The organism is Rhizobium aethiopicum (assembly GCF_014197535.1).
GTDB classification, from domain to species: domain Bacteria; phylum Pseudomonadota; class Alphaproteobacteria; order Rhizobiales; family Rhizobiaceae; genus Rhizobium; species Rhizobium aethiopicum_A.
Genome location: NZ_JACIFV010000011.1, coordinates 113627 through 168895, shown reverse-complemented (window position 1 = coordinate 168895; position 55269 = coordinate 113627). Strand labels below are relative to the sequence as shown.

Here is a 55269-nt window from a genome sequence, read left to right as displayed (position 1 = left end):
GCGTCAATCCGCCAGACGCACCATGGGAGCAAAGCTTGGGGGCATCGATCTTCGGCACCCCACAGTACACGCTGCCTGTGGACGACTTGGGAGGATTTGTCCCTCCGAGCTGGCAACACGGCAATCAACCGGTACCAGATGACCTTCTGCCTGCAATGTACTTGTTTGACTTGCTGCCGAGCGCGGACAAACCCACCAACTTCAGTATCCATGGTGTGCCCTACACGGCCACTCTGGGGCCATCAGGCATGCAGAGCGACATTTACCTTTTCCTGCAATAGGGTGGAGATCGATCGAGCAATAGATGCCAGTGGTTCTTACATTCTAACTTTGCGGTTACAATTGCTGTCAAAGCTGATTAGAGGGGCGACATTGTCAGCCAGTTAGAAACGCGACGCTGGCTCTGATGATCAGCCCCGATCCGACCGGCTGGGCCGGGTTGAAAGGGCGGAGCGGGGGCGGGTGAGGGGCACCTATCGGCTTTAGCTTTAAGACGATGCGATCGACGCCTCACTCGGCAGCATCGCGCTTTGCCAGCGCAGCTTTATGGCGTTCGATGACGGCCGGATCGTTCGTAAAATCCTTCCGCCGTCCCGGACCGTGAGCACGTCGCACATAGCCGTTCTTCTCGCTGTTGGTCATCACCACCGGCTTCGACGGCTGCTCCTGACGCTCCTTGATATAAGACAGAACGTCGCCGAGCCGTTTGTTCTCGGTGATCGCCGCATGCGTCACCCGCTGGTCCTTGTCGAAGGTTTTGTAGGGCAGGGAATGTCCCTTCCATCGTACATCGAGGCGGCCGTCGGCATAGGCATAGGTCTCGACATAGCGGCCAACAGCCGCCGCACCTGGCGCTCGCTGAGAGCAAGCACATGCGACGCCGACACCATCGTCATGCGGCCGTCGGCAACCTTCGACAAAACCTCGATCCGCTGCAGATCACGCTCGCTCATCGCTATCAATCCCATCTGCAATCTCCGCCGTCATCAAAACGGGGAGAGTGTGACATTCCAACTTTGCAGAATCAGGACACTTCAACTTTGCGGTGTGAGTTCATGCCGAACTGCGACTTGCGCATGCGACGCTAGCCGACACGTCGCATTTGCGCGAGTAGTTTCTTGCGAAAGACCTCCGCCGGGGTTCGGTAGCCGAGGCACTTCCGCGGTGTCGAGTTGAGGCGATCGCAGATGTCCTTCAGCTCGCCATCGGTGATCGACAGCGGATCCACCTCTCTCGACAGCCATTTGCGAACCCGGCCATTGGTGTTCTCGACCGTGCCTTTCTGCCAGGGCGACTGCGGGTCACAGAACCAAGTCTGCGTTCCGATGCCAGCCTGCAGATAGGGCCATTCGCTGAACTCAGTGCCGCGGTCGAAGGTGATTGAGCGTCGAGCAGCGTGGGGCAGGGGTTGGAGCACCGCGATCAACCCGTCCATGATCGGCTTCGACTGCCGGTCATTGTTGCGCAGGAAGACAGCAAAACGGCTGACCCGCTCGACCAATGAGGTCACGTTGGCCTTGCCGAACTTCTTGCGAAACTGAATGAGATCGCACTCCCAGTGGCCGAACTGCTTGCGCTCGGCGACAGTATCGGGACGATGAAGGATGTTGAGTTCCGGGCTGAAGCGGCGACCGTGACGCCGGCGGGCATGCCGCGATCTGCGTCTCGCACGCCGCTCCGGCAGGTGCCGCCACAGTTTGATGGCCTGACCGTCTGCGGAATAGGCGAACTTGTAGATCGTCTCATAACTGACGCAGATTGGATGGCGCTCCAGCCGCATGCGGCCGGCGATCTGCTGTGGCGACCAGCCATGGATGATCCGTTCGATCACCGATTGGCGCACATGGGAGAACCGGGCGAGCTTGCGCAGCTTGGCTCTGCGCTCACGGGCCATCTCGTTGGCGGTGACGCAATAGTAGCCGCTCAGATCCGGCATCTGCGGGTCTTCAAAAGCATTCCGCTTGAGCTCGCGGAAAATCGTCGAGCGATGCCGGCCGAGCTTCTCGGCAATGACGGTGGCGCTGAGGCCCGCTACTCGCCAGCGAGCGATCCTGCGACGTTCATCCATGTCGATCTGGGAGTAGGTGCGTCTCATCAGCCATTCCTTGCGAGTGATAACCCATTGGTATCTATCGCAAGTCGCACTTCATCCTTGAACCCACCCGGCTACAACACCAAATAGCATAATCAACGTTATGGAACTTTACGCTGAACCGGCCGCGATAGTTACAAGCAGGTCCTTGGCATCGATCTGGTCGCCGGCTTTGACGAGAACTTCGGCGATCGTGCCGTTCTCCTCGGCGTGAATTGCCGTTTCCACCTTCATCGCTTCGGTCGACACCAGCACATCGTCGGCATTGATCGCCTGTCCGGGCGACACAAAGACGCGCGAGATGGCGCCCGGCATCGGTGCGCCGACATGAGCGGCATTGCCGGGTTCGGCCTTGGGTGCGAAGACGGCGGCCGGTGACGCTGAGGAATTTTGCGAGCTCTTGCTGTTGGTTCCTCGCGGACCCGAGCCGCATCTCGTTGTGCACCTAACCGGCTCGGCTCACGTGACAACAAACACAAGAACATCTGGTTGTTTCGATCGAGTTTGGCGCAGGAGGCGCAGGAGGCGCAGGAGGAAAATCAACATGACTGTCGCGGCTAGGCCCATGATTGCCAAAGCGTATAGGCCTGTGGAAAAACCTCCGGGCTGACTACGGAGATACCCTATAACGAACGGCCCCACAAATGCTCCTAGGTTCCCGAGTGAGTTAATGAATGCGATCCCGCCGGCGGCAGCGGAGCCACTAAAGAAGCAGAAGGCAGCGCCCAAAGGGTCCCTTGCAACCCAATATGCCGCGCATGAGCATCCCTCGCCAGAACCCGTCAGGGCCGGGTTGATCTACCGTACGGCCGGGGCAATACTCCAGGATTGGCTTAGCTCCTCCGATGCGTCAAAATTCCGCTTGATGAGTGCCATATCAAGGCATAACCAATCGGCCATTCTCCGATTCCCGGAGAATTGCCGGACATGACTTGGAGCAGGTGCCATTTCTCCGCAGCCATCCCGGATATTGCAAAAGGACCGATACCATGTGCTTTGAATGCAATTCCTCCCCACTCAGCCGTCGCTCCCTGCTGAAATTTGCCGGCATCGGAGGCGTGGCCGTCATGACTGCAGGCTTTGACATGACCATGCCGGCATTCGCCTCGAACGCTCCCGCCCTCCTGCCGGATGAAGCACTGGCAAAACTCCAGGAAGGCAACAAGAAATTCGTCGCCGACACGGAAGCCTGCGCCGCCAATATTTCCAAGCGCCGGCAGGACGTCGCCAAGAGCCAGGCACCTTGGGCGATCGTGCTGACCTGTTCCGACAGCCGTGTCGTGCCGGAACTTGTATTCGGCGGCGTGACGCTCGGCGAACTCTTCGTCGCCCGCAATGCCGGAAACGTGGTCGACACCGATGTGCTCGGCACGATCGAATATGGCACCGAACATCTGCATGCGCCGCTGATCGTCGTCATGGGCCACAAGCGTTGCGGGGCGGTCTCCGCCGCCTGCGAGGTCGTGTCCAAGGGCACCAAGCTCGATGGCTCAATCGGCAAGATGACCCAGCCGATCCTGCCCGTGGCTTTGGCGGAGACCGATCGCGGCGACAATTTTGTCGACAAGACCGTCCATGCCAATGCCTTCAACGGCGCCGAGCGCATCCTCACCGAAAGTGCGATTGTTTCTCGCCTGGTCGAGGAAGGCAAGGTGAAGATCGTGCCCGCCTATTATGATCTCGATACCGGCGTGGTCGATTTTCTGCACAAGGTCTGACCTACGAGGCGACTTCATGTTGCCGACGGCTATCCGCGGGCGCCTCGTCGCGTTCGCGGAACCATAGTCGCTGATGACCCTTGCCGCCCGCAGCATCACCCGGCGGGTTACGCGGGCCGGAGCTGAGGTCGCGAGCTGGCTGCCTGGGCGACGCTCTTCTGGAAATTTCCGACCATACGCCTGCGCAACTTGGTGAGCTCAATCGACAGGTCCGACAGCTGCGCGATGACATCTATCGGAACCTGGGCAGCTGGGCCGCGCCCTCCTGAGCCAGTACAAGGACATAGGCGTCGCTCGTTTCAAAGAACGCGAGACAATCGGCCTCCGGCAGGATCTCAACAAGATCAAGACGGCGAAACCGCCTGTGGAGCTTGAACGCAAAGGCGCGATCTGGGTTCAGCCAACCCTATTCGCTGAATCGAGTATCGCGCCTGGAGGCATAACGGAAAACTACGGCATCGAAACTGGCCGCATTGATCGAAGATTGGTACGAACCGTGAAATTGACGTAAGCGACAAGCTGACCCCATCTGGCGTCAGTAGCGTTGGCCGCTGTATTGCGGACAGACGATTCACAAACTGTGAGCTTCTATGTCTGCGCCTAGCTCTGGAACTAGAAACTTCCATATGATCGAGGCTGTTCCGGAACGGCTTGAGGGCGCCCCACGGCAATTTCGGCGCCGCTGGTCCGATGATTTTAAAGCGCGGGCTGTGGCTGAGGCAATGGAGCCCGGCGCAAGCGTCTCAGCCATTGCGCATCGCATCGGCATACATCCCTCGCAGCTATTTGGCTGGCGTCGTGATGCTCGTGACGGACAACGATCCTCCTCGCAAGATCGGGCTGGTCAGACGGAGACTGGGACGATTGGCACACGTGCGATGATCGAGCTTATCATCGGCGACGTCGTTATCCGGGCCGACGCAGATATCGGCGAAGCACACCTGCAGCGGGTGATCCGAGCGGTGCGGTCGGCATGATCCGGTCCGGCGTGAAGGTCTTTCTTGCGAGCCATCCCATCGACTTCCGAAAGGGGCCGGACAGCTTGCTTTCGCTGGTACGGGATGCTGGCAGTGATCCGTTCAACGGTGCACTTTATGTCTTTCGGGCCAAGAGAGCAGACCGAGTCAAGATCGTGTGGTGGGATGGCTCCGGCGTTTGCCTCTATGCGAAGCGGCTGGAAAAAGCCCAGTTCTGCTGGCCCCGGATCGGCCATCATCGCGTCCAGCTCAATCATGCCCAGCTTCTGGCTTTAGTCGACGGAATGGACTGGAAGCGGGTTCGATCCACGCCGGTGAAGCCTCCCGAGATTGTTGGGTAAAACCGCTGCGGCGAAGTGAATCAGGTCCCTGAAAGCATGGGCGGAGCGCGGCAAAATATGCTCTGATCATACCCATGACGCGGCCCGAGATTGAGCTCCCGGATGATGTAGAGGCTCTCAAAGCCATGGTTCTTGCCATGGCCGCAAAAGCAGCCCGCGTCGAGGCTTTGGAGAAGCAGGTTGACGATCTAGAGGCCCGCAACGCGGACGCCGATGAGCGCATCGAGCGGCTGACGCAGATCCTGAAGGCTTTCGATCGCGCCCGATTTGGCCGACGCTCGGAAAGGCTTGCATCATCCACCGTCGATGACGAGCAGCATGCCTTTGTCTTCGAAGAGATCGAGACCGGCATTGCGACGATCAAGGCTCAGGTCACGAAAGGCCGCGGTAGCGCGGACAGCAAACGCGCTCCGCGGCCACGCAAGGGCTTTGCGCCTCATCTTGAGCGCGTCGAGGTCGTGATCGAACCGGAAGAGCTTCCAGAACATGCAGGTAAGACCAAAATCCTGATTGGAGAAGACGTCTCCGAGCGGCTGGATGTCGTGGCAGCGAAGTTCCGTGTCATCGTCACCCGCCGGCCGAAGTATGCCTTTAGGAACGAGGATGGTGTCGTCCAGGCGGCGGCTCCGGCACATATCATCGAAGGTGGCATTCCGACGGAAGCAACTTCTGGCCCAGATCGCCGTTTCCAAATATGCCGACGGGCTGCCACTCTATCGCCAGGAAGCCATCTACGCACGCGACAAGGTCGAACTCGACCGCAAGCTGATGGCTCAATGGATGGGCAAGCTGGGGTTCGAGCTCAATATCCTCGCCGACTACATCCTCGATGAGATCAAGAAGGCCGAACGGATCTTTGCCGACGAAACGACCTTGCCCACACTTGCACCTGGTTCCGGATCAGCGAAGACGGCATGGCTATGGGCGTATGCCAGGGATGACCGGACTTTTGGGGGCAGCGGTCCACCGATGGTAGCCTATCGCTTCGAGGACAGTCGAGCCACCGAGTGTGTCGCACGACACCTGAGCGGCTATCGTGGAATCCTGCAGGTCGACGGATATGCCGCTTATAACAAGCTCGTCCGGAAAGATGGAGGCAATGACAGCGCCATCCTGGCCGGCTGTTGGTCGCACAGCCGGAGAAAGTTCTACGAGTTGCATGTCGCAAAGAGCTCGAAGGTCGCTACAGACACCGTCGAGCGTATGGCGAGGTTATGGGAGATCGAGGAGCGTGTGCGCGGCCAAAGCCCTGAAGCTCGTGTCGCTGCACGCCAGGAGATCTCCGCAGCGATCGTCCGTGACCTCTTCACTCTCTGGCAGGCGACCCTGCCACGGGTCTCTGGAAAATCCAAACTCGCCGAAGCTCTGCGGTATGCCATCTCGCGTCGAGACATCTTCGAGCGCTTCCTGACCGACGGCCGCATCGAACTCGACTCCAACATAGTCGAGCGAGCAATCAGACCCCAAGCGATCACGAGAAAAAATAGTCTATTCGCTGGAAGCGACGGTGGCGGCCGGACTTGGGCGACCATCGCGACGCTCCTGCAAACGGCAAAGATGAATGCAGTCGATCCGCAAGCTTGGTTGACCCAGACGCTTGAGCGCCTTGCGAATGGATGGCCCAGCAGTGAAATCGACGCGCTCATGCCATGGAACTACGCCGCCTGAACGGCCACGGCTTGTCGCTTACAAATTGACGCATGGTGGCTGGAAAAAACGCCGAGCTATGCATCCGGTTCGAGGATCACGCCCGTTATGGAATGCCTGCGATACAGGGCTCCAAATTCGGTTCAAAATCCTAATCCGCCCACTCAGGATCGGTTGTAAAGGCGATGGTGAGCCGACGACTCGGACCCTCGTTACCAATCGCGAGCCCGATTTCGTCACGGATCTTATCCCATTCCTGCAATTTCCTCGCCGGGAGGTCCTCTGAGACAACGAAATGTAGCTCGATTTGCCGGCCTCGGCCGACCCGGGCCACATAAGCCCGGTGGGATATGAATCCATGTCGTTCGATGATTGTTTTGGCGACCGCGTCAACTTGTTGTTTGAGATCTAATGGCGTAACAAGCAGTATGTCGGCGAGCGCTCGCCGAACCGTGCCCGCCGGAATGGGAATGATCACAATGCAGATTAATGCCAGCGCGACCGGGTCAATAAACGGCGAGATCCATTCGTAAGAAGACCCCTGAATGAAATATCCGATGGCAAACGCGACGAGTAACCCGATCGTTAGCCCGGCGGACATCAGCCAAGCTTTCGTATCCAGGGCAACGAAATCAGATTTGATCTTACGATTAGCTCGATCACCAATAACCCCCATGGTGGCTGTCACACCGAGTGTTACGACGGAGTAGACGATCGCTTGACTAAAGTTGAGCGGACGTCCCCCATGCAAAATGCTGCCGATTGCGTTGACAAGTGCGTAAACAGCCGACCCGGTTATGAGAATGCCGTTGAGAGCCAAGACTATGGGCTCAAGATGCCAGAACCCCATCGTGAAATGCTCGATAAGTTTTCCTTTGCTGGAGGGCGCTTCGGATGACGCGATGAGCTTTGTAACAAGCAGAGCTACGACAGTCATAGCAGCGTCCGTCAGTGCGTAGACACCATCGAATATGATTGCGAACGAACCTGAAATGATCCCGAACAAAATGCCGATGCAGGCAAGGAGGATGGTAACGGCAATTGAAACGCAGAGAAGCCCCTGCTCCGTTCTCATGAAATTCATAGGCTCAGCCTTATAACTTACGTTTCTTTATGGTCCTCTGGACGCGGTACAGACCATCCAATTCAGCTACTGAAGCGAGCACATCCACTTTTGGATCAAGGTACCTTTTTAAATTCAAATGCTGACCTCTCCTGTCCAGTGGGCTCGCATGAGCGTCTTTCACATACCTGGCCACAAGACAAAATCGCCTCGCTGTGTTCTGGCAGTGCGGCCTCGACTATCTAAACAAGGGCCAATTTTGCTTTGCAGGTAAAGCGGGGCTGGACATGATGCACGACACGGAAGGACGCATGAACATAGTCCAGCACTTCGCTGACGGTCTCGCCGCCGCGAATGAAGTCGGAGCCACCACAGATAGGGCATGAGCAGGCCACCTGTTACACGTCATCATGGCACGCCCGAGGTTGCAGAGCTTGCGCGGCGATAGGGCTCTCGACGCATCCACGTCATCCGGCAGGTTCGAATTCCGTTGACTCATGGTTGGATCTGATTTGATGAGAGGCGTTCCAAAGAACGCCGAGGTTTTCGCCCTCATGATAGGCTGTGGCTGACACCACGTTCTAGTCTAGCGATGATCGGATCGTCTAGCCCTTTGGCGACTCCTGTAATTACGGCTGGATTGCCAGATGGAAAAGAGCAGGCTTGCGATATACGCCCACTGAAGAAGCAACAAACTAGCCACCATTGCAACGATGACTTCGTGGATGGAATGCCAGACGAAGTAACTCGTTAGTGCCTTCGCCCAGACGACGAGCAGCAGGAGGCCGCAAAAGATTGTGAAACGCAACACCGTTCTCCTGATTTGTTCGCGAGATTGCGCAGCAATGTCGTCTGCGGCAACGAGAGTCTGGCAGTTCTTCAGGCGGCAACCGCCGCGTGGTTGAGAGCCATGATCATGCCAGTGAGCTCACCATCGAACTCTCGTTCTGGCCATTGCAAATGCTGAGATTTTGGCAGCGGCGGCGCGGGACTGCAGCTTGCGGACCTTCTTCAGCTGCTCCACAATGTCTGACATGATCTCTTTCCTCGAAAATTGATGTCATGATGCCCGCGCCACGTCGGGATAGGTTTCGATAACTTCAATAGCGTCATCGACCATTTTCGTGCCGGTCTCGGCGAGCTTGCCTAGCGTCTCAAAGCCGAACCGGTGGACATCGCGCAGGGTCTTCGACAGAACGACCAACCGTCCAGTCGTCAAAAGCAAGCGGCCGAAGCCCTCATGGCCGATCGTCATGATCGGCGATGCCAACAGGCCTGTGCACTCTTCGATCACAAGCCCCACGCAACTGTAAAAGTTCTGTAGCCTCCACAGCACATCAGGATCCGGATCGCCTATGATCGGGATCTTACGGCGCTGCTCCTTGGTGAGGATGAAGTCGGCCAGCAGGTCAGCGTCCGATTTGCCTTCCCACGCCCCATGGGCATCCTGAGCGCGGATGAGCCTTATCAGGCATCTGAGAAAAGGGGTGGCGAGATCCCCATCTTCGTTGACAGCAGGGCCATTCGTACTTCCTGTCAATGTACCCATTTCTTAGTCCTCCTCATCGAAAGGCTTCTTTTCAATGGCGCCTGCTTCGGTCAGCGCCTTGCGTAACCAGGGTGGCGGAGTAGTCCTGAGCATCGCCCGAGTTCGCGACAAAACATCTTCGATCAGTTGAGGATCGGATACTTTAATTGGGTGGATTTTGGCCGAAACAACTCGGGCTGCCGATGGCCCACCGATCGCCAGACAGAACAATAAGTGACAACCTTCCAACGCCTTCACCTTCGGGTTAATACGATCGACGTCCTCGTTCCGATGCTTTCCGCTCTGGTCGGAAACGTCTTCGAAGTCCAGGACTTCCACCAGTTTCCAGTCGTCGGGACTCACATCATAGACGACGAAACGTTTTGCCGATCCGAAATGGGCGTCGAGAGATTTCATATCTTGAGTGGCGATTGCGACGCGCAACGCGCCAGCCTTCCGTTTTGGAGCTGACGAGTGAACCCCGTCAGGGACGAGGGAAAGGCGACGAGCGGCGATCATCTAGGCAGTTCTCCTTTGCGGGAGGGATCAAGCGATCCAGGACACGGCGCGCGCTGATTGGCCTGGAAGATGTTGGAAACATCGAAGATCAGGTCGCGCGTTCCCTGATAGAGACTTGTGAGCTTATGCTGGCTGCCGAGTCGGTCGTATATCGGGAAGCCCACCCGCATGAGCGGAATCCCAAGGCGCTCCGCCGCTTGTCGTCCATGCGAATGCGTGACGAGAAGATCAGCGCCGACGGCAAGTTCTTCGAGATCGCCAAGATCACCGACCTGGAGCGATTCGGCCGGCATTTCCGCGAGTATTTTTGAGGTGCCGGTCGTGGTGACCGCTGCCGCGATTTCGGCGCCCATGCCGGTGAAGAAGGTAGCGAATTGGTAGAGCTGGTCCGGCTCCACAGCAATTGCGATTTTCTTGCCTCCGAAATGGAAATGTCCGTCGAGCAGGGCGTCCTGCAGCTGTGCTCGGCGACGGCGGATGTTTGCTGGCACCGGCGCACCAGAAATCTCAGAAAGAAACGAGACGAACCGGTCGGCTCGTTTCAATCCTGTCAGCGACTGGAACAATGCGTAAGGGACTCCCGTCCGGGTCCGCAGTAGCTCTGCGGGGCGGCGCATATGCTCGCCGATCGCGATACATTGCGCCGCCGTGCCAAGCTCTTGTATCTCGTCGACGGGAGTACCGCCATAGGTGGTCGGAACCCAACGATCGCCGGGCACCGTGCCGTCGAGAGAGCCGGAAATGTCCGGCAGGATCACCGGCTTCAGACCGAAGCTTTCGACCGTTTCGCGCAGAAGCTCGATGTCAGCGACTGTCAGATGCCATCCTGGTAGGATCGCAATCTTCTTTTGGTGGCGGCTCTGCTCGCCTGGAGTGGTGATGCGCTCGACCATAGAGATGACGGCCTTCGCCCATCCCTCTTCGATCGCTCCCTCGAAATCCGGGGTATTCGCCAGCACAACCTCCGTACCCGCGAGCTCATCGGCACGATCCCGCTTGATGTTGGCGAGATCGCCTGCGAAATCTTCGCCGCGGGTTTCCACCAGGGCTGTCGTGCAAATTCCGATCAGCTTGGGTTTTGCGCGCCTCTTGAGATTTAGGATCGCCTCTTCCAGATTGCCTGCGCCGCCAAGAATGGTCGCCACTGCGTCCAATGCCGTTGTCTGCAAGGGAATGGCTTCCTTAAAGTGTCGGACTAAAAGTACCAGCGCCAAGCTGGTGCAGCCCTGGCTGCCGTGGAACAGCGGCACGGCACGCTCGACGCCAAGAAAGGCGAGCGCGGCGCCGAGCGGCTGCGACGATTTCAGCGGATTGACCGCAGCTGATTTGGTCTGGGGAAAGACTTGAACCATCGGCTTTCCTCAACGCTTGCCGAAGCTGCCGGCGACCGCGCCGACAAAGTTTTGCAAGACGTACCCAGTCTCGTTCTCGCTCTTGGTATTCGTCAGTTCTTCTTCCACCGCATGCTGGCATTCCCACGGTGCCGGCTCCCGCACCTCCATCCAGATCGGATTGTGAATAGCAAGATCGATCTGGCGAACGAGCTCCACCATGCCGTCATAGCCGGCATAGGGGTGGTGGCGTTCCTGGTTGATATCGAGCCAAGGTGTCTTGGCCTTCAGCGCGATGAATTGCGTGCGCCCGCCAGACAACATGATGTCGGCTTTACCGTCGGCGAGCATGTTATAAAGCTCGCGCGGCGCCATCGACTCGAACAGGTGTTTTTCGTCTTTCAGGAGTTGCTTGATACGTTCCTTGTCTTCAGGCGTGGATTTCTTGACCGAGGTGCCCACGATCTCGATGCCCACCTCCATCAGCGCATGGACAACCGACCAGGACTTGACGCCGCCGGTGTTGAGCAACACGCGCTTGCCTTCAAGCCTTGGTCGATATGCTGCGAGTTTCATCCAGGCAATCGCCTCCTCCTCCGCGATCAATGCCTCGGTGCGCTCGAGGATTTCGGGATCCGCCCCCTGCATCACGAGCAGCTTGGCGATCTGTCTGAGTGCTTCCGAGGTGTCGGTAATTCCGTAAAAGGAGCCTTCGAAGAACGGGATATCCCAGAGCTCCTCCATTTTGCGGGCGAGGTTGATGAGTGCTGTCGAGCACACCAACATGGACGCCTTGGCGCGATGCGCAGAAGCAATGTCAAGATATCGGGCGTCTCCTGGAATGCAGGCCCTTACTCTGATCCCCAGCCGGTCAAGAAGCGGCTTTACCAGCCAAAACTCGCCGGATAGGTTGAACTCACCAATGATATTGATGTCGTAGGCGGTCACGTCGTTCGGCTCTACGCTGCCGATCACATGATCGAGCAACGCTTCACCGGCGAGCTTATTGCCAAGGTTCTTGGAGCCGGCAAAGCCCGGTGCGTTGACCGGCACCACCGGAAGGCCGAATTTTTCCGCGGCCCGCTTGCAGACGGCCTCGATGTCGTCGCCGATCAATGCTGTCACACAGGTCGAATAGACGAAAATCGCCGGTGGAGCATAGGCCTCCTTGATCTCGCGGATTGCTTTAAAAAGTTTCCGCTCGCCGTGCCCCATCACCACTTCGGTTTCAGTGAGGTCGGTCGTGAAGCTCGTGCGCCAGAGCGTTGGACCTGAGGAAGCCGATCCGCGGTTGTCCCAGGAATTGCCCTCACAGCCGAGAGGCCCATGGATCAGGTGCGCGACGTCGGTGATCGGCTGCAGCACGATCTTGGCGCCATCGAAAGCGCATCCGCCGGCTGCCGCCCCGGGGATCAGCGGCTTCGAACAGCCGTTTTTGCGCGCCTTGGAATCCTTGCTGCGGTTCTTCTCGCAGGCAGGCTCGTCAAAGACATCCTGGACTTTAGCATTGAGCAAGGGCATTGCGGTCTCCAAGTTCAGATGAAGGCGGCCGGCCTCACAAGGCCGACCGCCGCCGCTCCTAGCGGGTCAGGTCGTAAGAATAGTCCGTCACACCCGGCTCGCTCGTCTCGCGATCGAGCTTGTCGAAGATCTTGTCGAGGATCGTCGTCAGGACGCGCAGGCCGCCCTGGTAGCCCATGAGCGGGAAACGGTGGTGATGGTGCCGGTCGAATATCGGAAAGGTCAGCCGGATCAATGGGGTGCCGGTGTCGCGCTCGAGATACTTGCCATAGGAATTGCCGATCATAAGATCAACCGGCTCGGTAAAGAGCAGCGAGCGCAACGCCCACAGGTCCTTGCCCGCCCAGACCTGGGCATCCTTGCCGAAGGGCGAGGATGCGAGCAACGCCTTCATCTCGGCTTCCCAGGCCGACGTGCCGTTGGTAGCAAGGCAGTGGGTCGGCTCACCGCCGGTTTCCAAGACGAACCGGGCAACGGCGTAGACGAAGTCAGGATCGCCGTAGATCGCGTATTTCTTCCCGTGCAGCCAGGCTTGGCTATCTGCCATAGCGTCGACGAGACGGCCGCGTTCCAGGCCGATTGTCGGAGGAATTTCCTTGCCGGTAATCTCCGAGACCTTCATCAGGAATTCGTCGGTCGCCTGAACACCCAGCGGATAATGGAACGAAGCCGTAACCTGACCGACCTCCTTGCAATATTCCAGCGTTTTGCGCGTGTTATAGTGCTGCAGCGACAGGGTCGCTTCGGCATTCAACGCCGTTTTCAAGTCCTCGATCTTCGTGCCGCCGTCATACATGCGGTACGTACCGTCAGACGGCGTGTCGAACTGGTCGGAGGCATCCTGGATGAAGATGTAGGATACGCCCATCATGTCGAGCAGGCGCTTCAGTTCGCGGTTGTTGCCGACGCAGAAGCCGTCGAAGCCGGGAATGATGTTGATGGCTTGAGCAACCTCCTTCCGCTCGTTGCCTTTCCAGAAGTTCTCCAGAATGCCCTTGATCATGCCGTCATAGCCATCGACGTGGCTGCCGACGAAGGCAGGCGTGTGGGCGAAAGGAACATCGAAGTCGTGCGGGACCGACCCTTCGTTCTTTGCGTTTTCGATGAAGCCGTGGAGGTCGTCTCCAATGACTTCGGCCATGCAGGTGGTCGAGACGGCGATCATCTTCGGATCGTAGAGCTTGTATGTATTGGCGAGCCCGTCGACCATGTTCTTCAACCCGCCGAACACTGCCGCGTCCTCCGTCATCGAGGACGAGACCGCCGATGAAGGCTCCTTGAAGTGACGCGACAGATGCGAACGGTAATAAGCGACGCAGCCCTGGCTGCCATGGACGAAGGACATCGTTTGCTCAAAGCCTGCGGCTGCGAAGACGGCACCGAGCGGCTGGCAGGCTTTGGCCGGGTTCACGACCAGGGCTTCGCGGCCCAGGTTCTTTTCGCGATACTCCCAGGTCTTCGTGAAGTCGTTTTGATCGGCAACGACCTGATCCGGGTGGGGGCATTCGAAATTGGCTTTCTTCTCGGCGAGCATCTGCCTGTATTCCGGCTCGCGGAACAGGGGAGCATGGTCGAGAACTTTTTCCGCCGACTGCGGCATAGTAAGCACCTTTCTTTTCATCGCGCCGCACCGGTGGCGGCAATGGGATGTCATCTGTCACGAGTGCGGATCAAGTCCGATGGGAAGAGCCTGGCCTGCCCCTTCCCAAGACAGGCCAGGCTCTCATTCGGCCGCAACCGCCTCAGCTGGCGCGGCCTCTTTTTTCCAGGGGACGTCGTAGAGATCCCACACCGGATTATTGATGGCCAGATCCATGTCGCGGGCGAATATGGCGAAGCCGTCATAGCCGTGATACGGGCCGGAATAATCCCAGGAGTGCATCTGGCGGAAGGGGATGCCCATCTTCTGCACCGGATACTTCTCTTTAATGCCGGACCCAACAAGGTCGGGGCGGATGCCTTCGATGAACTTTTCCAGCTCGTAACCGGTCACGTCGTCATAGATCAGCGTACCCTTGTTCACATAATGGCCGGTGCGCTGATAGTCGTCGTTGTGGGCGAACTCGTAGCCGGTGCCGACGATCCGCATGCCGAGGTCCTCATAGGCCGTGATGACGTGGCGAGGACGCAGGCCGCCGACATAGAGCATCACCGTCTTGCCTTCGAGGCGCGGCCGGTACTTGTCGACGACAGCATCGACCAGGGGCCGGTACTTGGTGATGACAGCCTCGGTCTTGTCGACGATTTCCGGACCGAAGTGCTTGGCTATTTCGCGCAGGGAGGTTTCGATCTGGGACGGACCAAAGAAATTGTATTCCATCCACGGGATGCCGTATTTTTCCTCCATGTGCCGACAGATGTAGTTCATCGAGCGGTAGCAGTGGATGAGGTTCAGCTTGGCCTTTGGCGCGCGCTCGACCTCAGCGAGCGTGGCATCACCCGACCAGTTGCCGACCACGCGCAGCCCCACCTCCTCCAATAGAATGCGCGTAGCCCACGCGTCGCCACCGATATTGTAGTCGCCGACGACGTTGACATCGTAAGGGCCGGTCTCAAACTCGACTTCGTTCTTGTCGAAAACCCAGTCACGGATGGCGTCGTTGGCGATGTGGTGGCCGAGCGATTGCGAGACGCCGCGGAAGCCCTCGCAGCGTACCGGCACGATCGTCTTTTCGTGCTCCTTGGCCTTCTTGCGCGACACCGCCTCAATGTCGTCGCCAATCAGCCCGATCGGGCATTCCGACTGCACGCTGATGCCGTTGTTGAGGGGGAAAAGCTCCTCGATCTCGTCGATGACCTGTTCAAGCTTCTTGTCGCCGCCGAACACGATGTCCTTTTCCTGGAAGTCTGAGGTGAACTGCAGCGTCACGAACGTGTCGATGCCCGTCAGGCCGACGTAGTAGTTGCGGCGTTGCGACCAGGAATAATGACCGCAACCGACCGGCCCGTGCGAGATGTGGACCATGTCCTTGACCGGCCCCCATACCACGCCTTTGGAACCGGCATAGGCGCAGCCGCGGATCGTCATCACGCCCGGAATGGACTTGATGTTCGATTTGACGTCGCATTCGGAAAGGGCCTTCGGCTCATCGCCAGGCTCGTCGCCGCTCGTTGCGACGCTGAGGTGCTTCTTGCGGCGCTTCGCCGCCTTGTCTGGATATTGCGCTAATACTTCCGCAATGAGCTGTTCATGCAAAACGCTGTCATTCTCGTAATCAAGGCTCATGGGCCCCTGCCCCCTTTCAAGGTTCGGGTTAGGTCGTCGTCGCCGAAGCGGCTTTCTTGGAAGGACGCGCTGGCGCAAGGGCCAGCGTGTCCTGTCGACAGCGGCAGTTATTGAGCCGCAACCACCGCTGACTCCTTGGCCTGTAGTTCGGCCAGCATCTGCTCGTCGCTCTTCATGATGCCGAAGTCGAGCAGCATGTCTTCGAGCTCTTCCATGGTAATCGGGGTCGGAATGGTCCCTTGGCCCGAATTGGCATGGATCTTCTCGGCTAGCGCCCGATATTCCCCGGCCTGCTTGGAGTCCGGCGCGTACTGGATCACCGTCATCTTCCTGAGCTCGGCGTGCTGGACGATGTTGTCACGCGGCACAAAGTGGATGAGCTTGGAATTGAGCCTGGCAGCCAGCGCCTCGGAGAGGTCGAGCTCGCGGTCCGTCTGGCGCTCGTTACAGATCAGGCCGCCGAGCCGCACGCCGCCGGAATGGGCATATTTCAGGATGCCCTTGGCGATGTTGTTGGCGGCATAGAGCGCCATCATCTCGCCGGACATCACGATGTAGATCTCCTGGGCCTTGTTCTCACGGATCGGCATCGCAAAGCCACCGCACACCACATCGCCGAGCACGTCATAGGAGACGTAGTCGACATCGTCATATGCACCGTTCTCTTCAAGGAAATTGATCGAGGTGATGACGCCGCGCCCGGCGCAGCCGACGCCCGGTTCCGGACCGCCGGACTCCACGCACTTGATGCCTTTGTAGCCGGCCTTGAGCACGTCCTCGAGCTCAAGGTCTTCCACCGAACCTTCCTGCGCTGCCAGATGCAGAACCGTGTCCTGTGCTTTGGCGTTCAGGATCAGCCGGGTGGAGTCGGCTTTCGGGTCGCATCCGACGATCAGGATCTTCTGCCCGAGGTCGACAAGCGCTGCGAGCGTATTTTGGGAGGTGGTGGACTTGCCGATCCCCCCTTTGCCGTAAAATGCGATTTGACGCAAATCTGACATATCGCCTTCCTTCTTTCGTTCCATCCATCGCTGAGTAAAAGGCAGGCAGCTCGCGCCGCCTCGCATGGCAATCTTCAAAACCCGTGCCATGTGGGCCGATCGAGCCAAAGGAAAGATCCTTTTGTTGGGTTTCAGAAAGTTACTCCGAACCACCACAGGAAACTGCCAAACAAACCTAATGTCGCCGATCAGACAAAGCCGACAGACGGTGTCGTGATGGCATCACTTGCACCGCTAGAGCAAATCCTGCTCAATCTGGGTCATATCCAGCGGCCTTAAGGTAGTTTGCGCATTCTGCCGCAGTGAAGCGCGGTATCAAGGCCCCGACCGCATCCCATAGAGCATCGATCTTTCGCTCGGCTCGGCCTCGCAACATGGCTTTCAGCTTCGAGAATGCGTTCTCGATTGGATTGAAGTCCGGACTATAGGGCGGCAGGAACATGAGCTTGGCGCCGGCACGTTCGATGGCATCGCGGACACCGGCTATCTTGTGTGCAGGCAGGTTATCCATAATGACGACGTCGCCGATCTCCAGGGGCGGCACCAGCACCTGTTCGACATACGCAAGGAAGACGTTGCCGTTCATCGCGCCATCGTAGACGAATGGGGCGGTCATTCCGCTGAGGCGCAACGCACCGGTGAAAGTCGTTGTTTTCCAATGGCCGTGCGGCACGCCGGCACGGCAAACGCTCACCTCGCAATGCACGTCCGCGCAGACGTGACATCTTGGTCGAGAGGCCGGTTTCGTCGATGAAGATCAGTTTCTCCGGATCGAGGTCCAATTGACCATCGAACCAGGCGCGCCGGCGCTTCAGGACGTCCGGTCGGTCCTGCTCCAGTGCGTGTGCGGTCTTTTTTTAAAGGTCCACCCACGGCCTCGAAGCCAGGCGCCAAGTGCGCTGCGGCTGATCTTCACCTGCCGCTCGACGGACAAGCGCTCAACCATCTCATCGAGCGTCACATCCCTACGCTCGTTGATCAACGCGACAACGAATTCCTCGTGTGCATCCACTGCCGAAGGTCGTCTCCAGCTCTGTGGCAGAGCAGTTAACTCACCCTCTTTCGCTCTTCAATCCAGCGGATCGCCGTCGAAATCCCAACTCCGAAACGAGCCGCAGCCTGTCGAGCCGACATGCCCGCCGCAGACGCTTTCAAAACCCGTATTAGGAGATCATCGCTCAGGGCCTGTCCCATCATCCACTTCTCCGCTGTGGATGTTGAATCAGCTTCGGTCGCTCTCGTCACCTCACAATCGATTCATCAATCGCAGGACATGTCTAGGTCGACCGCGCGCCAGCGCGACCGCGACCATCAGCAGGACAAAGAGCTTTGAAAACAGGAGACAATCGCACATCCCTGTAGCCAAGAGAGAAATGGCGTATCGCACGGGAGACGCTGCGAGCGCCCAGGTGATAGAGCTTCGCCTTGTGGCTGAACAAGCCAACTTCGATCGCGCAGGCCCGCCGCGCCCGACAGCTGGCCAAAAACAGCGCCAGGAGCTACGACTGGGGCCACGCACGTGAGTATGTCGAGGGCATGTCGCGCATGCTGCAGCAGGACAAACCGGATGGCCACGTCTTGGCGACCGGCGAGACGACGAGTGTCGGCCAATTTCTCGAGCGGGCTTTTGCCGACGTGAACATTACTTTGGAATGGAAGGCGTCCGGCGTCGACTGGCTACGACTCCGCGTCCGGTGCCTGCCTTGTTGAAGTCGATCCTCGATACCTCCGCCCGACGGAAGTTGATCTTCTGCCGGTGATCCGACCAAGGCCCGCCAGAAGCTGGGCTGGCAACACAAGGCCCCGGTTCAGGAGCTCGTCGCCGAGATGGTGCGCGAGGATGTCAAGCACTGGAAGGCCCTGAACAGCCGGGAAGAGCTCTGAGTGTACGACTTGTCCAACAAGAAGATCTGGGTTGTCGGCCATCGCAGTATGGTCGGCAGTGCGCTTGTGCGCAGGCTCCGATGCCGTGCTCTGCGGCAGTGGCGTCAGTTAGCGGGTCGAACGAGGAGCGCGGATCGTGAACCCGCGAGCGCGCAAAAATACGGCATTAGCCGATGATGTTCATACTTCCACCAGGTGCCCGGATTGCGGTACCGAGGCTTCGGGGCATATGTTCCTGATGGTCCTGCTTGTCTCGAATATCTCACGCTTGACGTCTAAGCGTTCGCAGATCGAAAGGTGCGGGATGTGTCATCGTGTGGGTCGGTCCGTCATCGAGGGTTAAATAGACGCACCGATCACTGGGCCGCCACCGTCTCTTCGGATAACTTCAGCTATGGGACCATGCTCTTTCATAGCTCAGGGCCATTCCGCTCGATCAAGGTCCCCGATGGCCAATCACTCATTGAGCATCCTATTGGGAATACTACCAAAATTACGTTTTCACAGCGCGTCGGCGGGAGGTTGAGATAAACATCGGCAAGGGTGGATCGCACGCGTACCCCTTCCAAAACCGTCGCAAGACCATTTCGGCAGAGCCTGAGAACAAGGTTGCGCAACGCCTGCCGAACACCGCCGAACGCAAACCGAACGCCAAGTTGCTGCAGCACTGGGTAAACAATGCGCATCGAATTAATGCCGTACCCCTCAAGATCTGGACGCACGCCCCACAATCCAAGCTCGCATACGAGTAGATCGACCTCGCCAACCCGAACGAAACGACGCAACAACCCCATGTGAGCGGCCACACCGTGCGCATCATAGCCTATTACGCGAAGCTCGGGCCTAGCTCCTGACCAACTACGAGCACCTTCGAATGGAAGGGCGTTGTAAGCTCCAGTTGGCCCATAGGTCTTCCGAAAGAAATCTGCGAGCTCCGTGTGGTCAGAGAGCTCCAACTCGTTTTCCCAGCACACTTTCCACCGCACCTGAGGGCTCATACCTAAACCTCCACTTAATACTCTGTCCAGGCGTCGACAGAGCAACTACTTGATACGCACTCGTTGGGGCGCTTCTAATGGCACTGGTATAAGCTGGTGAAATCATTTGTTTGGATGGAACTCATCCGTCCAATGGATGCGTTCCAATCAATCGGCCTGCCATCGGCTGCCGACGCCAGATGAAGCGGCCGGGCTCCAACTTCTTCGTGAACATGCCGCCTTGTCCATCATGCTGGATCATCTTGATCAGGCATCCAGGACATTGAACTGAAAAGTTGACCATGACTGAGAGGCTCGCTACTCAGGCAGAAGCAAGCCAAAGACGTTTTCGGCGATAATCAGGCAAATTGTCGAGATCACATTAGAACCATCGGCGGAACCGGGCTGGTCTATCCCGGCGTCGAAAGTCGTCGAACGACCCGACCTGGCGGAGGGGTTTTTTCGGAATGTTCGGTTTGCGACAGTCTGATTCCACACAAAATGGGACGCGGCGATAGGCAGCAGCATTCTCCTGTTGAATCTGAAAGGGGTTCCCCTCGCAAAACGCCCTGGTTCGCTTTGGCTATCGCAGCCCATGGACCGGCACGCTGGGTATCGGCGAAGATTGCCAGAGGACATACTTGCCTGGCGATCCCGACCTCGGGAGAAGATGATGGGTACAGGAATGGATTCGCAGATCAGTGCGTTTCCGGTGCAAGCTTTTAGGACCCCGGACACAGCAAACGCCTCCCAGGACTGGCGAGGCGGCCGCGAGATCGCAATTTTCTCCTAGATAACGGTATGAGGTGATCGTCATACCCTGGTCACCGGATGCCGATCGTCACGCACATGGTCTGGTACAGAGCCGGCGGCGCCGATGAGCCCCCGAGGAAATACTTAGTGACTGGCACGGTTGTTGCGTCGTCTCACGAAAGACAGCCGTTAACGAGAGGTCACGATGATGGATGTATGCTCGATGGGGATGGTGTTGTGCGGTGGGTACCTTCTTGCTGCATCCGCAGGCAGACTCGGCGGCGCTGAGAATGTCTTATCTGACTCGCCTTTGTCCGCGGCTGATGTATCGAGTTTCGAGACTTTCATAGTTCGCAGCCCACCGACATCACTCAATCTGGATCCATTTTATGCCAAATATGCTGACGCAGCGGGCATACCTATTATTTCGTCAAACAAGGTTCCAGACACGGCACTATTGATCTCACGTGACATTGTCCTCTACATGTTGTCAGAACGCCGTGATGTCCGCGATGCTTTAATCCAGGCTGGAGCGCGGGTGGGCGTCATGGCAATTGACGAGACGACGACTGATATTCCCGAGCAGCGGGATTGGAAGAAGCCTCTTCCCGATGATCCACGTCTCACCCCTGACGAGCGGCGGGATTACGCCAACACGATCGGCAAGATGACTGCCCGAGACTACTGGGCACAAAGGGCGCGCGGCATGGGCGGGCTCTACACGACGGGAGCTGTGGAGAATTTGATGGGCGTGCCGGGCACGCGGTATTACGGCGGGAACATTCTTGTTCACGAATTCTCACATAATATTTTCAACGCGCTGCGCACGGTAGATCCTGATCTCGTTGCACGAGTTGAACGTGCCTATTCGCACGCCTACGAGAAAGGCCTCTGGGCGTGTTCCTATATGGAGAACAACGTCGATGAGTATTGGGCCGAGGGCACGCGATTTTGGTTCAATACGAACTTGGCTTACAGCCGAGGCAATCTCACCATTGCCACATCAGAAGATTTCGAGGCTCACGATCCAAGCCTCTATAATATCATGGCCGAAGTCTACCGCCATGACCACCACATTCTGGCGGATGTCTATTACCGGCATTCGGCGAAGTCGCAGTAATGTCCTTTGGTATTGACTGCCGGCCTCATGCTGCAATCCCGCTGGAGACCCGAACTATCGCTGATCGTCCGTAATTTGTCAGAGCCAGCCATAAATTTGAGTTTCCGTTCAATTGAAGCGCCCATGTTGTTCCCACGGGTGCATACCAAGTACTTCGTGGCCGCTGGAATTGGCTCCTTGTGCAACATCGAGACCAAATGACCTGCCACTGCGAATTTCCTCCAGAATGGATTAGAGTCCGGCCCATTAAAGGACGGATGAATGAAGAAGCAGAGATTTACGGAAGAGCAGATTATTGCGGTGCTGAAGGAGCAGGAGGCTGGCGCGAAGGTGGCCGACCTCTGCCGCAAGCACGGAATTTCAGAAGCAACATTTTATAATTGGAAAGCCAAATACGGCGGCATGGAAGTCTCCGAGGCGAAGCGGCTGAAGGCGCTTGAAGACGAGAACGCGAGACTGAAGAAGCTGCTGGCCGAACAGATGCTGGATGCAGCCGCACTTCGCGAGCTTCTTGCAAAAAAATGGTAGGGCCTGCCGCCAAACGCGACGCCGTCGCGCATCTGAAGACCGTCATGGGTCTTTCGGAACGGCGGGCCTGCCAGATTATATCTGCGGATCGGAAGATGGTGCGATATCGGTCCTGCCGACCGCCGGAGGTAGAATTGCGAGCGAAGCTGCGCGACCTCGCCAATGAGCGACGGCGTTTCGGCTACCGGCGACTGTTCGTCCTGCTTCGGCGGGACGGAGAGCCGTCCGGCGTCAATCGCATCTACCGGCTCTATCGCGAGGAAGGTCTTTCCGTTCGCAAGCGGAAAGCCAGACGCCGTGCTGTCCGCACGCGTGCTCCGATTTCTGGTCGAGGCGAAGGCCAATGCCCGCTGGTCGCTAGACTTCGTGCACGACCAGTTCGCTTGCGGAAGGAGGTTTCGCGTGCTCAACATCGTCGATGACGTAACGCGCGAATGCCTGGCGGCGATCCCGGACACATCCATCTCCGGTCGACGTGTCGCCCGAGAACTGACGACGCTGATCGAACGACGCGGCAAGCCAGGAATGATTGTCTCCGACAACGGCACCGAACTAACGTCGAATGCCATCCTTGCCTGGTCGAAGGATCACAAGGTCGAGTGGCACTACATCGCGCCGGGAAAGCCGATGCAGAACGGCTATGTCGAGAGTTTCAACGGTCGGATGCGCGACGAGTTACTCAATGAAAGCCTGTTCTTCGGCCTCGATCATGCCCGCAGCGCCATTGCTGAATGGGCGGACGATTACAACCATTTCCGGCCGCACTCATCGCTTGGATACAAAACCCCGGCAGACTTTGCCGGGACCATCGCCGCAACCGGCTCCAACGCTGCGCAAGATGAAAGCTTCGCGTTTCCGCCGGTTGCTCACACCGCGCCACTTGGCGTACTCAAAACCGCCGGGGCTCTAGTCGCTGCTGGGTGAAAGTACCGTGGCAGGTCACTCGGGCAGCGGCGTGTTTCAATCCGATGGAGAAACCTCCGCAGTCAGTGGGGACACGATGGTCTATATAGCGCCGCACCAAAAACACGCGATCAAAAATAGCAGCCCTCAAACCAGCTTAAAGTTCCTTTCGATATGGTGGGATTGAATTGAGAGCAAACCAACATACTTTTTTTGCCTGCTCGGCGCCGCCGTGCCCGAACGGCAAGCTGCATCTTGGGCATATAGGTGGCGTGTACCTTCTCGCCGACGTGTTCGTACGCTACCACCGCATGGTAGGCAACGCGGCCTATCACGTGACAGGTGCGGACGAACATGGCACTTACACGCTGGTGAAAGCCCGAAAGCTTGGCAGGCCGGTTGATGACGTCGCACACATGCACATTGAAGAAATTCTGCAGTGTCTGCGGTCAGTTGATATTGAACCGGACGTATTTGTAAGGACTTCAAGCGAAGACCACAAAGACCGCAGCTTGGCGATCTACGACCAACTAAGAGCGTCCGGCTACGTTGAGCTGCGCGACGGAGAGCAACTGTATTGCGGGACGTGCGAAGAGTTCGCCGCAGACTCACTCGCGGTCGGAGAGTGTCCAGCTTGTAACGCGCCAACAGATAGTAACCTTTGCGAAGATTGCGGCTCGGCGCTGCAACACAATCTACTACGCAACCCGATTCACACGACATGCGGCCAGAGCCTTATCTTGCGCCCGATTCGACAGGTTCATTTTGAGCTTGAAAAATTTGCTCCGGGGCTCGATCACGCCATTGAGGCGAGCGGATGGCCGGAATCCATAAAGCGCAAAGAACTTGACTGGCTACGGTCAAAACTGATGGCATTGCCGATGTCGCGGCATTTCGACCGTGGTGTGACTTTGAACTCCCCGGTGGAGGTGGCAGGCCAAACTTTAATGACTTGGTTTGAAGGATTGTGGTGCTATGAGACAGGAATCGAACGCCTCTGCAAGCAAAATGGCGCAGATCTCGATGACACTATGCGCAACGCGAGCACGAGACTCGTATTCTTCATGGGTCAGGATAACCGGTTTTATTACACGATCGGCGTTACTGCTAGTTTGTTCTCGCGCGGTTATGCGATTCCATACAACCATGCAATTCAGGACTTTTATAAGCTCGAAGGCGCGAAATTTTCTACTAGCCGTGACCACGCTGTGTGGGCTGACGAGGTGGCAGCAGATATCGACACGAACGTGCTGCGCTACTATTTGGCTAGCATCGCCAAGCCATTTGGCGCAAACGACAACGATTTTCTGATCGAGGGGCTGCTTCAGACCGCGGCTAGAATTCGTGCTTTCGAAACGGCTTTGCGCAAGTACGCCGGATGTAACGAGACGCTGACGGCCGACAAGCTGACAGTCGAGCAGAACCACAATGTTAAACGATATTCCGAAGCGGTGCAGGACTTGCGCGTCTGGGATGCCATGGACGCCATAGACGCCTTTTTCGACGTTGCGTCTTTTTCAAGGGCAGATACCTCAGTCAGCGCAGCGGAAGTTTCCGTATTTCTAAGCCTTCTTAATCCTGTGACCCCGATGCTTGCGGCGCGGTATGGTGCTTTCTTTTTCGGAGCCGGATGGCGGCCGGGGCTCGATGGCGGCACTATCCGGCCAAGCACCGGCTTACGCAAACCGGTTGATTTCCCATTGTTTAGCGACCCGATTCCGGAAGCCTTCATAGAGGCTTATGAAAGACGATTGAGGCAAGTCCGGCCGAATTCTTAGCTTTTAATGACGGCAACCGCTTTGACGATCCCGAGGCGAGTAACGCGGACGCCGACCGGATGACGGCATCTCGATAGCGGAGAACGCAAGGCGGCAGTCGGGCGACCTACTTCGTTCCGAAAGGCCCACGACGGCTTTCTGGCGTGCGACGGCGTCGCGCTTGGCGGCGGGCCTTTCTATTTTTTAAGGAGCTCGGGAAGTGGGGCCGTATCCAGGATCTGCTCGGCGAGCAGTCTCTTCAGTGTGGCGTTCTCTTCCTCAAGCGCCTTCAGGCGCGTTGATCTTTTCATCACAAATTACTGGCACGCCACCAATATCTTGAACATGCTTCCAAACAGAAGGAGCCCGCCAGTCGATAGCCAGCGTACGGCAAAGCCTCTCCGGTATCGCGATATGATGAACCTACTTCCGCCCATCCGTTCACTAGCATTTCATGTCGCTCGGTGACGCCGCTCCACATCGCCTATTGCTAAGGTGCCATTCGATATTTAAAGTGGATTATCTGCAACTATAACGTCTATCGTAACTATGCGGCCTACTTAATTGATCACCAAACTAACCTAAGCCTTTTTGACGAACCTTCATTGGATCTATGCTGGAAGGTTCTGTACTGGAAAAATCGATTGTTTGGATATAAAATATCCGTTGTTTGGATGTGACTAAAGATGCGTTTCAAGGGCCTTGATCTAAACCTGCTCGTTGCATTGGATGCGCTCACGACCGAGCGCAACCTAACGGCTGCCGCACGTAGTATCAATCTAAGTCAACCAGCAATGAGTGCCGCCATTGGTAGGCTTCGGGACTATTTCCGCGACGAATTGTTTACAATGAATGGTCGAGAACTTCGGCTGACGCCCCGTGCCGAAGGACTTGCCTCGGCAGTGCGTGAAACTCTCTTGCAGGTACAATGCTCAATCATCTCTTGGGAGCCGTTTAACCCGTCGAAGTCTGACAGATGCTTTAGAATAGTTCTGTCCGATTTCATGATGCTGATATACTTCAATAAAATCATTGAGCGAGTTGCTCGAGAAGCGCCCGCAGTCAGCTTTGAGTTGCTGCCTTTGGATAGTGATCCGTACGAGATGCTTAGCCGCGGTGACGTCGACTTCCTCATCGTGCCTGAATTTTTTCTCTCGGGAGCACACCCGAGCGCAAAACTGTTCACAGAGAAGTTTGTATGTGTAGCCTGTTCGACAAATGTGGACCTACCTTCAGCGCTGACGATCGAGCAATATGTCTCCACGGGACACGTCGCTGCCGCGTTTGGGCGCTTTTTGAAGCCATCGGTCGAGGGCTGGTTCTTGCTCGAGAATGGTATTCAGAGGCGGGTGGAGGTCGTCGTGCAAGGGTTTAGCTTAATACCACCAGTCCTGCGTGGCACGAACCGCATAGCTAACCTACCGCTTCGCTTAGTCGAGCATTACGAAAGTACTTTCCCTTTGCGGATCATCAACCTTCCGTTACCGCTCCCCGTCTTCACAGAAGCTGTTCAATGGCCAGCGCTCCATAATGCCGATCCAGGGAGCATCTGGTTCAGGGAGATATTGGTTGAGGAAGCTTCCCGTATGATGTCCTCCAACGCACCTAAAATACATGGGTTGCTACAACAATCCGGTTCCTGACCAAGGTTCCTGCTTGAGTAAGATCCGCCCGAGCCCGAATAAGTTCAACAGCCACCAAAGAGGCTTTTCAAAGGTATCCATCCGGGGAAGGCCGCTGACCTTGCCCCCAAGTTTTATCCAGTTTTGAGTTCGCTCCGACGGTTTTAGGTTGCTGTATTTGCGGCGGTAGCGGCGGGTTGCGGTGCGGAGCAATTGTGGTCCCCCAGCACCCTTCGATTTGCCGCCGAAGGTGCTAGACAGCACGTCGCGCAATCGTCCGAAGGGCGGCCGATCGGCGACGGGCGTAGCGCTCAGCTTCGTCGATAAAATGTAACCGGTGCTCCGCTCCCACGTTGTCTTTCCTGCCATGATCTGTGATCGCCTTTCCATGGACGAGCAACGGGAGTTTCTCCATGGAGACTACATTGGAGGTTCTCACAACCAGGAAGTCTGGACGTGAGGTTCACCGGCATTGGCCGGATGACGTGAAGGCGCAGATCGTTTCGGAGAGCCTTCGGCCCGGCGCGATGGTAAGTGAGGTCGCAGAGCGGCATGGGTTGAAGCCGAACCACCTCTCCACTTGGAGAACGATGGCGCGGCAGGGTAAGTTGCTTCTGCCCGCACCCGAAGACCCGATGGAGTTTGCAGCGGTAATCGTTGATCCGCCCGTTTCGGAGCCGCCGATCAAGAAAGCCAGTCGCGCCGAGATCATCGTCGGTTCCGTCACCATTCGTCTGGAAGAAGGTGCGTCTGCCGCTCGGATCGCCGCTGTCGCGCGTGCCTGTGCGGCTCCCGCATGATCTTTCCATCCAACCGCGTGCGGATCATGGTGGCGACCAAGCCAGTCGACTTTCGCAAAGGCCATGATGGCTTGGCGGCACTGGTCAAGAACGAGCTACACAAAGACCCATTCACTGGAACTGTCTTCGTATTCCGGTCGCGCAAAGCAGATCGGTTAAAGCTGATCTACTGGGACGGCAGCGGTCTGGTGATGGCATACAAGCGGCTGGAGGAACACACGTTCACTTGGCCGGGCATCAAGGATGGCCTGATGACACTGGGCCATGCTCAGTTCGAGGCGCTGTTTGCAGGGCTCGACTGGCGTCGGGTCCGTGCGGTAGAAGCGAGAGCACCGGACGCCATCGAATAGATGCGGCACGATGACTCGGTCGGCAAATTCCGACGGCGAAGCGCCGCTGGTTTTGATAGGCTTCCACCATGTTGGACACCGCCGATTTCCCTGACGATATCGATGCCCTGAAGACGATGCTGATCGCGGCGCAAGCGCGTGAAGTTCGTAAGGATGAGCGGATCGAGCGACTGGAGAAGCTTGTCGCCGCATTCAAGCAGGCTGCCTTCGGTCGCAAATCCGAGAAGGCTGATCCTGAGCAGTTCGATCTCGCGCTGGAAGACCTGGAAACGACCATCGCTGCCATCCATGCCGAAGACGAGGCCGATACATCCTCGGGCAAGCAGCGATCCAAATCCCGCGCCGTCAATCGCGGCTCTCTTCTCGCCCATCTTCCTCGTATCGAAGAGATAATTGAACCGGAAAGCCTGATCTGCGCTTGCGGCGGTTGCCTGCATCGCATCGGAGAGGACGTGTCTGAGCGGCTGGATGTTATCCCGGCGCAGTTCCGCGTCATCGTCACTCGCCGACCCAAATATGCCTGCCGTGCCTGTACTGATGGCGTTGCCCAGGCTCCAGCGCCCGCACGACTGATCCAAGCCGGATTGCCGACAGAGGCAACCATCGCGCATGTGCTGGTGTCCAAATACGCCGACCATCTGCCGCTTTATCGACAGGCCCAGATTATGAGCCGCCAAGGCATCGATCTCGACCGTTCCACTCTGGCCGATTGGGTTGGTCGGGCGGCATTCGAGTTGCGCCCGGTCTTCGACGCTTTGATCGCCGATCTAAAGCGCTCGACAAAACTGTTCATGGACGAAACCCGTGCGCCGGTCCTCGATCCAGGCTCTCGCAAAACCAAGACCGGATACTTCTGGGCGCTGGCCCGCGACGACCGACCATGGAGCGGCGGGGCTCCACCCGGAGTGGCTTTCACCTACGCTCCCGGTCGTGGCGGCCAACATGCCGAACGGATATTGCGGGGGTTCACGGGCGTTCTCCAAGTGGACGGCTACGCCGGATATAATCGGCTGATCGCACCGGACCGTGTCGGCCCGGACATCCGGCTTGCCTATTGTTGGGCACATGCACGGCGCAAGCTGGTCGAGATCACTCGTACCGGCACAGCGCCGATTGCCGAGGAAGGCGTGGAGCGGATTGGTGAACTCTATCGGGTCGAGTCCGAGCTACGCGGGCTTCCCGCAGAAGCTCGCCTCGCCGGGCGACAGGAACGATCAGCGCCATTGATTGCGGACATGCGAACTTGGCTCACGCAGCATCGTGCCCGCGTCGCTGGCAAGTCGTCGCTTGGCGAGGCGCTCGCCTACATCGCCAAATATTGGGATGGCCTCTGCGTCTTCTTGACCGACGGTCGGATCGAGATCGACAACAATAGTATCGAGAGAACTATCCGGCCGATAGCGCTCAATCGGAAGAACGCTCTCTTCGCCGGGCACGACATGGGAGCACGGAATTGGGCAACCATCGCCTCGCTCATCGAGACGTGCAAGCTCAATGCCGTTGATCCACAAGCCTACCTCACCAGCACGCTCACCGCTATCGTAAACGGCCATAAGCAAAACCGGATCGATGAACTCCTGCCGTGGAATCATCCGGTTTAGTATGGTCAATCGCAAAATGACTGCAGCAATCAGACGCGAAGAGACATAGGAACCTTATCGTTCCGTCGGCTACGATTAACGCTATCTACGGGTTGATCTGATGTAAGCGGGAAGCCTAAATGCAAGTACGAATGCGGCTAGGTAAAATCCAAAGATGTGGATCATACTCTTCCAGATGTTCACCTCTATCGGCGACTCGAAGCTCATTCGATAACGCGAATAATGCTCAGTTGGACCGATATACGCCGACGCCAAGCTGGCAGCTAATATAATGATGAACGCTGTCATCATTCCCTGGACGTGGTAGCTGTCGGATGCAAACAGTTGCTTTACAAGAAACACGACGACGGCAGGAAGCATGACCACGCTGGCAAGGGATCGCATTGCGATCAACAGGCATTGATCAGACTGCGAATAACGACTTGTTTTTAAAGCAGATAGTATCGCGGTATTTGGGGGCCAAAACCGCAGCATAACCTGGTTATTGACAAACTCGCAGGATATTGACGGGTGGGCTCGAAAAATGAGAAACGCAAAGAATATCACGGCACCATAGGCTGCGATGGTGGCGCAAATGATGCCTAACTGTCGGCTTGCAATATTTTGATCTGCCTTAATCTTCTTGGCTACGTGATCGAAAATATCTTCGTTGACCTCGTCCTTCATCCAATAACCACTTCCGAAGTAACACTCGAGGTTGAGTAACACCGCAAATGTTGGAAGACAATGACATGGCTGTTGCGACCCCGCTCCAAGCCATCAAAAAACTGCTTCTTTGTCGAGGTGTGAGCGGCACATCGCTTACGATAAAATGGCCTGCGGGTCACTCACAGGTGGTGCCGTCTTCAGCTAATCGGCCGCGTCGCGGGTCGTCGCTCCCAATGCAGCCCAGCTTCCTAGGTTTCAGGATGGTCACGGCAATCGCGCTGCCTCCTGAACCATTATATCTCGCATCCAGATATTTGCCGGATCTTTGTCGTGAAGTACCGGCCATTGGACTGCCTCGGTGAATGTCGGCAGCGCTATCGGGGGCGCAGTCATCCGCAATGGTATCGTGTCCTCAAAAAGCCCAACTAGTCGTAACGGAACGGTTGCGATGCGATCGGTGCCCATTAGGGCGGCGGGGATCATGCTAAAGCTTGAAACAACGACTTCGACCCGCCTCTTGAGGCCATGCTCCTGCAAGAAGCAATCTTCTATGGTAGGCTGCTGCGTCCGACCGAACCTAACTACCGCGTGCCCCATTGAAGAATACTCCTCGGCAGTAAGGGCTTCCTCAAGTTGTTTGTTATTACTGCAGCCGACGCAAGTCAGTCGTTCCTGAAATAGATCTATCTTAGGGTGCGCGCTCGACATGAATAGCGGTGGGCTAATAAGGAAGTCTACGTCGCCGCGTCGCAAAAGCTCGTCTGGATTGTCAGTAAGAGGCAGCAAGTCAAAACTAATGCCGGGTGCTTCCCGCGCAAGACGCTCCAGTATCTTCTGAAAAAGAACAACTGTAACGAAATCGCATAAGCTTACTCGGAAATGACGATCTGATTGATCAGGAGTAAATTTATCCCAGGGTATGATATTGAGCCGAATATGCTGTAAAGCCTCACGAATCGCAGGCGCGAGGTCTTCCGCACGCGGAGTTGGAACGAACTCACGACCACGCATCGTAAATAGTTCATCGCGGAAATAGGAGCGGAGCCGGCGGACAGCTGCACTCATTGCGGGCTGGCTCAGATTAATGCTACGTGCCGCCGCAGTAAGGTTGCGCTCAATCATTAGTGCATCGAGCGCGACAAGGAGATTTAGATCGAGGCCCTTAAATCGCATATCTTTTAACTATCCAATAGTGCAGCCCATTCCACAATGGCTGTTCCTACGGCGATGGCTGAATTCGCCTTGACGCTCCTCAATCGATTTGAGGGCGCGGCCACAGAGACTTAATCTCTGTGATCGGAAAGCAACCTGAGGCCAGTCCAGATTAAGCCATAACTCCAGAGTGAACGCTCGTTGCAGTGTAATAGGAAGCCTCCAATGGCAAATCACCAAACGCCAGCTGGCAAAGAAGATAATTAGCACCTGCTTCCTCGACATGATCGAGAAGATCTTGCCTAACTGAAGCAGCAGTACCAACTACGCACAACTGACAGTCTACTGCTGCATCAAAATCCGGCGGGAGGTTCTGAGGAGTCTGTATCCCGTTAATCTCGTACAGAAACCTAAAGCTCCGAAGCCACCGTTGATAAGCCGGGGCCGCGAGCGAAATGGCATGCTTCGTCGTGCTGCCGGCCACCACCATTCGGACCAACCCAAGGAACGGCGCCCGTTTCCTGCCCCCGGCGGTACGTCTCTCGTGTGCTCGGTAGGCATCAGTGATCTGGCGAACAGCAGAAGCAGGGCCCCCGCAGGCAAGATTTGTATCGTTCTCAGCCGCCCAGCGCGCAACCTCAGGACGACTGGTTGTAATCCATCTCGGAGGCTGAGGACGTTGGTGTGGCCGCAACATCAACGGGACTTTGTCTAGTTCAAAGTGGTCGCCTTTGTAGGAAAGAGCCTGAGCTCCTTCCTTCATCGCTTGGATGACGATCTCGCTGGCTTCGAGATAGCGCGATGTCGCCACCTCCTCATCAATACCGAAAAAGCTCCATTCGATTGGTAAGGAGCCGCGCCCCATGCCCAACTCGAGCCTGCCACCGCTCAGATGATCCAGCATGCAAATTTCTTCAAACGCACGTAACGGATGATAAAGGTTCAACAGCATAACCAAAGGACCGAGACGAAGATGCTGCGTGCGCTGAGCTACGCTTGCTAGAAATAGATTCGGCGAAGGTCCTCTGCCGTGGGGAGTACAGTGGTGCTCTGCGACGTGATATCCATAAAAGCCAAGGCGATCGCAGACCTCTGCCAACTTCATCCGATCTTCATACTGGCGCCCAATCTCCCTTCCGTCTTCGTCCAAATGGTCGAAGATACCAACCATCAGCTTTGCGGGAAGAGAGTTTGTCATTTAAATGTCTCCAAGTTTGGCGGCGAATTTTCGGTGACCAAGACCGGAGGGTGGCCCCGATGTCTTTCGCCAGGAATCATCGAAAAGCTGCTGGTTCTAAAAAACGATGCTGACGCCGATGAGCTAATCATAATGCTCACGTTGAAATGACATTGAATCATTCGTATTCATGTATGACTTCGCGGTGGGTAACACCCCATCTCGCATACCCACAGCTCCGTTCACTTTTGAGAAGCCAAGGATTGGCAAGATCGGATAGTGGTTGTTCAGCTTTTGTGGCGACCCAAATGTGTTAAAGCTGGTATTCGGTTTAATGCGACGAGGCTCCTGCAGTAGGCGAAGAAAGGACCCAGAGCTATGTCTCGGCGCTTGATTGGCAGACGAGAGCGCCTTCTGCAGTTCCACGTTGGCCATGTTCGTCTCCATTTACCGGCCAGGTCTGTGACCTTGCCCTCGGCTGCTCTCGGTGGAGCAACATCATGGGGTCCCCAATTCATAATCGAGGTGTTTAATAACATCCCATGGCTTCGTAAAATTGATTGTTTGTATGGCATTGATCCACCAGGTGAATAACCAGGAATCTTCACCGTCAAAGGGTTGCTGATCGAACTAGCATACGGTCGACCCAGGCGAGATCACGGCCCCTTCCGAAGGTGGAAGGATCAGGAGCCAGTGCGGTTTTGGCCGCAGCGCAACAGCGCCGATACCAGAAATAGATGTGACGCAGTTGGCTTCCGCGTCTTTCGTGCACGCTGTTGTATGTCCTTAACATTCCCCATCTTAACTTCATAGGATCACAGGTTTTACGATAGGGAAATTGCTCTCAACCCTTCAAACTGGACCAATTTTGGTTAGAGTTTTCCGGTGCATTTTCCTGGCTGGGAAAAGGAACGGAACACGATGAAGGCATCGCAGTTTTCGGACGCTCAGAAGGCGTTCATTTTGAAGCAGGGTGATGAGGGCGTCTCGATCGCGGAGATTTGTCGCAAGGCGGGGATCAGTCAGACGACTTACTTCAACTGGAAGAAAAAGTACGCCGGCATGTTGCCGCCAGAGATGAAGAGGCGCAAGCAGCTTGAGGACGGGAATTCGCGATTGAAGAAGATCGTCGCGGATCTGACGTTGGACCGTGAGATGCTGCAGGACGCCATCCGCCGAAGGCTCTAGGTCGTGTGGACAGTTATCTGATCCATAGCATTGTCGCCGCGATAGTGACGACGGCGAGGTAGTTTTCGGCGGTTTTCTCGAAGCGCGTCGCGACCCTTCTGAACTGCTTGAGTTTAGAAAAGCAGCATTCGATCAGGTGTCGCTGAGCATAGAGATGTTTGTCGAGCGGGTATTTTCGCGCACGCGAAGGATTGTTGGGGATCACTGCCACGGCGCCCTTATCGGCGATGGCATTGCGCAGGTGATTGCTGTCATAGGCGGTATCGGCCATGATGATGTCGGCGGGTAGGCCCTCGATCAGGGCGTCGGCTTGCGGCGCATCGCCCTTCTGGCCTGCGGTCAATGTGAAGCGGACCGGGCAACCGAGACCCCGCACGGCCATGTGGATCTTGGTGCTCAATCCGCCGCGGGAGCGGCCAAGGGCTTGATCTTCAGCCCCTTTTTTGCGCCGGCAGCGTGCTGATGGGCGCGGATGATGGTGGAATCAACAATCAAGTACTCGAAGTCTGGATCGTCCGCCATCGCCTCGAATATGCGCCACCAGATGCCCTTCCGGCTCCAGCGGCTGAAACGACGGAAGACACTGTTCCACTCGCCGAACACTTCTGGCAGATCGCGCCAGGGCGAGCCCGTTCGCACAATCCAAAGCACCGCTTCCATAAACATGCGGTTGTCGCGGCCGGACGAACCGCGTGTGCGCTCGTCACCAATGATGTGGTGCGATATCCGCTCCCACTGCTCGTCCCGAAGGATCAGACGATCCAAAACACCCATGACTGCCTCCAAAAGACAGTCTTGAATCTGATTTGCTCAGCCTTGGGAATCCCAAGAGTCCACACCGCCTAAGGCCTGAGGGGTAGCGGGAGGTGGTGTCATGTGCCGCGATTGGGCGATCTCGATCCGGCGTGCCTGTGGCGCGTTGAACTTCGATCGGTCGACCGATCACTACATCTCTCGCCGCGCCGAGGCCGGTCTAGACCTGTAAGCGCGGGTGCGCTACGGCTATCGTCGCGTGCATGTGCTTTTGGAACGCGAGGGTTGGGGCACCAACATCAAGCGAACCTATCGCATTTACAGGGACTTGGGACTGCAGCTGCGGAATAAGACTCGGAAGCGCCGTGTTAAGGCGAAACTTCGCGAGGATCGGCAAATGGCTGTCGGACCAAATGACGTGTGGGCGATGGACTTCGTGCACGACCAGCTCGCAACCGGAAAGAAACTGCGGGTCCTGACGGTGGTCGCCACCTTCTCACGCTATGTTCCCGCGCTTGATCCGCCTCACAGCTATCGAGGTGAAGATGTCGTGCAGACGTTGGGACGGGTGTGACGATTTTCGTTATAGTGCGCACTATGAGTCCGATTACGCAACATACGTATTGAACCCTCATTCTCTAATCGAGGCGCCGTTACGTGGAACCGCATTTCCTTTCCCGAAGAAATAACCTACCTCACGGCATCTCTATGAAAGGTGACGAGGCGTTAGGTTTGACTGGCCCGTCCACGCGTCTGTAACGGCTGCCCGATCTTCCAAAGCATGCTTGTGTCGATCTCAAGCTCGACTCCAACCTTGCCCGCACCTGTGACTACGGTAGGATAAGAAAAAAGGGCGGTGTCGATCAGTACAGCGATCTTCTGGAGACCGAATGGTGATACGCTTCCTGACGGGTAGCCGAAGAGATCGAGTACCTGTTCTTTCTGAGCAAGCTCGGCTCGTTTCCATCCATACGTGCCAGCAACCGCTTTCATGTCAATCTTTGAAGGTGATGGCAGCAAAACGGCACAAAGGTGGCGCGCAGGATGAGACCGGCGCATCACATCGTTCGCTTTCTGCTCGGCAATAATCATCGTCTTTGCAACGCGCCCCACGGGAACGCCGATAGCAGAGGCTAAATCGGAAGGAGATGTAATAGGGGTGGCGAACTCACTATAGCGCCACAATCGTACCGTCGACGCTCCGATCTGGTGCAGTTCAGCAAGTACGTTCGGATGAACGTCCAACATAGTCGTTTCCTTCCGGTTCACCTGGTAGGACGATCGAGGATAGCTGTTTCAGCGACTGCGAGTACAGCCCTCTTGCGAGTAAGTTTCAGGCGGTTCGCTCCAAAAGCTGCCTAATGCGGCGGCGACCCTCGTTCCCAAAAATACTGAAGTAAGCCTCCAGGCACTTATCGCTATCGAGCATGAAAGGAGCATCATATTTGGTGATATGCCGAATAGCCAAGGCTGGAACCGTTGTGTCGAGCGGTCGAAACATCCTGTTGTGCAAACCGGGCTCCGGGCAACCTGGATAAAATTCACCGATCATGAAACCTTCCTGAATGAAGTCGGGCTTCAGCCGTTTTTGCAGTTGACCAATCCTGATGATCTCTCCTTCATCCTGTATTCCAGGAAGGGCAATGATAATGGCCTTATAGATCCAGTCGCCCGTTCGATCGTTGAAGGACTTTACGGGTTTCATCTGGCTGAAGACGGCGAGCATACGCGCCAAATCGTTTTCGATTTCGTCAACTGCAACAGCTTGCGACGCGGCAACCCGTAAAAGCCCCTTCGTCAGAGCCTCGGGAACGAAAGGGCAAACGCTCCCGTCCCGACCTAAATGAGGATGTGGATTGGAGAGGAATTCTGAGGCATACCGAGCAAATTTCTGAAGAGCTGCGTTTGCATACTCATCATAGGCGTTGTATCCCGCATCAATATTCTTTTCCAGAATTTCGCCCACTGTCATCAATGGACCAATCGTCCCGAAAGGTTGGCTGTAATCTTTCCAAATCTCTTTATTCATTTCGGATCCCTGGTTCGAAAAGCCACGTGCAAAACGGAAGGTCGGGCTCTTGCATGCCAGCTCGGGCGGCGGGCGAGCTGGTCGGGGGCCAATCAAGAGACCGACCTTCCATCGGAAGCGAAGCTCCCGAATTTTTGATAGCACTCGTAGTTACACTTGTGTAACTGTTTTTTTAAATGGATGTGAAAACAAGAGCGGGGGCTCGTGCACGATGAAGGTTAGTCTCACGACCGCCCGCAAATTCTTATATTCGTCGTAGTTATGAAGACATACATATGATAAATGTCGCCGCGATGGGATCCGGTAACAGGCTTTGGGTGAAAACAGAACGACCCATTGCGCAGAGGCGTGGCCGTGGCGAAGACAACACGAAGAAAAATATATACGCCAGAACAGATCGACGTCGGCGTAAAGCATAAGCTTGAGAAAATTGACTCGTTTTTGTCAGATCTCTTTAGCGAAAATTCCGAAGAAAAACTATTCCTGAGGAATATTCTTGGATTGATGCTTAAAGTATATCATATGGACGCCAATAACAAACCCATGACGAAGATGCAGGCGTGTCGCTATCTGCCTTTCAAAAACCAGACTGTTTGCCAAAAGTATGTCGAGGCAGCGCATTTGCGTGGGTTCATCGACATCACTCGGGATAAAACGGACAAACGGCGTCTGATTGTTGTTCCAAAGGAGCCGTTGGTTGTCTATGTCAATGAATATATAGCTGACTTCCTTGATGACTGCCGTAGAGCGATTGACAGTGCCGCTCAAGTAGCTACGCTTCCTGAGGAAGGGATGGCAACGGCAAGTTCTTCATCTATTGATAAATCGCCAGCGTCTTCTGGGGCACCTGTGGGTTCCTCTCAAAAGAGAGTCGATCGAAAAGCCAGGAAATTTTAGCGAGTTTTATTGTGGGAAAGCAAAAGTAAGAAGCCGGTCTCGCGCGCGTTTATCCTTTCATCAATCAAATGTTTCCTCCGTAAACAAGCTTCATCGAGGTAACCCGCTTCGCTTAACCGGCCTGACGGCCGGTGCAGGCGCTGCTAGGGGGAGCGGCTGTATCGTCGTTTCGGCCAAGAAACTGCGCGGGAAGTTCGGCGGCATGAGGTCTTTCCTCATTGTACAACACGACGACAGAACACCCACGGGACCGAGGTTCGCGAGCTTCTGTATCCGTGGCATCCCTGGTCCGGACGGCTTGTTCACGTGCATGAGGCGGTGTCTAAAGGGACGCATATTTTCCGCTGCAGCCTTTCTGGTTCTTCTTCTGGTCGACTTCTTGAGGTCCCGTCGTGGATGTTCGACCGATCAGTGAGTGGTTGTTGGCGCAGCCTGGCGGTCCCGCACGTCGATCTCGCAAGCCTGCATTCTTTGGCAAGATTGCTGAAGGACGCTGATGCCTCATCGCAATCTTCGGTAATGGGCGCAGCATTGGTCTCTCACGAAACGAGTCGGAGAGATGTTCATGCCTCGCCAGCCCATGACATGCCAGTTCGATCTGTTCTCGGCCCCGCAGCGGGGGAAGACGGCAGGGACGCCGCAATGGTCGGAGTTGCCGGAGGAGACCCGCCAAGCGTTGACGGTGCTCATCGTGCGGCTGTTCGTCGATCACGCAAAGTGCGGACATGCCTGCCAACAGAAGGAGGCCGGTCATGATGCATGAGAAGATCGCGCCGCATCATCTGGAGCGGAAGGCCATCCTCTATGTTCGGCAGTCCTCGGCTCACCAGGTTCTGCACAATCGAGAGAGCAGCGCCCTCCAGTACGCCATGCGCGACCGTCTGGCAGCGCTTGGATGGTCACATATAGAGACGGTGGATGACGACCTTGGTCGTTCGGCCGCCGGCGGCGTGACCCGCGCTGGATTTGATCGGATGGTGGCGGAAGTCTGCCTTGGCAAGGTAGGCGCCGTGGCCGCGCGTGAGGTATCGCGCTTCGCCCGGAACAGCCGCGATTGGCAGCAACTCATCGAGATGTGCCGCGTTGTCGATACCGTCCTGGTCGACCAGGAAGCAGTTTATGCGCCCCGCCAGGGCAACGACCGCCTGCTCTTGGGTTTGAAGGGCAGCCTCAACGAGTATGAACTCGATCTCTTGCGTCAGCGTTCCCTTTCCGCCCGCTATGAGAAGGCTCGCCGCGGTGAACTCGTCGTCACTGTTCCGGCCGGCTTCGTAAAGGCCGGTGACAGGATCGAGAAGGATCCCAATCGGCGCATCCAGGAAGCCATCGCACTCGTCTTCGACAAGGTCACCGAACTCGGGAGTGCCCGGCAGGCCTTGCTATGGTTCCTTGAGCAGGGATTGGACCTGCCCGTCAGGTGCGCCAACGGTGACGTCATCTGGCGCAGGCCAAATTATGCCACCATCCACCGGATGATTGCGAACCCGATCTACGGCGGCGCTTATGCTTATGGTAAGAGTCGTTCCGTACCAGGATACGATGGCCGATCTGGAATTCGCCGCAAGGCGCGTGATGAATGGCTGGCGCTGATCCCGGATGCGCACGAAGGTTACATCAGTTGGGAACGGGCGGAGGAGATCCGCAAGATGGTCAGCGACAATGTACCGGCCAGTCGCCATCATGGAGCGCCGAAGCATGGCGGCGCTCTGCTTGCCGGCCTGTTCCGCTGCAAAAGGTGCGGCCGGAAGCTGACGGTTCGTTACACAGGAGCCAACCATAACATCCCGCGCTATTCCTGTTGGCGAGGGTTGCTCGACAACGGCGAACCACGTTGCATCGCCTTCGGCGGTCTGCGGGTCGATGACGCGATCGAAGAGGCACTTCTCGGCGTGGTCGAGCCAGGAGCCATTGCCGCCGCCGTCGAGGCGGAACGCAATATGGCCAACCAACGCGATCAGGTTCAGGATGCCCTGATGCGCGACCTCGAGGCAGCACGCTATGTAGCCGACCGGGCATTCCGGCAATATGACGCGGCTGATCCGGAGAATAGGCTGGTGACGTCGGAGCTGGAAGCACGCTGGAACAAGGCGCTGACTGGCGTCGGTGAGATCGAGGCCAAGATTGCCAAACATCGGACAGTTACGCCGCATCCGTTCCCCATGTCCGCATCACAGGTAACCGCACTTGCGGGAAACCTTCGCGCCGTCTGGACGGCGCCGACAACCGATGCAAGGCTGAAGAAGCGCATCGTGCGCACGCTCATCAATGAAGTGGTCGCCGATCTCGATGATGGAACCTCTGAGATCGTCCTCGTCATTCATTGGGTTGGAGGCGTCCACACCGAACTGCGCCTGCCGAAGCGACACCGTGGCCAAAGAAATGCGACCCCTGACGACATTGTCGACGCTGTGAAACAGCTCGTCTTGATCGCCAATGATGATGTGATTGCCGGTGTCCTCAATCGCAACGGACTGACGACCGGCAATGGCAATCGCTGGACACGGGAGCGGGTCACCGCGCTGAGGTCATATCGCAAGATTCCGGTCTTCCGTCCGCAGATCGACGGGGTTGAGCCATGGCTTAATCTGGGCGGTGCGGCGAAGTTACTCGGGATATCGCCAAAGACGCTGCGTCTGGCGGCCGAGGCTGGCGATATTAAGGGGGCTCATCCGCTACCCGATGGCCCATGGATCTTCAGCCGTTCCAAACTCGCGACCCCGCAAGCACGTCAGATTCTCGATCGTGTACGGAAGAACCCTCGCCACCCCGCGGGATCGCCTCCAGATCAGGAAAATCTATTCCTTTCGATGACATAGGAAGATGGGAGTTATGAAACAGGATTGTAGTATCTACGCCAATCCTCCATCTTTTCGCGGGCATCCGCAAGGGTCAGGAACCAATGCTGGTTCAGGCATTCTGCACGGAAGCGGCCATTGAACGCTTCGATGAAAGCATTATCAGTCGGCTTGCCGGGGCGTGAGAAGTCCAACGTCACACCCTTGGAATAGGCCCACAGGTCCAAGTCGCGCGACACGAACTCGGTCCCTTGGTCGACACGGATCGTTTTCGGATAGCCGGCTTTTTGGCACACCCGTTCAAGGGTTTGCACAACGTCTTCGCCTCTATAGCTATGACGTGGATCAAGCACCGGCACGTAGCGCGAGAAGGTGTCGACCACCGTCAGCACGCGCAGTTTCTTACCCGTTGCGAGTTGGTCGTGAACGAAGTCCATCGCCCAGACGTCGTTGGGTCCGACGGCCATGTGCCGATCCTCGCGAAGCTTGGCTTTTACCCCCCGCTTCGGTGTCTTGTTCCGCAACTGTAGCCCCAAGTCCCTGTAAATGCGGTAGGTTCGCTTGATGTTGGTGCCCCAACCCTCGCGTTCCAACAGCACATGCACGCGGCGATAGCCGTACCGCACACGGATCTCGCAGATCTCGCGAATACGACGTTCCAGACCGGCCTGATCAGCACGGCGAGAGGTATAGTGGTGAGTTGATCGATCGAAGTTCAACGCTCCACAAGCACGTCGGATCGAGATCGCCCAATCGCAGCACATGCCTTTCACCATCTCCCGCTTCCGAGCAGGCCTTAGAGCTTTCGGCGGATGACATCCTGCAACATCTCGCGGTCCAGCGTCAGATCCGCGACGATCTTCTTCAGGCGCGAATTCTCGTCCTCGAGCTGTTTCAGCCTCTTCATCTCCGGTGGCAGCATGCCCGCGTATTTTTTCTTCCAGTTGAAATAAGTCGCCTGGCTGATCCCCGCCTTCCTGCAGATTTCAGCAACCGACACGCCTTCATCACCTTGCTTCAGAATGAACGCCTTCTGAGCGTCCGAAAACTGCGACGCTTTCATCGTCTTCTGGTCCCTTTCCCAGCCAGGAAAATGCACCGGAAAACTCTAACCAAAACTGGTCCAGTTTGAAGGGTTCAGATCAAAGTGCACAAGATGGTGGCGAATGGGAACGTAGGGTCGTCGCCTCGATCGCCAAGAAATTGAAAAGGGGCCAGCGAGGAGCGCCTTTTGGCTCGCATCGCCGGGTCCGCGATCAAGGCCCTCGACGGAGCGGTGCCGAAATTGCCGAACAGGCGATACTTTCGGCTCTGGTCCGCAAATACGAGACTGGCGGTTCCTAAGCAGCGAGCCCAGGCGGTGCCACGTTCCTCCTACGGCATTTCATTATCCACGCATGTTGCCGAGGCTGCTGAGCCTGCTCGAATTCCGGAACAATGCAGCACATCGGGTCCGCCATCGCGGCGCTGGAATGGCTCAAGCGTCTGATCGACGAGGACGACAGACGGATCGACCCGTATCGATCCGAGACCTGGCTGTAGGCCTGAAGGCCTAGCATCCTGCCGTATTTCACGTTTACCAGGGCGTGGCCTTGTCCCTATTGGCAGATGCTATGGCCGGATGTGTCAAGTAAAAGATCCACCGGATGCGAAAAGAAACACGAGACCTATTGGGCAATGCTTGGGCGGGTCCCGACGCTATGGCGATCTCAGACCTGCACTTGTTCCGGCCCAGGCTGTGGCCGACAGCGATCGTCTCGCGGGGCCGTTGCGACAGGAGGATAGCTGGCAAATCTCAAGCTCACCTCGACATCCGGTTACGCGAGCTTGGCCGCGCCAGCTCGGGCTGTTACGATTCCGGGCGGCTCGATTGCGAAGGCGACGTCCAGACGTGGATGCTGCGACTGGCTTCTGCGAAGCATTCAGTCATCTGCGTACAGGAGCGCCCTGCGATGAACGTCATCCTCGCAGAAGAGACTAGCTTTGGCCTGCGCATGATGGCCGATGCCACAGACACCCACACCTTGTGGGTGTTAATCCGTGTTCGACAGTGGCATGTCGAGAGCGAAGCCTACGACCGGGCGCTAGCCAGGGTGGTCGAGGCGCAGGCGGGGTTACCGATCCATGGGCACTCCGGCTTCGAGCGACGGCCTATTATTTGCCGCCACAGCGCAAGGCGACGGCCCGCGGCACCAAGCGGCGCATCCGCGCCCACTATCGTGCGGAGGGCCACCAACAATTCACCAGGTTTCAGAGTGAATCAGCAGCAACAAAAATCGACGGCAAACTCGATGGGGGCTACGCGGATGGGGGCGCGCTTACTGAGCGCCGAGTCTCAACTGTACCGTCGCCACCGAACTTTGGAGCTGTCGATCCTGTTCAGGACGTTCATTCAGAACCCTACTCGGTTTGTCGTGCTTGCGACAGCGTGATGTGCGGTTTGGCACGTCTCGGCGCTCTAGGGCAGCCATTGAATAACATACAGAACAGTTTTCTGATGCTTTTCGCTCCTTCTGCATTGGCACGAATCTTGAACCTTTTTGTTGCGCGCCGCTAGGAGCTCCCAACGGGGACCTTGGCATCTTCTCAATCCAGCTCTGAACGGAGACACCAATGATGAACAACATGGCAGCCTATCGTGTAACCGAATTAACCCCTCAAGAAGCAGCTGAAACCTCCGGAGGTTGGTATTTTTGGGTTTACTTGTTTTTGCGACGTTACGGACACTTGTTTGGTTGATAAGCGAGCTGGCTCTCGATGGCTCCTAGTGACTACAGACTAGCAGTTCCCCTTTCTGCTGAAACGGCCAGCTGCATCGCAGAAAGCATACTGGCGCGACGATCAGGACGATCCTTGAGCATTTATAGGGCGATCTTGCTCTTCGTCGCCGCGGCATTTGGCTCACTGCCACTCGTTACCATACCGGTCTCCATGCAGAGTGTCGGTACTATTCGCCCGATCGTGGAGAAGACGCCCCTGATAGCGCCCGTCTCCGGACGCATCTCCCGTGTCCTTGCCTTTGAGAACGATGTCGTTGCTAAGGGGAAGGAAATAATCGCCTTTGACGATCATGTAATCGAGGAAAAGCTCAGCGGGGTTTTAGCCGACATTCATGCCAAGAGCGATCTTGCCCATGACTTCCAAACGCTGATTTCTTCCGGCGCAAGGCTCAGCGTCTCGCCCCCCCTCCAAACCGAATCCGCGACGGCTGAAAGGGTGCATTTTCTCAACTTGCTGCGCGAGAACCAAAATGCGCGCAGTAACGCCGCGGCGGAACTCGACCGCGCAAAGCGACTTGTCTCGGCTGCTGCGGCGCCGGCGAAGACCGTTGACGAGAAGGCTTTCGCTCTCCAAAATATCGAGGTCCAAGGCGAGATCCTCGTGCGACGCAAAACCGCTGATTGGAACCAGAAGCTCCTTGATGCTAACCTGCGCTTAAAGGAACTCACGGCCACCTTGCATCAGCTCGAGCACGAACGGGACCTGCACCGCATCCGCGCCCCAGTATCGGGTGCTCTCGAGCAGTTCTCCGGCCTCGCGCACGGAAGCTACGTGCAGAGCGGGCAAACCGTTGGTTGGATCTCGCCGAACGACGATCTGGTGGCGGAAATCTACGTCTCCCCCAACGACATTGGCTTTGTGCAGCCTGGTCAGCCGGTGCGGCTCCAAGTGGATGCCTTTAACTACAACCAATGGGGTGTCATCAAAGCAAGGGTGGTCGAGGTGGCGCAGGACTTCACTCTGCATGACGGGAACCCGGTCTTCAAGGTCCAGTGCGCGCTCTCTCGCAGCGAACTCGCGCTGAAAAGCGGGGCCATCGGCCACCTGAAGAAAGGCATGACCGTGCGGGCTCGCTTTCTGTTGGCCAATCGCACTCTCCTGCAACTGCTCTACGACGAGGCAGACGATTGGCTCAACCCGATGCTGGCGGGGCGCTAATATTGTCCCAACAGCCAGCGAGCCTCCATGTCGAGTAAGGCCATTAAGTTCAAACAGCGTGACATCACGGATTGCGGCGCCGCCAGCCTCGCATCTGTCGCAGCCTTCTATGGCTACAAGTTGCCATTGGCGCGCATCCGCCAGTATGCGTCGACCGACCGCTCCGGTACGAGTGTGCTGGGGCTCACGGAAGCGGCGCAGAAGCTGGGCTTCATCGCGAAAGGCGTCAAAGGTGGCTTCGACAGCCTGTACAAGATCCCCAAGCCCGCTATCGCGCACGTCGTCAAGGAGGACCTGCACCATTTCGTAGTGGTCCATGCGATCGACGCCAAGTGGGTCATCGTCATGGACCCGGCCTTGGGCGAAATCTGCAAAGTGCCGCATCAGGAATTCATGGAGCAATGGACCGGCGTTCTGGTTTTGCTGGTTCCGGCAGACACATTCAATCGTCGAGACGAGACCACGTCGCCCCTCGCCCGATTCGCCCGCCTACTCGCGCCACACCGCACGGTGATGGCGCAGGCTCTCGTCGGCGCTCTTGTGACGACCGTCCTCAGTCTCTCGACGGCGATCTACGTTCAGAAGATCGTTGATCACGTGATCCCAGCGGGAAACCGCAACCTGCTCAACTTGATGAGCATCGCAATGCTGCTGATCCTAGCGATACAGATCCTGATCAACCTCCTAAGAGGCCGACTCGTCCTGCAGACGGGGCAGAAGATCGACGTATGCTTGATCCTCGGCTATTACAATCACATCCTGGCCCTGCCCCAGAAGTTCTTCGATAGCATGCGCATGGGAGAAATCGTGTCGCGCATGAACGACGCTGTGAAAATCAGGAGCTTCCTGAACGACGTTTCGATAAACATGTTTGTTGACATTTTAATGATACTGTTCTCGTTCGGAATGATGTTCATCTATTCCTGGAATATTGCTTTGATCGTGGCGCTCGCCATTCCAATGTACATCCTGGTATATTGGGCCATCAATCGGATGAATCGAAATCTCCAACGAGTCATCATGGAAAATGACGCCAAACTCGAGGCGCAACTGGTAGAATCACTCGGAGCTGTCTCCACCATTAAGACTTCCGGCGTCGAGAGCTTCGCAAACTTCAAAATGGAGACCCGCTTCGTAAAGATGCTGCATTCCGTCTACAGCTCCGGGCTGATCTCAATCTGCGGCGACAACGCCTCGACGTTGCTGTCGGTCCTGTTCACCATCGTGCTGATGTGGTTTGGAACCACGCTTGCGCTCGAACAGGCCGTCACGCCCGGCGAATTGCTGTCCTGCTATACGTTGCTTGGCTATATCACCCGGCCGGTCGCCCGCCTGATCCAGACCAACCGGATCGTTCAAGACGCGTTTATCGCGGCGGATAGACTTTTCGAGATCTTTGAACTGGAGTCGGCAAGCAGCAGCGGCATCGATGCTACGAAGACCGATCTCGGAGATATTCGCCTGGAGAACGTCACATTCCGCTATGGCGCGCAGGCGGAGGTTTTCAGCGATCTAAGCGTCTCCTTTCGCCAAGGAGAGTTGACGGCCGTCGTGGGTGAGAGCGGCTCGGGCAAAAGCACCCTTGCGGCTCTGCTGCAGAATGTCTACCAGCTTGAGGATGGATGCATTCGGATCGGCCAATATGCCCTCCAGGATTTCTCGAGCGCATCACTGCACAAGGTCATGGCTGCAGTACCGCAATCGATAGACGTCTTCTCCGGTTCCGTGATCGAGAACATCGCCCTGGGCGAGTTCGAACCGGAGTTCGATAAGATCGTACGCATCTGTGATCGAATAGGACTGCGGGAGTGCATCGAGCGCTGGCCCGGGCGGTTCCAGGCCCATCTGGGCGAGAACGGGGTTCGCCTCTCCGGAGGTGAGAAGCAGCGCCTCGCATTGGCTCGGGCCCTGTACCGGGATCCCGACGTTCTAATCCTTGACGAAGCGACCTCCTCTCTGGACTCGGCAGCCGAAGAATTTGTGCTGCGGGTTGTTGAGGATCTGTCTCGCGCTGGGAAGACCATCATAGTCATCACTCATCGGTTGAGCACCGTTCGTGGGGCGGACAATATTGTGGTCCTGGACAAGGGGCGGGTCATTGAGGAGGGAAAGCACGCTGACCTAGTGAGAACTGATGGCCCTTACGCTCGATTATGGCGGGCGCCAAGGTCGTGATCCGTGTAGGCCCTGTCGGCTCGAGGATTGAAAACGGTTGTGAACGTCACGGTTAAGCAGCATGGCAACATTGTCGGCTGTGAACTTGAAGCGGCGGTGATCGGAACGTGGGCGATGGACTTCGTTCACGACCAACTCGCAACGGGTAAGAAACTGCGCGTGCTGACGGTGGTCGACACCTTCTCGCGCTACGTGCCGGTGCTTGATCCACGTCATAGCTATAGAGGCGAAGACGTTGTGCAAACCCTTGAACGGGTGTGCCAAAAAGCCGGCTATCCGAAAACGATCCGTGTCGACCAAGGGACCGAGTTCGTGTCGCGCGACTTGGACCTGCGGGCCTATTCCAAGGGTGTGACGTTGGACTTCTCACGCCCCGGCAAGCCGACTGATAATGCTTTCATCGAAGCGTTCAATGGCCGCTTCCGTGCAGAATGCCTGAACCAGCATTGGTTCCTGACCCTTGCGGATGCCCGCGAAAAGATGGAGGATTGGCGTAGATACTACAATGAGGAAAGACCTCATGGTGCGATCGGCAACAAGGTGCCGATCTCGTTGGTGAATTCGGGAGGCGCAACCAGCCCGCCTCCCTGAATGAAGCCGGAAAACTCTAGCATCCGGTGGTCCAACGTTTGGGAGCGGTTCAGAAATTCTCAGTGGCAGGTCAGACGCCGGATGAAAATTCGGTGACAGGTCATTTGAAGGCCAACCACCTACCTTCCTGCCGAACACTGGCAGACCAGAAAACAAGGGGCGCAGCCAATACACGTCGCTTGATCAGTGCTTGTGAGATACGCCGGAGCCAAAGAGGAGCCGTAGTGAGTAGTGAACGCACTGTCATGCAGGTTCCTCCATGTCGCCCCCCCCCCCGCGCCAAGAACGCTAGGGCACACCCCCGGATTGCTTGATTGCTGGGCAGATTAGCGAAGAATTCCGCCCTATATGAGCCGTTTCAACCGCACTTAAACGCGCGCTACATCTGAATAGGTCTTAATTGTTGTTAAGCCATTATCGACCAGGCCAGTTCCCGCCTCGGCGAGCTTTTGGAGGTTGTCGAAGCCAAATCGATGTACGTCGCGGAGCGTCTTCGAGAGTACTACGAGCCGCCCCGCCGTGAGTAATATCCGACCGAATCCCTCATGGTTCACAGTCAACACCGGTGACGCCATCAGTCCGGACTGCTCCTCTATAGCAAGTGCTACGGCGGCATAGAAGATCTCAAGCCGCCACTGCACCTCTAGGTCAGGTCCCCCGATGAGAGGAATCGCCCTACGCTGCTGCCTCGTCACGATGAAATCACAGAGCAAATCGGTGTCCGATTTCTCTTGCCACAATTCAAAGGTGTCTTGAGCACGCATCAGACGCAAGAGGCACTTAATGAAAGGCGTGGCGAGAGCATCTTTCTCATCTAATCGAGCATTGTTGGGGACAGGGGTGACGTTTGACATCAGTTAAAATCCTCCTGAGTGTTGGATGCGGTTTGACTAAGGGCCACACCCGCTTCCGGTAACACCATCCCTTAAAATGGTGCGGCAGATGGGACCTGTGGCGACGCAACTTGGCCCGGACGAATGACATGGCCCCTCGAAACGGGGCGGCCGCAACAACAACGGCAAGCGGCGGGCAACGCTGGCGGGCTTGACGAAAAGCGCTTCACAAGCGAGATTCCCGTCGCGATAGTCCAGTGGCGGTAGGTTTCGCCGCGAACTCCACCCTCAACCAACCTATTCGCCGCCAGGTGTAAAACCGTGTCTCGGGCTTTCGAATTGAGGATCAGGCGGGGGGTGGAATCAGCTTTTCGAGGTCGACAAGGACAGTGAGAGTATCTTGAGAGGCCGTGTACTTGCCGATCCCCCCTTTTCCGTGCGAACTGATGCAGACCTGCCATGTATTTTCCCTTCAAGGTTCAAATCGACTTCGACCGGACGCCACACGTTCCACCAGGCGATTGCCCGCCGCGTAGTTCTGGGAGTTCAAGACTCATGCCAGTCTCCTCCGCTGAGGTTCGGAACACGGCATCTGTATTGTTTCCAGCTTCTTAGCTAGCCCATGAAGAATTGATCGAGGACAACGTTGTCGTGAACCGGACAAGACGCGGTGGGGATCGAAGAAATGGCATCCCGGTGCAGCGGCGGAAGCCTATTCTCCGGCCACGTCAGCAACAAATGACACCCGCCGAAGCCGCTCCGCTCTCAATTCGCGGATTGGGCGCAATGTCCGGCCGCTTGCCGAGGTGCAGCCGGTCGATCTTCTTTGCTTGGCGATCACAGCGCCTCCCAGTGATGGACTCCGAGACCCGCATGCATCACTGGCTGGAGCTCCCTTCCTCGACAGTTAGCGCCGTCATTTGGGGGAATGCCGCGGGCAAATGGAATGCGGCATAGGCCCCCGCGACGCCGGCGACAGCTCAACAACGCTCTGAATTTCCACAGTGAACGGCTGTTAGACGTAGCCGGCAAAGGGGAAGCTCACGAAGATCAGATGGCCCTTCAGGGCCGGGTCCTGGTCCGATGCCCACCGGATCGACCGGCCGCAAGGTTTTAGGACCGTTTCAACAACCAGCCCCTGGGCGCCTCGGCGGCGTGTATCTTAAGTTGCCGGCGTGCGTCGGCCGCGTTCACTCTCTATCCGCACCAGAACACGGCACCCGGGGGATCATGCTGCCGGCACGACCTAGCTGGCCGGTACCGTCGGCGCCGGCAAGAGGATGACTGTGGCAGCGGCCGTCATGGAGCAGTGCTGCCTCGGTGTGACCGCTGAGGCGATACTCGCTGTTTCCGGTCATTGCTTAGCACAGGCCGGAAAAGCGTTTCTGGTACCTTAGCGAACGCTCGCGATTTTAGCAGGGACAACGGGACCTGGCGGCAAGCGGACCCCAAACAAGTGCGAAGCAAACCGAATCTTTGGCAACCTCAAAGAGGGTGGAGTCGATACCCTGGGGGTCAAGCGCCCGCGTCGTCGCGGAGCATTGGGCGCGAGGGGTTTGCGGATTCTCGATACGTGATTGGCACATCAGTCGGACCTCAGCCGATCTTCGTGCAAAAGGATCCTTTAAAAATGGGCCCCTTAACGCGTGCCTTGGCATGCTTGCTTGCTGACGAAGTTTAGGTTGAGAATTGAACACCGCTAGTTATTCGCAGGATTGCTCGGCAAACGAACGAGGCGGGGTGGCGTTCCAAGCATGAGCTGGGACAGATAGGGAATGTCGCGCACGCTCCAGCGAACTGCTAGTGCTACGGCAATGATCATCGTCCCGAGAATTCCCGCCGCGCCAGACCTCATTGTGGGAGCCCATTGTTCTCCGTATTGTATCAAATCCATGAGACGGAATACCGTAGCCTGCACCAGGTACAACACGAGCGTGCTCTGCCCCACTTCCACGGCGATAAAGCGAACCACCCGGTTCGAGCGTCCAATTTTCCAGGATTGAAGCAGAATCTCGATCATCACTGCAGAGGCCACTGTCGAGCCAAAAAACATCAGAAGGATATCTTTTGCCGACTGCAGATCCTGGATTAAGGCGAGATTGTTGTAGACATAGGTGTCCTCGCGCCACGCCATGAAGCACAAGCTAGCCGCGATAGAGGCGGACATCATCAGGAGTGGCTTATGATACCGCATTATGCTCGTCCACCAATCTCTCGACTGCGCAAATGAAAATCCCATGCAGAAAAAGGGATAGGTGTACTTTATGAGAGGGAATATAGAAAACGTCACGGGGGCAACTGCGACCAGTATGGATGAGACAAGCAAAGAGCGTGCCGACCCGGAGTTGAAGATCGAAATAAGTTTGACCAAAAGAAAAGAAGCAAACGCAGCCCAGATGAACCAGTATGTGCCGACGAAATCGTGCATGAATTGCAACAGGTTGCCAGGTGCGTCCGGCGGCCGGGGAAACATGAGCAATTTGACTGCCTCCAAAAGGGTGCACCAGAACAGCGTCGGCACCAGGAGCTGCAGCGCGCGATCACCGATGGCTTGCCTGAACGATTTGCCTAGTAGCCCTGATCTAGAGAGATATCCGCTTATCGCCATAAAGAGAGGCATGTGAAACATGTAGATCGATTTGAAGCATGCCGAATCCCAGAAGCCATCACCCTCGTAAAAGATATATTGTATCAGGTGACCGAAAATCACCAAGACAATGAGTATTCCTTTGGCGAAGTCTAAAGCTAGATCGCGATCGTCGGCCTCTGGCGCCTCAGGCACTGTCTTTCCACCTACAATTCTTGCTCGCATTCTCAACATCTCACGATGCCTACGGGAGCCTTTGAAAGCGGCATTTTCCAACCTCTCGTTCATCATGCAGGCTAATCCAGCTTCCGATCAGCGCTCCGACTTCGGCATGCTGAACGACGGCCAACGGTCATACAATTTGCCTGGGTTCCAAGTTCACAGGGCGACCGTGGCGACTTAGGCCCAGTAGCCGTTTTCGGCGTGTCCATTGGCTGTTTTTCGCCGCAACGTACGCCCCGCCTAAACTCGCTGCCGCGCAACTGCTTGGGCTGCCACGTCGTCGAAATCTTCTAACGGACATTTGCGCGTATGCAAGTAGCGCTGCTTGACTCTGCACTCGGCTATTGTTGCGATTGCATATGATTCTCCATGCCAAACTTGCGCGACACCGTATCAAAAGAACATATTGCCGATTCAATGGCTCCTAGCCGCTGTGGGTATCGTCTATCACCTACCGGCGCTTGGGTGTGGATCGGCACCCCAGCGCAACCCCCCAGACGCTGGAGATTTGCTCCATTAGATCCGCCGCCCAACGTGTCCTATATGGCAGCCTCACCATTGTAAAATTCATGCTCCTAATGACACGCATCTGCGGTATGGATGAGTATCGCGGACCCTTGACAACCTTGAGCGGAAGGTCGGTGAGTATCGCGATACACGAGGCTTTGGCCGCGATCGCCGCCGTTTTGGATCGCCGCCAATGATAGCTGGACGTTGGGCTGCCATTGTCGATCCGTATGCGACGTTTGTCGATACGTCAGAGACGACCGTGGTCCCAATCCGTAGGAAGATCGCAGTAAGCGTCAAGATATGCGGGATGCAACGGCGAGTGTCTGGGGATGCGCTCCCCTGTCAAGGTCGAGACCCCCTCCTCGATCAGTGGCTTTCCCTTTTTGGGATACCTCTCCTTCGGTGGCGAAAGAATGAAACCGGGCTGGATATGTCGCTGGTCATTTCGCGCGATTCAAATTGGCGCAGACTTTGCGGCTCGCTTGACGCGACGATCCCCCTGAGCTGAAGAAGGCCGGCCGCAATAGCGCCGAGCATTGGCGCACATATATAAAGCCAGAGTTGAGAGAGTGCCGCCCCTCCTGCGAAAAGTGCTGGGCCGATCGATCGTGCTGGATTCACAGAAGAACCCGAAACGGTGATACCGCCAAGGTGGATCGCAACTAAGGCAAGTCCAATCGCCAATCGTGCAACAGCGCCGCGTCCAGCCGTGCATTTGAGGAATACAGTTACGAACAGGAACGTGGCGATAAACTCGAATAGGAACGCAGCTCTCCATCCGTAGACTACCCAGCCGGTTTGGGCGAAACCTTCTAGGGTGATATCGTAACCGCCGACCTTGTTCATAGCGATAAGGTAGAGCGTGCCTGCCGCCGCGATAGCTCCTGCACATTGGGCGGAGACATACGCGAGAAAGTCCCACACTCTCAATCGGCGCGACACGAGGAAACCCAGGCTGACCGCCGGATTGAGATGCGCGCCCGAGACTGGGCCAATCGTGTAGGCCATTGCAACCACGGTCGTCCCGAAGGCTAAAGCGACACCCAACAGGCCCACCTCTTGACGCATATAAAGCAATGTGCCGCAGCCGAGGAAGACAAGTGTGAAGGTCCCGAAGAATTCGCAAACATACTTTTTCATTTTTCACTCCATTGATTTGACCCCACGTACTTTTCGGTGTCATCCTCGTGCCGCCAAGCGTTCCGCATGCACCGAACCAATCATCGTGTCAGGTCCCGAAAACCTCCGTAGTTGACTTCAATTGCGTCCTTGTCCGACGAGATCGGCATCAGAGCCTATGGTCAACCAGCGTCACCGATCACCAGCAAACGTCGTACCAAATGAAATATGTTGCGCATCACAGCGATCGCTCTGATGACGTTCGGTCTTATGTTCGAAAGTGCCGTGAACAGGATAGGCAGGCGAACCGTACCGAGACGTATGGACCCGAGCTGGGCTACGAACAAATCGCCAAGCAGCCCATCCTCAAATTATCGAAACAACGACCCTCTTCATGGCTCCAAGCGGAAGGTGGTGCAAAGCAGGAACCAGGACAAGGGTTGATAAGACCGCCAGGGACGTTCACGAGAAGTCGAGTAACGCCCCTTAGCCACGAACAGGCACATGATCCTTGGCGCGATTTGAAGTCCACGTGAATTCCCTTGTCCCCAGCGCAACCGTCGACATTTCTCGCAAATGTCGGGCATCCGCCACTTTTGTCAGGTTTGTCGTGATTGGAACGTTTTGTTCGCCGGTCTCTCCGTCAAATACACATCAACCTGCCCTCAACCCGCCCATTGATAAAAGAAAATCATCTTCTTGGCGCGTCGGAGCAGTTGGCATGGTGTTTGCTGATCCCTGGTTACAAGCGGCAGAAAGCAGTCTGCATGATGCCGGTTCATGAAACGAACGGAACGGAGGCCACCTGACCGTTCGTCATCGGATCCGCGTTCTACCAAAGCGGCCATGCATAGTCCGCCGGCGGAAGGGGTCAATCCCGATGTCACAGCTTGCAACCAACTCAAAGAGAAGGAAAATGCAATGACCAAGATTTCCGAAAGATCCTTTGAAACGATCGAAAACCCGGGGTCATCGCCGCTCAAGGTGCCAGATCAGTTCGGCGCATCCGTTGAAAAGGGGAACAAGCAGGTGACAGAGGCTCTTTTGAAATTTGCGTCCGGCGCTGAAGCGACACAGAAAATGCTGCCTCCGATCCTCGAAACGACAAGTCTATTCGGCAACGAATTGTGGTGGAAGACGATCGCTGCACTGCAAGCCGACGCCGAGGCCGGCTTCTCACATTTGCAAGCTTTGCTGGGCGCGAATTCGCCGTCGCAGATCCTCGAACAGCAGTCGACCTTTTTCCGCAAGCGCGTTGAGACAAGTTTGCAGCACGCCAAGGAAGTCCGGGAGCTCTCAAGCAGGGCGGTGGAGGAAATCTCAAAGCCGGTCAAGGATGCTTTTGACAAGGTCCTGACGAACCCCAAAGCGACGTAAAGTTGACTCGGCACTAAGATCAGGGCTGGACGAATCATGATCGGAGCCGCTTTCGAGGAGACAACATTATGCGGCCGACTGATGTTTCATCTGTTCGCGGCGCTGGCGAATTCCGGCGTGATCTGGTCAGAGAGCGGACCCGTGCCGGCCCGGAGGAACGTGGTAGGCGCGGCGGCGGCCGCCGCTGATAAGCTTGCCAGGGCCTCATCTGGTGGCTGGCCACAAAGTGCGCGAGGCCATCGCACCTTACGAGGCTCTTAGATGGTTACATGTGGGGGATAGTAAAATGATTGTAGCTGTTCCAAATAGCGGGGCGTCACGGATTAACCAATCCGGTGTAGAAGCATTACGAGAATTTCCTAACTTTCCGATAGGCGGGATCTTGTTCAAGGATATAGCGCCTATGCTGGCTGGTAGAGGTGCATTGGGCGAAGTCGTTTCTACCGTCGCAAGCCAAGTGTCGGGAACAGAAATCGATGCCATTTTGGCGGTTGATGCGCGTGGTTTCATCTTGGGCGCCTCATTGGCTGATAGGCTCGGTTGCGGTTTCATCATGGTAAGGAAACCCGGTAAACTGCCGGGGGACGTCCTCTCATTTGAATACAGCTGTGAATACTGCTCCGGAACCCTGGAGGTAACTGCCGGCCTCATCGGTGACGGCCTGCGATGCCTGATTGCTGATGACCTTCTAGCGACGGGTGGCACTGCTCGGGCGACTGGGAATTTTGTCAAGTCCCAAGGCGGAGAGATCGCCGGATACGCATTCATACTCGAAATCGAAGTTTTGAAAGGCAGGCGTCAATTGGACGACGCACCAGTGATCAGTGCGATGACGTGCTAGCGCAGCAACATAGACGTAAGGAGGCAAGCGCATGAATACCCCTGATTGGCTTTCGACACCGCAGGACGTGCATGTAGCCAGTCAGACGCTACAGGCCCTCGTCACAAGTGAACTTTCGAAACGAGTCGTCTCGGAAAACGAAATTAAAACGATCTATCTGTTTCTAACCCGCAAGTGCAATTTGGGATGCCACCACTGTTATATCGCAGGCGTCGGGCCCAAGGCCAAGGGCATTGATTTCAACCTGGAGGCGATCCAAGGACTGATCGAGCAAGCACTACCCAATGGGCTGCGCAAGGTTAAGGTTTCCGGGGGTGAACCGATGGTTCACAAGGAATTCATGGCAGTCATGGAATATCTCGCATCCTGTGGGCTGAAGGAGCTGGTTTTCGAGACGAATGGAACCCTCTTTGACGAGTTCACGATCGAGCAGCTAAGTAGGCTCCCCAATTTGACGGTCTTCATCAGCCTCGACCATTTCGACCCAGAGGCGCACGACGCTTTCAGAGCAAAATCGGGTGCGTTCGCCAAGACTGCGATTGTCCTGCAGCGGCTTGGAAAAACTGACATCTCTACGGTGGTAACGACGACTGCCTATCGCAACAACTATGACAAGGTGATTTCGATTATAGATTTGGTGCTCGGCTGGGGCATCAAGAAGCATCGGACGCTGCTCAACATACATCCGATGGGCAACGCGCGCAGCCATGAGGACAATGCGATAAGCTTGGAGGAATGCAAGCTACTGATAGGCGATCTTTTGAAATCTCCCCATTTTGAGAGTGGCGCTGCATACATGACTCTGCCGCCGGCTCTGATGCCTCTCAAGTATCTGAACGGCGTGCATACTTGCGGTTGGGGCGACAACGTACTGGGCATACTGTCGAACGGACAAGTTTCGATGTGCAGTGCCTCCTACGATGATCCGGAAATGATCGCCGGCAATGCCTTCGAAATGCCCTTGATGGAAATCTGGCGCAACAGCCCGTTCTTCCATGAGCTACGCGAGGTGGTGAGTGGCGAGGTTAAGGGCGTCTGCGGCAACTGCGTGTTTTATCCAGTCTGTCGCGGCGTCTGCAAGATGAGTAGCTGGTCGCACTATGGTGAAAAGGACGCGCCCTATCCGCTGTGCCAGGAACTTTACAATAACGGAGGTTTTCCGGAGTACGCCCTGGTG

Annotated in this window: 40 protein-coding genes and 13 pseudogenes (1 of these 53 running past the window's edge); 26 read left to right on the top strand and 27 right to left on the bottom strand. The window is 56.5% G+C overall.

What is annotated here, in order from left to right; genetic code table 11:
* Positions 1–281: pseudogene (locus tag GGD53_RS31460) on the top strand (hypothetical protein); the annotation flags it as partial.
* A 229-nt stretch (positions 282–510) separates the two neighbouring features.
* On the opposite strand, the pseudogene GGD53_RS17005 reads toward GGD53_RS31460, so the two are convergent.
* The 4 genes and pseudogenes from GGD53_RS17005 to GGD53_RS16990 form a co-directional block, all read right to left on the bottom strand.
* A pseudogene (locus GGD53_RS17005) lies at positions 511–837 on the bottom strand (ISNCY family transposase); the annotation flags it as partial.
* Positions 732–968: a hypothetical protein gene (locus tag GGD53_RS17000; protein WP_094299122.1), complete on the bottom strand. Its 237-nt coding sequence runs from the start codon at positions 966–968 to the stop codon at positions 732–734. The pseudogene GGD53_RS17005 and the gene GGD53_RS17000, both read right to left, overlap by 106 nt.
* Positions 969–1084: 116 nt before the next feature.
* Positions 1085–2095 (bottom strand): IS30 family transposase, encoded by a 1011-nt coding sequence (locus tag GGD53_RS16995; protein WP_184457671.1) that lies wholly within the window; start codon positions 2093–2095, stop codon positions 1085–1087.
* A gap of 108 nt (positions 2096–2203) precedes the next feature.
* Positions 2204–2452 (bottom strand): annotated as a pseudogene (locus tag GGD53_RS16990) (biotin/lipoyl-containing protein); the annotation flags it as partial.
* A gap of 629 nt (positions 2453–3081) precedes the next feature.
* Here GGD53_RS16990 and GGD53_RS16985 point away from each other — a divergent pair.
* The 4 genes and pseudogenes from GGD53_RS16985 to GGD53_RS16970 all read left to right on the top strand — a co-directional run bounded on the left by GGD53_RS16985 (position 3082) and on the right by GGD53_RS16970 (position 6796).
* Positions 3082–3810, top strand: coding sequence for a carbonic anhydrase (locus tag GGD53_RS16985; RefSeq protein WP_051679592.1), 729 nt, complete (start codon positions 3082–3084; stop codon positions 3808–3810).
* A 626-nt stretch (positions 3811–4436) separates the two neighbouring features.
* Positions 4437–4787, top strand: a complete 351-nt coding sequence (locus tag GGD53_RS16980; RefSeq protein WP_082935752.1) for a transposase — start codon at positions 4437–4439, stop codon at positions 4785–4787.
* On the top strand, positions 4784–5128 hold the full coding sequence (tnpB, locus tag GGD53_RS16975) for an IS66 family insertion sequence element accessory protein TnpB (RefSeq protein WP_085861393.1): 345 nt from the start codon (positions 4784–4786) through the stop codon (positions 5126–5128). The genes GGD53_RS16980 and tnpB (GGD53_RS16975) overlap by 4 nt, the downstream gene beginning before the upstream one ends.
* 74 nt (positions 5129–5202) lie before the next feature.
* Positions 5203–6796, top strand: a pseudogene (locus GGD53_RS16970) (IS66-like element ISRle3 family transposase).
* A 130-nt stretch (positions 6797–6926) separates the two neighbouring features.
* Here GGD53_RS16970 and GGD53_RS16965 read toward each other — a convergent pair.
* From GGD53_RS16965 to GGD53_RS16920, 10 genes and pseudogenes are all read right to left on the bottom strand, one after another.
* Positions 6927–7859 carry a cation diffusion facilitator family transporter gene (locus tag GGD53_RS16965; protein WP_012489540.1) on the bottom strand — a complete coding sequence of 311 codons (933 nt, stop codon included), beginning with the start codon at positions 7857–7859 and terminating at the stop codon, positions 6927–6929.
* A gap of 221 nt (positions 7860–8080) precedes the next feature.
* Positions 8081–8167 carry a hypothetical protein gene (locus GGD53_RS32410; protein ID WP_237350514.1) on the bottom strand — a complete coding sequence of 29 codons (87 nt, stop codon included), beginning with the start codon at positions 8165–8167 and terminating at the stop codon, positions 8081–8083.
* 731 nt (positions 8168–8898) lie between these two features.
* Positions 8899–9387, bottom strand: a complete 489-nt coding sequence (locus GGD53_RS16955; protein WP_085861394.1) for a NifX-associated nitrogen fixation protein — start codon at positions 9385–9387, stop codon at positions 8899–8901.
* A 3-nt stretch (positions 9388–9390) separates the two neighbouring features.
* A complete protein-coding gene (gene nifX, locus GGD53_RS16950) occupies positions 9391–9885 on the bottom strand; it encodes a nitrogen fixation protein NifX (RefSeq protein WP_085861407.1) in 495 nt (164 codons plus the stop codon).
* Positions 9882–11237, bottom strand: coding sequence for a nitrogenase iron-molybdenum cofactor biosynthesis protein NifN (gene nifN, locus GGD53_RS16945; protein WP_012489543.1), 1356 nt, complete (start codon positions 11235–11237; stop codon positions 9882–9884). The genes nifX and nifN overlap by 4 nt, the downstream gene beginning before the upstream one ends.
* A gap of 9 nt (positions 11238–11246) precedes the next feature.
* Positions 11247–12737: a nitrogenase iron-molybdenum cofactor biosynthesis protein NifE gene (gene nifE, locus GGD53_RS16940; RefSeq protein WP_012489544.1), complete on the bottom strand. Its 1491-nt coding sequence runs from the start codon at positions 12735–12737 to the stop codon at positions 11247–11249.
* A gap of 58 nt (positions 12738–12795) precedes the next feature.
* Positions 12796–14337 (bottom strand): nitrogenase molybdenum-iron protein subunit beta, encoded by a 1542-nt coding sequence (gene nifK / locus GGD53_RS16935; RefSeq protein ID WP_018247184.1) that lies wholly within the window; start codon positions 14335–14337, stop codon positions 12796–12798.
* Between the two features lie 123 nt (positions 14338–14460).
* A complete protein-coding gene (nifD, locus tag GGD53_RS16930; protein WP_010023084.1) occupies positions 14461–15963 on the bottom strand; it encodes a nitrogenase molybdenum-iron protein alpha chain in 1503 nt (500 codons plus the stop codon).
* A 107-nt stretch (positions 15964–16070) separates the two neighbouring features.
* Positions 16071–16964: a nitrogenase iron protein gene (nifH, locus tag GGD53_RS16925; protein ID WP_004675840.1), complete on the bottom strand. Its 894-nt coding sequence runs from the start codon at positions 16962–16964 to the stop codon at positions 16071–16073.
* Between the two features lie 250 nt (positions 16965–17214).
* Positions 17215–18158, bottom strand: a pseudogene (locus tag GGD53_RS16920) (IS630 family transposase).
* Between the two features lie 231 nt (positions 18159–18389).
* Here GGD53_RS16920 and GGD53_RS16915 point away from each other — a divergent pair.
* Positions 18390–18848 (top strand): annotated as a pseudogene (locus GGD53_RS16915) (GDP-mannose 4,6-dehydratase).
* Positions 18849–19258: 410 nt separating this feature from the next.
* On the opposite strand, the gene nodA reads toward GGD53_RS16915, so the two are convergent.
* On the bottom strand, positions 19259–19846 hold the full coding sequence (nodA, locus tag GGD53_RS16910) for a nodulation N-acyltransferase NodA (RefSeq protein WP_004679687.1): 588 nt from the start codon (positions 19844–19846) through the stop codon (positions 19259–19261).
* A 937-nt stretch (positions 19847–20783) separates the two neighbouring features.
* Between nodA and GGD53_RS16905 the strand changes: the two genes are divergently transcribed.
* From GGD53_RS16905 to GGD53_RS16895, 3 genes and pseudogenes are all read left to right on the top strand, one after another.
* On the top strand, positions 20784–21698 hold the full coding sequence (locus GGD53_RS16905; RefSeq protein WP_010034735.1) for a hypothetical protein: 915 nt from the start codon (positions 20784–20786) through the stop codon (positions 21696–21698).
* Between the two features lie 261 nt (positions 21699–21959).
* Positions 21960–23150, top strand: a pseudogene (locus GGD53_RS16900) (IS3 family transposase).
* A 167-nt stretch (positions 23151–23317) separates the two neighbouring features.
* The gene (locus GGD53_RS16895) at positions 23318–24907 is read left to right on the top strand and encodes a class I tRNA ligase family protein (RefSeq protein ID WP_092755088.1); all 1590 of its coding nucleotides are present in this window, start codon (positions 23318–23320) and stop codon (positions 24905–24907) included.
* Positions 24908–25018: 111 nt separating this feature from the next.
* On the opposite strand, the pseudogene GGD53_RS16890 reads toward GGD53_RS16895, so the two are convergent.
* Positions 25019–25185, bottom strand: a pseudogene (locus GGD53_RS16890) (IS3 family transposase); the annotation flags it as partial.
* A gap of 387 nt (positions 25186–25572) precedes the next feature.
* Between GGD53_RS16890 and nodD2 the strand changes: the two are divergent.
* Complete coding sequence (gene nodD2, locus GGD53_RS16885; protein WP_004677768.1) at positions 25573–26529, top strand: transcriptional regulator NodD2; 957 nt, start codon at positions 25573–25575, stop codon at positions 26527–26529.
* Here nodD2 and GGD53_RS16880 read toward each other — a convergent pair.
* A complete protein-coding gene (locus GGD53_RS16880; RefSeq protein ID WP_092755094.1) occupies positions 26509–26877 on the bottom strand; it encodes a hypothetical protein in 369 nt (122 codons plus the stop codon). The two genes, nodD2 and GGD53_RS16880, sit on opposite strands and share 21 nt — an antisense overlap.
* Before the next feature lie 44 nt (positions 26878–26921).
* Here GGD53_RS16880 and tnpA point away from each other — a divergent pair, with 44 nt between their 5' ends.
* From tnpA to GGD53_RS16865, 3 genes are all read left to right on the top strand, one after another.
* Positions 26922–27308: an IS66-like element accessory protein TnpA gene (tnpA, locus tag GGD53_RS16875; protein WP_011053358.1), complete on the top strand. Its 387-nt coding sequence runs from the start codon at positions 26922–26924 to the stop codon at positions 27306–27308.
* Complete coding sequence (gene tnpB / locus GGD53_RS16870; protein ID WP_011053359.1) at positions 27305–27658, top strand: IS66 family insertion sequence element accessory protein TnpB; 354 nt, start codon at positions 27305–27307, stop codon at positions 27656–27658. The genes tnpA and tnpB (GGD53_RS16870) overlap by 4 nt, the downstream gene beginning before the upstream one ends.
* Positions 27659–27726: 68 nt before the next feature.
* Positions 27727–29259 carry an IS66-like element ISRel8 family transposase gene (locus GGD53_RS16865; protein WP_011053360.1) on the top strand — a complete coding sequence of 511 codons (1533 nt, stop codon included), beginning with the start codon at positions 27727–27729 and terminating at the stop codon, positions 29257–29259.
* An 81-nt stretch (positions 29260–29340) separates the two neighbouring features.
* On the opposite strand, the gene GGD53_RS16860 is transcribed toward GGD53_RS16865, so the two are convergent.
* From GGD53_RS16860 to GGD53_RS16850, 3 genes are all read right to left on the bottom strand, one after another.
* Positions 29341–29925: a hypothetical protein gene (locus tag GGD53_RS16860; protein ID WP_042120096.1), complete on the bottom strand. Its 585-nt coding sequence runs from the start codon at positions 29923–29925 to the stop codon at positions 29341–29343.
* A 246-nt stretch (positions 29926–30171) separates the two neighbouring features.
* On the bottom strand, positions 30172–31080 hold the full coding sequence (nodD3, locus tag GGD53_RS16855; RefSeq protein ID WP_004677763.1) for a transcriptional regulator NodD3: 909 nt from the start codon (positions 31078–31080) through the stop codon (positions 30172–30174).
* A 151-nt stretch (positions 31081–31231) separates the two neighbouring features.
* On the bottom strand, positions 31232–32257 hold the full coding sequence (locus GGD53_RS16850; RefSeq protein WP_011053483.1) for an LLM class flavin-dependent oxidoreductase: 1026 nt from the start codon (positions 32255–32257) through the stop codon (positions 31232–31234).
* Between the two features lie 900 nt (positions 32258–33157).
* Between GGD53_RS16850 and GGD53_RS16845 the strand changes: the two are divergent.
* Positions 33158–33418: pseudogene (locus GGD53_RS16845) on the top strand (transposase); the annotation flags it as partial.
* Positions 33419–33437: 19 nt separating this feature from the next.
* Here the strand turns inward: GGD53_RS16845 and GGD53_RS16840 are convergent.
* Positions 33438–34198, bottom strand: a pseudogene (locus tag GGD53_RS16840) (IS5 family transposase).
* A 100-nt stretch (positions 34199–34298) separates the two neighbouring features.
* On the opposite strand from GGD53_RS16840, the pseudogene GGD53_RS16835 reads away from it, so the two are divergent.
* A pseudogene (locus GGD53_RS16835) lies at positions 34299–34748 on the top strand (IS3 family transposase); the annotation flags it as partial.
* A gap of 155 nt (positions 34749–34903) precedes the next feature.
* On the opposite strand, the gene GGD53_RS16830 reads toward GGD53_RS16835, so the two are convergent.
* Both GGD53_RS16830 and GGD53_RS16825 read right to left on the bottom strand, forming a co-directional pair.
* Positions 34904–35425, bottom strand: a complete 522-nt coding sequence (locus tag GGD53_RS16830; RefSeq protein WP_004677747.1) for an aminoacyl-tRNA deacylase — start codon at positions 35423–35425, stop codon at positions 34904–34906.
* A gap of 85 nt (positions 35426–35510) precedes the next feature.
* The gene (locus GGD53_RS16825) at positions 35511–36206 is read right to left on the bottom strand and encodes a DUF6875 domain-containing protein (protein ID WP_004677746.1); all 696 of its coding nucleotides are present in this window, start codon (positions 36204–36206) and stop codon (positions 35511–35513) included.
* Between the two features lie 354 nt (positions 36207–36560).
* Here GGD53_RS16825 and GGD53_RS16820 point away from each other — a divergent pair, with 354 nt between their 5' ends.
* The 3 genes from GGD53_RS16820 to GGD53_RS16810 all read left to right on the top strand — a co-directional run bounded on the left by GGD53_RS16820 (position 36561) and on the right by GGD53_RS16810 (position 39919).
* Positions 36561–37103, top strand: coding sequence for a hypothetical protein (locus GGD53_RS16820; RefSeq protein ID WP_011053486.1), 543 nt, complete (start codon positions 36561–36563; stop codon positions 37101–37103).
* A 565-nt stretch (positions 37104–37668) separates the two neighbouring features.
* Positions 37669–37866, top strand: a complete 198-nt coding sequence (locus GGD53_RS16815; protein WP_011053487.1) for a hypothetical protein — start codon at positions 37669–37671, stop codon at positions 37864–37866.
* A complete protein-coding gene (locus GGD53_RS16810; protein WP_011053488.1) occupies positions 37856–39919 on the top strand; it encodes a recombinase family protein in 2064 nt (687 codons plus the stop codon). The genes GGD53_RS16815 and GGD53_RS16810 overlap by 11 nt, the downstream gene beginning before the upstream one ends.
* A 23-nt stretch (positions 39920–39942) precedes the next feature.
* Here the strand turns inward: GGD53_RS16810 and GGD53_RS16805 are convergent.
* Positions 39943–40961 (bottom strand): annotated as a pseudogene (locus tag GGD53_RS16805) (IS3-like element ISRel21 family transposase); the annotation flags it as partial.
* Positions 40962–41850: 889 nt separating this feature from the next.
* Here GGD53_RS16805 and GGD53_RS32405 point away from each other — a divergent pair.
* From GGD53_RS32405 to GGD53_RS16785, 5 genes and pseudogenes are all read left to right on the top strand, one after another.
* Complete coding sequence (locus GGD53_RS32405) at positions 41851–42330, top strand: transposase (protein ID WP_245345081.1); 480 nt, start codon at positions 41851–41853, stop codon at positions 42328–42330.
* Between the two features lie 181 nt (positions 42331–42511).
* Complete coding sequence (locus GGD53_RS32160; RefSeq protein WP_004676277.1) at positions 42512–42637, top strand: hypothetical protein; 126 nt, start codon at positions 42512–42514, stop codon at positions 42635–42637.
* Between the two features lie 114 nt (positions 42638–42751).
* On the top strand, positions 42752–43837 hold the full coding sequence (locus GGD53_RS16795; protein ID WP_008533948.1) for an HlyD family secretion protein: 1086 nt from the start codon (positions 42752–42754) through the stop codon (positions 43835–43837).
* A 27-nt stretch (positions 43838–43864) separates the two neighbouring features.
* Positions 43865–46012 carry a peptidase domain-containing ABC transporter gene (locus tag GGD53_RS16790; protein WP_004676279.1) on the top strand — a complete coding sequence of 716 codons (2148 nt, stop codon included), beginning with the start codon at positions 43865–43867 and terminating at the stop codon, positions 46010–46012.
* Positions 46013–46120: 108 nt separating this feature from the next.
* Positions 46121–46603, top strand: a pseudogene (locus GGD53_RS16785) (IS3-like element ISRel21 family transposase); the annotation flags it as partial.
* Positions 46604–46971: 368 nt separating this feature from the next.
* Here the strand turns inward: GGD53_RS16785 and GGD53_RS16780 are convergent.
* From GGD53_RS16780 to GGD53_RS16770, 3 genes are all read right to left on the bottom strand, one after another.
* Positions 46972–47457 carry a NifX-associated nitrogen fixation protein gene (locus GGD53_RS16780; protein WP_004677039.1) on the bottom strand — a complete coding sequence of 162 codons (486 nt, stop codon included), beginning with the start codon at positions 47455–47457 and terminating at the stop codon, positions 46972–46974.
* A gap of 1678 nt (positions 47458–49135) precedes the next feature.
* Positions 49136–50248, bottom strand: a complete 1113-nt coding sequence (gene nolL / locus GGD53_RS16775) for a nodulation factor fucose acetyltransferase NolL (protein ID WP_309506638.1) — start codon at positions 50246–50248, stop codon at positions 49136–49138.
* 873 nt (positions 50249–51121) lie between these two features.
* Complete coding sequence (locus GGD53_RS16770) at positions 51122–51895, bottom strand: aquaporin (RefSeq protein ID WP_004677031.1); 774 nt, start codon at positions 51893–51895, stop codon at positions 51122–51124.
* 900 nt (positions 51896–52795) lie between these two features.
* Between GGD53_RS16770 and GGD53_RS16765 the strand changes: the two genes are divergently transcribed.
* The 3 genes from GGD53_RS16765 to GGD53_RS16755 all read left to right on the top strand — a co-directional run.
* Positions 52796–53251 (top strand): phasin, encoded by a 456-nt coding sequence (locus tag GGD53_RS16765; RefSeq protein WP_018247122.1) that lies wholly within the window; start codon positions 52796–52798, stop codon positions 53249–53251.
* Between the two features lie 286 nt (positions 53252–53537).
* Positions 53538–54092 carry an adenine phosphoribosyltransferase gene (locus GGD53_RS16760; protein WP_004672710.1) on the top strand — a complete coding sequence of 185 codons (555 nt, stop codon included), beginning with the start codon at positions 53538–53540 and terminating at the stop codon, positions 54090–54092.
* 31 nt (positions 54093–54123) lie between these two features.
* On the top strand, positions 54124–55269 hold the 5' portion of the coding sequence (locus GGD53_RS16755; protein ID WP_004672712.1) for a radical SAM/SPASM domain-containing protein. The gene runs 123 nt beyond the window's last position; only the first 1146 of its 1269 coding nucleotides appear in the window; the start codon lies at positions 54124–54126; the stop codon falls past the right edge of the window.

Bases quoted from the DNA above. Each gene is read 5' to 3' on its own strand.
- GGD53_RS16880 (WP_092755094.1), bottom strand. From the start codon at position 26,877: ATGGCAGGAAAGACAACGTGGGAGCGGAGCACCGGTTACATTTTATCG.
- GGD53_RS16825 (WP_004677746.1), bottom strand. From the start codon at position 36,206: ATGAATAAAGAGATTTGGAAAGATTACAGCCAACCTTTCGGGACGATT.
- GGD53_RS16865 (WP_011053360.1), top strand. From the start codon at position 27,727: ATGTTGGACACCGCCGATTTCCCTGACGATATCGATGCCCTGAAGACG.
- GGD53_RS16985 (WP_051679592.1), top strand. From the start codon at position 3,082: ATGTGCTTTGAATGCAATTCCTCCCCACTCAGCCGTCGCTCCCTGCTG.
- GGD53_RS16965 (WP_012489540.1), bottom strand. From the start codon at position 7,859: ATGAATTTCATGAGAACGGAGCAGGGGCTTCTCTGCGTTTCAATTGCC.
- tnpA (WP_011053358.1), top strand. From the start codon at position 26,922: ATGGAGACTACATTGGAGGTTCTCACAACCAGGAAGTCTGGACGTGAG.
- nolL (WP_309506638.1), bottom strand. From the start codon at position 50,248: ATGCGAGCAAGAATTGTAGGTGGAAAGACAGTGCCTGAGGCGCCAGAG.
- GGD53_RS16955 (WP_085861394.1), bottom strand. From the start codon at position 9,387: ATGGGTACATTGACAGGAAGTACGAATGGCCCTGCTGTCAACGAAGAT.
- GGD53_RS32160 (WP_004676277.1), top strand. From the start codon at position 42,512: ATGATGAACAACATGGCAGCCTATCGTGTAACCGAATTAACCCCTCAA.
- GGD53_RS16980 (WP_082935752.1), top strand. From the start codon at position 4,437: ATGATCGAGGCTGTTCCGGAACGGCTTGAGGGCGCCCCACGGCAATTT.
- GGD53_RS16815 (WP_011053487.1), top strand. From the start codon at position 37,669: ATGCCTCGCCAGCCCATGACATGCCAGTTCGATCTGTTCTCGGCCCCG.
- GGD53_RS16850 (WP_011053483.1), bottom strand. From the start codon at position 32,257: ATGACAAACTCTCTTCCCGCAAAGCTGATGGTTGGTATCTTCGACCAT.
- nodD3 (WP_004677763.1), bottom strand. From the start codon at position 31,080: ATGCGATTTAAGGGCCTCGATCTAAATCTCCTTGTCGCGCTCGATGCA.
- GGD53_RS16790 (WP_004676279.1), top strand. From the start codon at position 43,865: ATGTCGAGTAAGGCCATTAAGTTCAAACAGCGTGACATCACGGATTGC.
- nifX (WP_085861407.1), bottom strand. From the start codon at position 9,885: ATGATCGCCGCTCGTCGCCTTTCCCTCGTCCCTGACGGGGTTCACTCG.
- nifE (WP_012489544.1), bottom strand. From the start codon at position 12,737: ATGCCCTTGCTCAATGCTAAAGTCCAGGATGTCTTTGACGAGCCTGCC.
- tnpB (WP_011053359.1), top strand. From the start codon at position 27,305: ATGATCTTTCCATCCAACCGCGTGCGGATCATGGTGGCGACCAAGCCA.
- GGD53_RS16860 (WP_042120096.1), bottom strand. From the start codon at position 29,925: ATGAAGGACGAGGTCAACGAAGATATTTTCGATCACGTAGCCAAGAAG.
- GGD53_RS16765 (WP_018247122.1), top strand. From the start codon at position 52,796: ATGACCAAGATTTCCGAAAGATCCTTTGAAACGATCGAAAACCCGGGG.
- GGD53_RS16770 (WP_004677031.1), bottom strand. From the start codon at position 51,895: ATGAAAAAGTATGTTTGCGAATTCTTCGGGACCTTCACACTTGTCTTC.
- nifD (WP_010023084.1), bottom strand. From the start codon at position 15,963: ATGAGCCTTGATTACGAGAATGACAGCGTTTTGCATGAACAGCTCATT.
- GGD53_RS16810 (WP_011053488.1), top strand. From the start codon at position 37,856: ATGATGCATGAGAAGATCGCGCCGCATCATCTGGAGCGGAAGGCCATC.
- nodD2 (WP_004677768.1), top strand. From the start codon at position 25,573: ATGCGTTTCAAGGGCCTTGATCTAAACCTGCTCGTTGCATTGGATGCG.
- GGD53_RS16905 (WP_010034735.1), top strand. From the start codon at position 20,784: ATGATGGATGTATGCTCGATGGGGATGGTGTTGTGCGGTGGGTACCTT.
- nifK (WP_018247184.1), bottom strand. From the start codon at position 14,337: ATGCCGCAGTCGGCGGAAAAAGTTCTCGACCATGCTCCCCTGTTCCGC.
- nifN (WP_012489543.1), bottom strand. From the start codon at position 11,237: ATGGTTCAAGTCTTTCCCCAGACCAAATCAGCTGCGGTCAATCCGCTG.
- GGD53_RS16995 (WP_184457671.1), bottom strand. From the start codon at position 2,095: ATGAGACGCACCTACTCCCAGATCGACATGGATGAACGTCGCAGGATC.
- GGD53_RS32405 (WP_245345081.1), top strand. From the start codon at position 41,851: ATGAACGTCATCCTCGCAGAAGAGACTAGCTTTGGCCTGCGCATGATG.
- nifH (WP_004675840.1), bottom strand. From the start codon at position 16,964: ATGTCAGATTTGCGTCAAATCGCATTTTACGGCAAAGGGGGGATCGGC.
- GGD53_RS17000 (WP_094299122.1), bottom strand. From the start codon at position 968: ATGGGATTGATAGCGATGAGCGAGCGTGATCTGCAGCGGATCGAGGTT.
- GGD53_RS16780 (WP_004677039.1), bottom strand. From the start codon at position 47,457: ATGTCAAACGTCACCCCTGTCCCCAACAATGCTCGATTAGATGAGAAA.
- tnpB (WP_085861393.1), top strand. From the start codon at position 4,784: ATGATCCGGTCCGGCGTGAAGGTCTTTCTTGCGAGCCATCCCATCGAC.
- GGD53_RS16830 (WP_004677747.1), bottom strand. From the start codon at position 35,425: ATGTTGGACGTTCATCCGAACGTACTTGCTGAACTGCACCAGATCGGA.
- GGD53_RS16760 (WP_004672710.1), top strand. From the start codon at position 53,538: ATGATTGTAGCTGTTCCAAATAGCGGGGCGTCACGGATTAACCAATCC.
- nodA (WP_004679687.1), bottom strand. From the start codon at position 19,846: ATGAGCCCTCAGGTGCGGTGGAAAGTGTGCTGGGAAAACGAGTTGGAG.